A 48,756-nucleotide genomic window follows, 5' to 3' on the forward strand; every position below is an offset into this window, starting at 1 on the left:
AATATCTCCGTACTTGACATTTTGGGAGATACTAATGAGAATTCTTTGAGATGCACGCTAACTTGCTCTCCTTTTTTGGATACAATACCTAATTTACCACGGTTTGAGCCTTAACTGAACCGTATTGTATGACAGTTAACTGTTGACAGTTAAAATTATTCCGGTGTTACCGGAATTGATCTGACACACTAGGGCGGGTGAAACCAAGTTTTTCAGCGTTGTTAAAGATTAAGAGCTCATATTTGTTTCAACTCTCAACTGTTGAAGGTTTCTGTTCGTTAGCAGCCTGGATATCCTGCCACCAAACATAGACATAAGGCCATATCAATGTCTCATCATCTAGCTTCACTGTCACCTCATAACGGTTAATTTGCGTAAGTTCCCCAGTTCTGCCATTCAAATACAATTGTTTGGGATTGTCGGTGATAATTTCTACTTTTTGATTCAACAGCGGCTGCATCTGGGTAGAAGAACCATGAAACGGATTTTTGCCTTTGAGCACATAGCCGCCAATCACAGATAAGTACATTGAAGCCATAAAAAATACCGTCAATAAACCCACCATTAACAGAGTTTTTTGTTGCGACAAATTGGTATAAAAGCTGGCAACTCCTAGTATCATAGTTCCGAAAAACAAACAACTTGGCAGTACCAGCCCATCTCCCAGAAACACGATACCAAAAAATATCAGTACGAGCTGACAAGCAAATAATGCAGCCACCCAACTCCACCCAGCTAGCAACGATGAAGACAGCAGCCAATTCATTGCTACAATCAGGACGATCGCCATTGCCACAATCCAAACCGGTGGCGTATCATACTGTGTGAAGGGAAGAAGCACAAAAAACACTAAAGCATAGGCACAACTCGCAACAATATAGGCAAATTGACCAATTATTTCGTTCCTGTTCAACATTGTTAAAAGAGTGGCACTGTCGATTACTTAGGGTCGATAGACTTAACAAATTGTTGCACGGGCTGCGGTAGAGCGGGCACAAAAGTTTTTCTAAAACCCTTAACATCAAATACTCGCCACAAAATACCCACCGCCACCGTCAAGAAAAATAACGCTCCCAAAAAATTGAACGCACCAGACAAAAAACTGCTATTTCTTTTTTTCGGTGGCGTAATATTTTTCATCCGATATACAGCCGGCTCGTAATCTCTAGACTCCTCGCGAATGCGCGGCGGCTTTTTGGCGCGCGGAGTCGCACTGCGATTTCCAGTGAAACCCGTGTGATTAGTTTTAGTAGAAGTGATCGGCGAATTCAACTCAGAAGTGCCGCGCATCCCCGTGAACTTGCTAGCAGAAGTCCCGGTTTTACCGACAGCAGCATCCTGAATTCTGCTGTTAGAGCGCTGAGTCGATTGGCGATCGGCGAGGGTACGCATCAAACTTTGCAATTGCTGAGTCACCGCCGGCGGGCGTTCCCCTTTCCTCGCCCAATTTAACAGCATCGCCCCAGTAATCCCGCAGAGATTCCCAGCCCCGACAGAAGCCAGCCGCTTCAGTAGAGGCTGGCTGTTTGACACAAAAATCAACAAAGCCTCCGGGTGTTCCTGAGCCAAACCGTAAACGCACTGAGCCGTCGCCACCACGAGCATTGCTTGCTTGCTTTGATTTTTGATCGAAGGTTCAAGACCTCGGTGCGTCTCTTGAGCGTCAGTTGCAATCCAGCCGCTTTCGGCAAAAAAGCGCATAAATTCCTTAGCGATTTGTTCGATAGCCGGTTCCACCGCTTCGCCGGTAAGACGATCTATTTCGTCGTACACTACTTCCGGGATATAGCAAGTTCCCACCTTGGCATATTCTTGCCACACTTGGGTTCTGCCAGCCATCAAAACATCTGCATCAAAAGTTACCAATATAGGAGGAAGTTGATTAGCCATGACTTTATCCTAGATGTTCAGATAAGTTATTTAAACTCGATCGAGTTTAAACAAATTTTGGGTTGTTCAAAAATCTACTTTCGGTAAAAAATAAATTGCTAGGGGCCGCGCCCTTAATTGGAAATTAGTAGTTAGGAATACCGTCGCCTTCAGTTCCCCAGTTCGATCGCCCAATTCCTAGATTTGACTAATTTACTGCAACGCCAGAGTCTGCTACCAAAGAGCGGCGGCTGCTGTTAGTTCCCGATTCCCAAACGGCCGGCCAAAGCCGGAGTCAAGGGTAAAAGCGCAGCAATCATCAAAAACAAAGCTAGCAAACCCAAAGCCGCGCGAGCGTCATCAGGCTCAGTCAGTTCGTTGAGGCTCGGCCGCTCCAGATTCCGCTGTAAAATCAGAATCACTATCGCCCAATATAGAGCCAAGGGATTAACTAAAGAAGCGATCGCCAGCACTACAAACGTCGCCAAAGTCGCGCGACTGGCAATTTTGCGGCCGTAGATTGCTTGTATAATTCTACCCCCATCCAACTGTCCTGCAGGCATCAGATTAAGCGCCACGATTACCAAGCCCAACCAACCGATAACTACCAGCGGGTGAACGTCAACAATCGGCTGCAGCAAAGCCGAACCCAACACCACTTTTGCCAAAGCCCCCACCAAAACCGAGCCCTTGAAATATTCTGCAGGAATTTGAAACAAACTGCCGGGGTGAGAAAGCAGCAAACCTGTAATCAGCATTAGGAGAGAAACTATTCCGCCAGCCGCCGATCCGGCAAAAGCGATATCAAACAAAACTTTACGGTTGGGAAGCAGCGACTCAAAACGTTCGATCGCCCCAAAAGAACCAATCTGCAAAGTTGGTATAAAAAACGGCCAACTCAAGCCAACATTGTATTGATTTGCTACCACTCGGCGAGCAATTTCTCCCGAGCCTAAAACCGCCCAAATTCCCGCCGCCACTGGCAGAACTTCTAGATATCGATGCGGCGAACCAAAGAAATCGAAACCTAGCAGCAAACCGCCAGTTTCCAAGCTGGTAGCAATTGTTGCCAGCACCAGTACGACTGCTAGGATTTTTTGAGATAGGGTAGTTGGCTGCGGGTCATTTGTGCTTGGCAAGATAATAACTACCGGCTTTTCGTCCTGATTGTCTACTAAAAATAGGCGGTAGCGATCGTTTAATCTTGCTTGCAAACTTGCGGTCAAACGCGAGTGTACTTGTTCGGGGTCTCCCCGGAGATTGCCTTTCAAGATTACTCCATCTTGATAGGGAATTGTTTCTGTGGCAAAAAAAGTATCAATGCCAAAAATGCCTTGAATTGCCTTGAGGTCTTCAACAGGAACGGGAATTATTTCTACTTCATTGGTTCCTGGTGGCGAGGTGGCGGTTTTAATCGTTTCTTTGGCTGATGTCGGCTGCGAGTCGGGGGGCGAGAAACCATCGGTTTGGGGTTTTTCTTGGGCAGTATCGCGCGACTTTAGCACTGCATCCAAGGCAGCCTGACGCAATTGCCGGCCCAGATAAATGTATAATCCTGTGGATGCCACCAGTAGCAACAATACTGCCACTAGATTGAGGTAAATCCCGGCGGCGAACAAACCAAAGAACAGCAGCCAAGGAGTCATCAGCGCCACTGACTGCAACCAAGCCAAAATTCCTAGTTTTCCTTGATCTCTGGCGCGATAAAATCCCCAACCCAGAATTCCCACAGAAAGCAATAAGAGTGCAATTGTTGCCGTATTGTCCGATGCAATTAGTGGCATTCCGGTTGCTTGGGCTAATAGGGGCTTTAATCGATCGATCGCGGTGTCGTAGGGCAATAGCATTAAATCTTGGGGAATATACAATATATTTGCTGGGATCATTATCCAAACCTGTCGGAAACTAGCCTGAACTAAGGATAACTCTTGAGGGCTACTCGGCCCACAACAGCGGTCGCTGTTTTAACTTTGCCAGCGACAGGCTATTGACACGATGGTCTTTTTATGATAATACACCGACGGCGACCAACAGATGCGGAGATGAGTAGTGTCGATCGAGAAGCGGGAAAATCGGTAGCAGTTGGGCCGGCGGGACTTTTTTACAGATTTGACTTAGTGCGGGATGACCGAATTCGGAACAAATGCAGGACAAACAAGGTTTGAACCAGTCTCGCCATTCAAATCAAAAACGGCTCAAAGCGTTGATGTTATTGGGTTTTATTAACGGGTACGGCAGGACTTGAACCTGCGGCTCGCTGCTTAGAAGGCAGCTACTCTATCCAACTGAGTTACGCACCCAACTCAAAAATTGCTAACAACATTATTGTATCGGTGCAGTGTGCGATCGAGCAAGTAAATATCTGATAATTTATCCAGAAATCTGTTTGAACTACGAAAATAGGGCATCAAGGGCGATCGCCCTTGATGTCAAAAACCGAGACGATAGGAGCGATCGTATTACCAAAAAACCATATCTAGTCTCTGGATTTGAGTCACAAGTCGATCCTCAGTGACTAACTTGTCGCTCATGAGCGATGTTTGGTAACATTCGGCTCAACTTGATATTTGATCAAAATGTGGTAGAACTAGGAGTGAAAGACTCAGGTGCAAATCCCTGATGGTACGGAGCCAATATATAAGGTTCCTCTACGACATCAAAGCAAAATAGTCGATCGCCCGATCGGTACGATCGCGAAAATCAAGCGTTGCCAGTACAGCATTCCCTGGTGCGCGGGGAATTTTTTCCTTAGTGCATTAGTTGAAACGCCAGGGTTGAGAAACAATCTCAACTGAGAAATTTGTTAGCATTAGTTAGCAAAAAAGGATCGCAACGCTTGAGGAGGGCAATCCTGCTAATGTAAGTGGACTCATTAAATCAAGAATCCCCAAACCTAAAGGCTAGGGGAACGTCACAAGCACAGCACCTCGGCCATGACAGGAGTCAAATCGCAGTGTCATGTTTATTCTGAAACGGCAGGACGTTGAAATAACCAATTATCAACATCCAAAACGGGATCAACAAATTCCCATTCTCAATTATCAGGGGCAGACTTTTCGCCTGATCAGCGCCTTCAACGGCAAACAAGCAGAAGACGCCAGAGCCTTGTGGCGGGACTTAACCGACAATCGAGGCAAAGCCTGCGTTCTGCTAGAAGAGCCGGATAGGTATAGCGTCTGGGGAAAAGTCCGTTTAGATCAGCTTGCGGGTGAAGAACAAGCAGGTACAGAATCTGCATCATCACCGCTGTTCGCGCAGGGTTGCCTGCTGCTGCTCCAAGCTGTTTACTTCGATGTAGAAGACCTCTTAGGCGCAAGGCAAGCCGCATCGTTTCAGAAAGATATCGCCAAGATATTTCAGCAGGGCAACTTCCCCCAGGCAGACTCGGCTGATGCGATCAAAAATTGGCTGACCGTTAGTCCCTTGCAAAATCATAAGGTGCCCCCTTGGCAAGAGCAACATCTCAAAACCTTATTGCAAGAACTCCACCGTTTGGGCAAATCATATTTTGGCGATACGGGCTTCGCTGAGGGAGTGAACGATGTACTGCAAGATATGCCAGCACCGGATCGCACTCAATTTTTAGATTGGCTGAAACAATCAGCCCTCAACAAGTTATGGATTGCAGCATAAACAATCTTTGACAATTGCTCAGACAATTGGCAGCAGATAATTAAGCTGAGATAATTGCACTGTAGGGGCTACGGGATATACAGGTGGGAATGCCAACTTGTACGAACAACCAAATTGTTGAGTCGGTTTTGGTGCCACCTACAGTCTAGCAATTTAACTAAATTTCGATCGCAGTCCCCACCCACAATCATCGCTCTGATTGGGGTAGTGCGAAACAAAAAAAACAGAGACAGCAACATTTGAGGGTATGATTTCAGAGATGGATTTGGTACTGTAAAAGCCTTAATGGTGAAGACACAGACCTTACTTCTATCATTTATTATTATTTCCGGACAAAAGATCGACTAACAACTAATTCCTCGAATTAGTAAATAGATATTATTCTTGCTTAGTCTTTCTCTTAGTGTACGAGGGCAAAAGTCCCGACGGCACGCTGAGGACGCCAGTTTTTCCGGGAGCGTCAGACAAAGGTTATTTGGCGAAAGAATCCTCATCTACAATCACAAATTGAGATGGGGTGGGTTCAACCGCTAGTTAGGTTTCGTGAAATCCCTATGAGTAGCACTTCAGAAAAGTCATCTACATCTGCATCTTTACTGTCAGCTCAGACCCTAGTAATTGTGGGCATTGTCTGGGCTGTAATGGCACTGCTGTTCTTTTTGCTGTTCAGCGTTCCCCTCTCACCAGAAGAGGGCTTACCTCTTTGGTACTCGATCGGCACCTATGTTTTTGAATGCGGAGCATACCTAGGAGCAGCTTTAGTTTGTTTTAGAAACTGGCAAAGCCCGCACATGGTCAGCGGGCGCAACGTTTGGCTGGGCATTGGTCTAGGGATGCTCTTCTATTTTATAGGCGGCGTGCTGTTCGGGATTTGGGAACTCTATTTCGAGTTAAACCCGGACGTTTCCCCAGCCGATGCCTTTTATTTGGGCAGTTACGTGCTACTGATTGGGGGCATGGTTGCCGCCGTGACTTCAAAGCGGCTAAATTTAGAAATTTGGCAGTGGGGTTTGTTAGCAGGAATTGCAGCCTTCGGAATTGCCGTAGCTATCTGGGTTGCGGCACCAGACTCTTGGAGAGCGCAGCTAGGAATGGCTCCGCCACCGAGTCTAGAAATATTGACAGAAACCGATCCAGCAACCCAACCAACAGCCTCCGCCCCTGCTTTGGATTCGTCCAAGTCAAAGACAAAAGGAGCGGCTGCGGCGGCTGCTGTAGAGGCACCGGAAGAAGCAGTAGAACCAACTAAAGCTCCAGCATGGGTTGTAGCACTTGACAAAATACTGTCGCCTTACGCCTATGCAATCAATTTGTTTTACATCGTCGGAGACGTTTTCCTGCTGATTATCGCTACTGCACTGCTGCTGGCGTTTTGGGGAGGACGTTTTTCGCAATCTTGGCGAATGATTGCGGCTGCAACTTTTTCGCTTTACGTCGCAGATATGTACTTTAAATGGCGCGACACTCAAGCTGAGGGTACTTATCAAAGCGGTAGTTTGCTGGAAGTATTTTTTGTTTTCAGCGCCATCCTGTTCGGAATAGGAGCTATCTTGGAACATGACATCTCAACCCGTTCTCGCCAGAGCAGGCGGAGTCGCCGCGCTGCGTAGCGATTGGAGACTGGGATGTCCGAAACAAGAGATGGGGAGGCGAAAGCTTTTTTACGCTGGCCGGCCTCTCTCAACTTCAAATCACAAATGAAAAATCACAGTTCGCCGATCGCACTTCCTGCGTTTTTTCACATTTTTTTGCTGGAAAACTTGGCATGACGCCTACAAAACTCTCCGATTCAGACAAACGGGAACTCCTGCGGCTGTACCGACAGTCGGACGAGAATACTATCACTCTAGCAAAGCGCTACGGAGTAAGTAGTTCGACAGTCAGGCGCATCATTCAGGGCGCTTTGTCGGAGTCGGAATACGAATTTCTAGTCCAGCAAAAACAAAAGCGTTCCTCCACCAGCAGCACAGTTTCTGAGCCGAAAGATGAGACTGCATCCCCGGCTGCTGAGGGCGAAACCGATCCTGCAGGTGTCCCCCTGTCGGAGTCAGTCCCTGTCCCGAAATCAGCCTCAAATTCGAGGCCGACCCCGACAAAGCGTTCTTTATCAAATGCCCAGTCGGATTTGGTTTCGGCTTTGCCAGATACTACTTTATCAACCGATGTCGATCGCAGCGACAGCGCTGCTGTGACTGGGGAACAGCAGCCTGTGCTGTTAGAAGCAGAAAAGGTGGCGGGTGAAGATTTTAGCGATTTCGAGGAAGATGAGGACGACGAGGATGAGGACGATTTAGATGATGACGACGGGGACGATTTAGACGACTTCGACGAAGATTTAGAGGATGAAGATTCCCTGTTTGAAGCCAGCCTGCTGGGTTCGATGTCGGGGGATTCGATCGAGTTTCGGGCTACTGGAGTGATTCAAGTTTTGCCTTTAAGCGAAGCATCTGTACCCCAAATTTGCTATTTAGTAGTCGATCGGGCGTCCGAGTTAATCACTAGACCTCTGAAAGCTTTTGGCGAACTCGGTCAAATTCCGGCGATCGAAATTCGCGAAAAAACCCTGCCAGTATTTGACAATCACCGAGTAGCGCGCCGATTTGCCACTCGCAATCAAAGAGTTTTCAAGATTCCTGACGGTAGACTGCTGCAAAAAGCTGCGCCTTACCTGCTAGCTAAGGGAATTACTCGGCTGTTGATTGACGGTCAGGTGTATTCAATCTAAGCATTCAACAAATTAACTTAATATTCTGCCGTGTCGGAGTCCTGTGAATTTGCCTGAAAGTTGGAACGCGAACCGGGCGAATCTGAAAGGTTCCACAGCGGTTGCAGCAGCGCACCGCCGATCAGTCCTGCACTAATACTCGTCGCCAATACTAATCCTACGGGCATTTGTATGGATTTAAAAAAGATAAAGTTTAAGGATACTGGGGCGGCGTTCTGTACTGAGATTATGCCGATCGCGCTGGCTAAAATTGCCACTAAAAAACTAATGGCTAGCAGAGGAATTGTTTTCATAAAAGGCTTGACAAGCTAATAATTTAACTGATATACTTTTTGTATAATAGAAATCTGTGTAAAAATATTATTTTTGCAACCATCCCATTATTAAATAATATACAACTAAATTTGATAAAAAGTCAAGTAGATACTAAAAAAAATTAGGTTTTTTTAAGTTTTTTGAAAAATAAAAACAAACTTTGACAAGTCGGACTGTATTGCAATTATAGAACCCATTTGATATTTATAGCGGTTCTCACGCATTGTGAGGTATGCCCGGTTTGGCCTATGCCCGGTTTGGCCACGGAGGCCACGGAGGCCTATCCCGGATAGTACCTCATACCAGAGCACAGAAAGGCTATATTCTGCGTAAATCTCAGAAACCGGGTTTCTGTCTATATTTCTCGTCACCCAACCAAAAACTCCAAGAAACCCGGTTTCTCGCCCGCGTAAATCCACCCAACCTAAAAACTCAAAGATGTCAAATGGGTTCTATATAACTTGCAAAGCAGTATCGATGATTAATTTTAGTTGTTTTAATAGGGTGCGTCAGTTGTAAAATTTTGGCTAAACACAGATCGGATGATTGCTGACGCACCCTACGGACTCAAGTTGTAGATAAGGTGCGCGCTGCGCGCACCATACAATCTCAAGACCTAGGGAAAAAACCCCGCATTGGAAGAGGTGGAAAATTAAGCAGGTTCTAACTGGGAAATTACCTGTTCCATGTATTGGGCAACTTTGGCTTCTTTTTCCACAGAATTGGTTTCCATGTAAACGCGCATCAAAGGTTCGGTTCCCGAAGGCCGCAGCAGTACCCAACCGCCGTCTTCTAGATAAAGTTTAATGCCGTCTTTGCGGCCGATTTCCTTAACGCCAATACCCGCTATTTCCGTGGGGGGATTTTTGGTAAAAGAATCCAAAACGGCTGCTTTGTGGGCTTCGTCTAGGTGCAAGTCCAAGCGTTTGTTGTACAGGGGGCCGTCGGCTTCTTTGATGGCTTCTTCGACTAGCTGAGAAAGCGGTTTGCCTTCGTAGGCGATCGCCTCAGCAACTAGCATATCAGCCAAAATCCCGTCTTTTTCGGGGATGTGACCCAAAACGCTCAAACCGCCAGACTCTTCGCCTCCGATTAGTACCGCAGTTTCCCGCATTTTTTCGCCGATGTATTTAAAACCGACTGCGGTTTCGTAGATTTTCAAACCGTATTTGGCGGCCATATTGTCGAGCAAGTGGGTAGTTGCTACGGTACGGACGATCGCCCCAGTCAAGCCTTTATTCTTAACCAAGTGGCGGCCCAACAGCAACAGCACAGTGTTGGGAGTCAAGACATTTCCTAACTCATCAACAATACCAAAGCGATCGGCATCGCCATCGGTGGCCAAACCTAAATCAGCCGAATCCTTTTTAACAGATTCCACCAACTCGACTAACTGTTCGCCCTTGGGTTCGGGCATTCCGCCACCAAACAGCACGTCGCGGTAGGTGTGAAAACTTTCGACATCACAGCCGCAGTGTTCCAAAACTTCGTCGAGATAACCGCGAGAAGTCGAATAGAGAGCGTCGTACTTGACCTTTAACTTAGCAGAGCGAATCCGCTCCACATCGATCGAGGCATAAAGAAACTTCAGATATTCGGGTTTCGGATCGAAAGTGGAGATTTTATCGTTGTGGCTACCGATTGCTGGCGCATCAGAAGCACCAGCAATATTTGCCACAATTGTATCGGTAATTTCTGGGGTAGCCGGGCCGGCGTAGTCGGGGATGTATTTGATGCCGCAGTAAGGTGCGGGATTGTGCGATGCGGTGAACATCAAAGCGCCTGCGGAGTTTAGATGCTTGGCGCTGTAGGCGATGACTGGTGTCGGACAATCTCGATCGACCACAAGCACAGTCCATCCCAAATCTGCCAATATTTCCGCCGACGTGCGAGCGAACTCGTCTGCCAAAAAGCGGGTATCGTAGGAGACTAGAACTGGGCGGTCTTTGGTGTAAGCGGTTTCGAGGTAACTGGCGATCGCCCTAGTCACTTTTCGCACGTTGGCAAAAGTAAAGTCACGGGCAATCAATCCTCGCCACCCATCGGTTCCGAACTTAATTTCTGTTGAATTGCTGGCGCTCATTTTATCACTTCCTCTCGTCCTACTAATCCTACCCGAAGGCATAGCTTTAAAGACGTAGTGGCCGCGGTCTTTTTGAGGTGTGCCGAAGCGATCGCCAGCAAGAATCCCCGCGCCAAGCCCAATTAACCCGATCCTATCCTTGTGTGGGCCAGATCCGACTTTTGGCAGATGACTCGAAGCAGCTAGAGTTGGTACAATCTGATATTGGGCGGGCTAGTTTATCTAAATTCTGGTTTTGAAAGCTGGTTGGGCGATCGAACAGACAGAGAAAAATTGCGGGCGATTCATCAAAAAACCCGGAATCAATTAGTCCGAGGGCGATCGCGAACTGTCACATAAATTTTACTATCATCATAAATTTAATTATTTATTTATAAAAGCCTCTCCTGGAATGTGTTACTGTTTTCTCACAATCGCAAGGCTAAAAATAAAGTTCTTGCTTCACCGAAGGAAATAAATCAATCAAAGTTATTGTTAGATTGTAATGTAGGGTAGATTCTTCGAGAAAGCAGGGATCGACAAAAATAAGCAAAAACAAAGAATAAAAATTTAAATCAGCAGTTTTTTTGAGATCAACTAAACTTTAATTGTCAGCTTTTAAGACAAGTTGAATTTATTTTCAGCCTTTTTTACAACAAAAAATGGGTTAAAGCATCCCCCTTTTCAGCAAACAGTTCACAGCAAACAGTTGACAGTTCTAGAAAAAAATTAAGGTATATAGCGGTTATCAAAAAAGTGAGGTATGCTTTTAGGCCCGATGCCCGATGCTTTTAGGCCCGATGCCGCATAGTACCTCCTATGAGAGCTTCAAAGGCTATAGCAGTTATATCTTTCATAGGAGGTATCCCTCAGTTGAACAATTTCTCAATCCCCTAATCCCCTAATCTCCTAATCTAAAATAGACTGATGAGGTATCCCTCAATTGATTAATTTCTCAATCCCAAAATCCCCCAATCTAAACCCTAAGATCTAAAATTCTTACTGAGCGACTTGCACACCCGCGTCTTTGGAACCCGCGAAGTCGAAGCAAGTCTAAGTAAGCTGAAGTATCTAAAATAGATTGATTCCTCACCACGCTTGAAAAAGGCTATGAAGATCGCCGTCTACCTGTGATCCAGCGCACAATCAATAGCGCTATTAACGTGCAATCTATAAAAGATGCAGGCAATCAAGCTAAATAGCTTACTGTTTTAAGCACAATGGCGGATGACTTTTAGCCTCAAAATGGAGAAGATTGTAGTTAACAACTGTAAAAATCAGGAAATCGATCGGGTGCGAATTTATCAAAAAACGAGGTTTATCATGACAAGTATTTCACCAGTATATTTGAAGTCTTTACCAGCAACCGACGAGATTCAACAGAGCGACAGTTTTGTAACACGGGGTATAAATGAATCTGACATTAAAAAAAATTCCGAGGCGGGGGGTGTTAACGTTTCTTCCTTAGCAGTTAGCTGGGCAAAAAAATATTACAATACAGTCGAAGCACGAGAAAACCAAGCATCGCGGCAAATTCCCCACAGCCCGCAGTCAAATAATTTTGATGAAAATCGAGCCCAAATTGTTGACAAATTGATAGATACCCTGAAAGTAGCTAGCGAGATAGCTTGGAATAAAGTAGAAGCTGTTTTAGGGGGACAAATAGAGCAGCAGGCGATCGATGCGAGCTTAATCGATCGTGAAGAAATTGTGGCCGACACTCGCGCTTTATATCGCAAAGCAATAGAGGCTTACGGCGATAGAGAACCAGCTTCTCGTTTGTCAGTGCTGGTGGGAAAAGATATTGTCAAAGTGAGGCGGAAATACTCACAGAGAGATTCCTTAGTGCTGGGATTTGTGACGTTGGAGTTTCAATATACTAGCAAAATCTTGTTAGGATGTCTTTCGGAGTCAGAGCGATCGGAATTTACACCCTACTTAAAAGTTGTAGATGACTACCTGCACAGTCCCTACGGAGAGATTAACGAGGCTGCAGCGAATCAGCCACCGAATTCAAAAGCTATCTTAGCGGTTCAGCATTTGTTGCAGCACGCGACTCAGATTGCTAGTGCAGTGTACGATCGAGCTAGTTCCCAGCATCAAGGATACCGCAGCAGCAGCGGTTATTTGAGCGATCGCGATGTAAAAATTTCTAGTATGCGGGATGTCGAAATTTTTCAAAGCTATTTGTGTTGGTGCGTTTTGGAAGAAAGCATTAGCCCGGTACAGCAAGAATTGTTTCCAATGTGCGTGATGCTTTACCCAAAACTTCATGTAAGTTGGGAGTTAGTGCAGGATATGCTGCTGATTTTGTTTTGGGAAATATCCGATCGGCTTCCTGCTGAAGATTTAATCGTATTTTTACCTTATTTGCGGACTGTGACAGAGATGTTTTCCAGCGATGTCTTTGATAATTAGTCCGTTATTAGTTGGCAGTTGTTAGTGGCAGTTGGTTGTTGGTTGTTGGCAGTTATTGTCAAAATTTAGCAACAGCTTATTTGAAAGAGAAAGCTGCGACGGCCAAACATCCCCAACCGACAAGAAAAGCAACTCCGCCCAGCGGCGTAATAGCACCCAGCCATTTGATGTCAGTCAAACTCAGGGCGTACAAACTTCCTGAAAAAACGATCGTGCCGGCAATAAAAGCCCATCCAGCCACTGCAAAAAAGGTTTGAGACTCTGGGGCGCGGCTTAATAGTAAAGCTACGAGCAATAGAGCTAGGGCGTGGTACATTTGATATCGGGCTGCAGTTTCAAAAATTGCTAAAGCTCGATCGCCCAATTGACTTTTCAAAGCGTGGGAGGCAAAGGCACCGGCTCCAACGGATAAACCTCCGAATAGGGAGGCGGCTGTGAGGAAGATTCGGGTTAAGATTAGTGATGACATAAAGAAGGAAGTTCGGCAACGGATTTTGTAACGGATGTAACGGATGTAAGTCCGATGGAAGAAGGAAGAAGGAAGAAGGAAGAAGGAAGTTCGGCAACGGATTATGTAACGGATGTAACGGATGTAACGGATGTAACGGATGTAAGTCCGTCGGAAGAGGGAAGATGGAAGATGGAAGAAGGAAATAACCTCTATTTAGGGTTGCACGGCGAACCTTACCCTTATTAGTAATTGCGAGGTTGAAGGTAGAGAGAATAAGGAAGAAGGTAGAGGAAAAAAGCTAATTTTTGATATCTAAGGTGCGGGGCGCGCACCCTACGTATATGAAAAATTCGCTTTTTAACGGATGCTTTTGCCCTATTTGCGAACTGCTTCCAGCAACCTAGAATAGTAAAAATTAGTGCTAGTCATGGCTGTTCTGTTAATAACAAATCCATTGCTTTCTAGAATTTTGATAATATCTGCTTCGCGGTGCTGGTAAGCTCGGGTAGTTTTGCTTGGCCCTGGGAAAAGTTCGCCAAATTTTTTGAGGGCGGTAAGTGCTAAGGTTTTGGGAGCAAAACTGAGAATAAGTCGCGATTGGGCGATCGAGCTTAGGTGAGCGATCATTTCCGCGGCTTTATTTTGAGGATAGTGGATCAGCACGTCCAGACAAATAACCGTGTGAAATTGGCCGGTTAAGGCTTCTAAATCTTGGGTTGCGAAGGATATGTTGTAGAGCTTGCCGGGAACTGCTGTCGATCGATCGTAGGCTTCTGCTACCATCTTTTCAGAGAGATCGCTAGCGCAAACAATTGCCCCAGCCTCAGCTAGGGGAATGCTCAGAGATCCGACACCGCAGCCCGCATCGCAGACAGCCAGCCCCCGCAAATTGCCGTCAGCTTGCAGCCATTCGATGACTGTATCTACGGTTTTCTGGTGCCCGGTGCGGATGTCAAGCTGCACTTTGTTGACTTTGCCGTCGCCGTAAATTCGCTGCCAGCGATCGAATCCCGTCGAGTTAAAATACTGTCTAACTATAGTCTTGTCGTCTACCAAATTCATCGATCTGCCTGCTGCTGAGTTATTGCCAACGGTTTGATATTATAGCAGAAGTCATTAGTAATTAGTCATCAGTCATCAGTCCTTAGTCCTTAGTCCTTAGTAATTAGTCATCAGTCATCAGTCATTAGCCATCAGGAAGAAGAAAGAGGTTCGAGGCAAGAGGTTCGAGGCAAGAGGTTCGAGGCAAGAAGCAATCAAACGCAAGCATTTCAGCTATTTAGAACGTCCTAATTGTCTGGCGCGATTGGTATTGTATAGCACTCAGGCTGGGACAACGCGCCAGCAAGTTAGAGCAATTAACTTTGAGATGGGATACTTCCAATTGTGGATAAAAATTTAAAATCTAAAATCTAAAATAGTCTGTGCCAAGTTAATTCTTTTGTCGCTGCATTCAAATTCCAGCGCAACAGTTGAGCAGCAGGTTGGCCGATAATTCCCGAAAGTCCGATCGCCTTTCTGGGAGATTCAGTTGCTAGGGCGATCGCACTTTCTGGCTCGCAAATCCCCCACTTCACCAAATTCTGCACTCCCGCCAACAGCGGCAGAGTTGTACCTGCCAAAGTAGCAGATTCCAGGGGCGTGTGGTAATCCAATCTTACCCAAGCCGTACCTTTTCTGACTTCAATTTGTCGGGAATCCCAAGGATAAACACCTTCCGGCAAACCCAAAGGAGCTAAAGCATCGCTGACCAAAAAAATGCCTTTTTCGTAGCCGCCTGCGCGCAGTAAAAAATCGATCATTGTGGGAGAAACGTGCTTTCCGTCAGCAATTAAACCGCATTTTGCGCCCGGATAAACGATCGCTGCGCCCAACAAACCCGGCTCTCGGTGATGCAAACTCGGCATCGCATTAAAAGCGTGAGTTACCATTGAAGCACCGCTGGCAAATGCTTGCTGCGCTTGCTCTGCCGTTGCTTGGGAGTGTCCGAGACTGACGGTAATTCCCAAACTTTGCAAGTAGGGAATGACTTCGCCCGTGCTGTCTAATTCAGGTGCTAAAGTAATTATTTTGACAACTTCAGCACAATCTCCTAAAACTTGTTTGACATTTTCTATAGTTAGCGGTAGTAAAAACTCAACTGGGTGAGCTCCTCGCTTCTGCGGGTTGAGAAAAGGGCCTTCGAGGTGAACGCCTATAATTTCCGATATTTTTGTATTATTTGTTGTTAGATCAGCGTTTTTTGCACTGCGGATATAATCAGCTACCGTCGAGAGCGATCGCCTAAACTTTTTCAGCGAAGTTGTTACCAAAGTAGGCAAAAAACCATCAACTCCCTGATGCCATAAAAATTGACAAATTTTAGGTAAAATTTCAATTTCTTTGTTTTCTAAATCGGGAAAAGCAAAACCGAGAGCTCCGTTAATTTGCAAGTCAACACCGCCCAGGGAAATCCAATCGCCTGCTGCATCAACAACTTGCAAATCTGGAGGACAAATCCGTTTAAATACTGCATCCATCGGACAAACTTCTTGAATTATGCCCGCTTCGTCAACAGCAATCATTTGCAACTCCTTGTTACCGGGAATGCGAGCATTGAGAATATTGATGGGGGAGGCAGTTGGGGTTGTGACTTCAGTCATCCGATTTTAGATTTTAGATTGTATATTTTAGATTTTAGTAGATTTTAGATTTTAGATATTTCGGCTTCGTACTGCAAGTGTGAGTTTTCAGATTTTAGATACTTGCATCCGATTTTAGATTTTAGATTGTATATTTTAGATCCTTCGGCTTCGTTTTACAAGTTTGAGATTTGTTCGCCTCGATCTGGGGGCTGGTGATGAGGATGCGAAGCTTTTTGCTTGCTGCATTCTTGGCTTGTGACTAAATTGCTCTCCTGCATCAGTTTGGCTACAAAATATCTAAATTTTAGTTAACGCCATAATTTTAAATTACCATTAATCTGAAATCTCATATCTGAACATTGCATGAATGAACCGATAGTTGGAATTATTATGGGCAGCGATTCGGATTTGCCTACCATGTCTGATGCGATCGCCATTTGCGAAGAATTCAACATACCTTGCTCTGTGGCGATCGTCTCGGCCCACCGCACTCCCCTACGCATGGTAGAGTACGCCCAAACCGCTCACCAACGGGGCTTGAAAGTCATTATCGCAGGTGCTGGGGGAGCGGCACATCTGCCGGGAATGGTAGCATCTTTAACTCCTTTGCCAGTGATTGGCGTGCCGGTACCGAGCCGCCACCTGCAAGGGGTAGATTCGCTGTACTCGATCGTGCAAATGCCAGCCGGGATACCGGTGGCAACAGTAGCGATCGGCAATGCTAAAAATGCCGGCTTGCTGGCAGTTCAAATATTAGCAGTTTCTCAGCCAGAATTGCTAGATCGAGTCCTCGCATACCGCAAAAACTTGTCCGAATCTGTAATGAATAAACAAAATCAGCTAGAAAATATAGGTTGTCAGAACTATCTCAATCTGAACAATAATCTATAAACTTCTGTAGTAGAATTGGAAAGTTTTCGGGTTCTTACCGATCGGAACAGTTATAAAAAGGGCGAAAATGATCAAAATGACTGTCGGGAAAAAAAAATCGAAACAATTCAGGCGGGAGTCTTTAGATTTACCAGCGAAATCTTTTACAAAAGTTAACAGGTTCCAGAAATTACAAAGAGCGATCGCCCGCCTGAACCCGAGTTGGCAAGCCTCCATACCATTAGCTGCAATTATCGTCTTCATGTGGGGATATGCCGCAGTAGCCCAAACGCCTGCCGCCCCAACCACCGAGGAACAATTGGCCAGCCTCAAAGTAGGCATGGATACCATGTGGGTAATGGTGACTGGAATGCTAGTGTTCTTTATGAACGCGGGTTTCGGTATGTTGGAAACCGGTTTTTGCCGTCAAAAAAATGCGGTTAACGTGCTGTCCAAAAACTTGATTGTTTTTGCACTGTCAACGATCGCATTTTGGGCGATCGGCTTTGCGTTAATGTTCAGCAACGGCAACGGTTTTATCGGTAGCAGCGGCGGATTTTTCCTGTGGAATGTGGCTGACAACAGCCCCGCCACAGGAGATGCTTATCAAGGCATCTTCACCGCCTTAAACTGGACGGGAGTGCCCCTCAACGCTAAATTCTTTTTCCAATTAGTTTTTGCGGGAACTGCTGCCACAATCGTTTCAGGGGCAGTTGCAGAGCGAATTAAATTCCTGGAATTTTTAATTTTCTGCTTGCTGTTAGTAGGCATTGCTTACCCGATTACCGGACACTGGATTTGGGGCGGCGGCTGGCTGGCAACAGCAGGATTTTGGGATTTTGCCGGTTCGACGGTGGTTCACTCGGTAGGCGGTTGGGCTGCTTTGATGGGAGCAGCATTTCTCGGGCCGCGGATGGGCAGGTATCGCGACGGCGATACTGTAGCAATGCCGGGACACAACATGAGTATCGCGACTCTAGGCTGTTTGATTCTGTGGTTGGGTTGGTTCGGGTTCAATCCCGGTTCGACAATGGCACTCGATCCAAACGCCATCTCCCACATCGCCATCACCACCAATACCGCCGGTGCCTTCGGGGGAGTTGCTGCCACGATTACAGCTTGGTTGTACCTGGGCAAACCCGACCTTTCGATGATTATCAACGGTATCCTCGCCGGCTTAGTAGGAGTAACAGCCAGTTGCGCTTGGGTCAACGTCCCAAACTCTGCCATTATTGGCACGATCGCCGGCATCCTGGTAGTTTTCTCCGTAACTTTCTTCGACAACTTGAAAGTAGACGATCCTGTAGGGGCAACTTCAGTTCACTTAGTCTGCGGTATTTGGGGAACTCTGGCAGTTGGTTTGTTTGCTGACGGGCCGGCAACAGGTCTTTATACCGCAGGCCCCACAGCCGGATTGCTGGTGGGCGGAGGTTTCGGTCAACTGTGGGCGCAGTTGGTGGGCGTTATCTCTGTAGGCGGGATGACCGTGTTGCTGAGCACGATTTTTTGGGTGGCACTAAGAGCTTTGCTGGGTATCCGCGTTTCTCCTGCTGAGGAGGCTGAAGGTTTGGATATCGGCGAACACGGGATGGAAGCTTACACTGGTTTTGTGAAGGAAACTAGCTTGGAAAACAGAAGTGAGAGCGTCTACGACAGGTATGCTGGAGGCTCTGGCGGGAGGACTACTAAACTTTAGAGCACCCCTTGACGAGGGTGCGCTCGATCGACTTTCTTCAGCTTTCTGGCCCTAGATCGGCAATTTTTAAGTTAATCTAGGGCTTGATTCCCCGAAAAACCCAATCTAAAATAGCCACCGCCTGCGGATGCAAGCCCGGATTCCTCTCGATCCTTTTAATCCGAGTCGATCGTTCTGGCGTTGCTTGGCCAACCCTTGCAATTACGTTCGCAAACCAAGTTGGTGCTTAAGAGCCAGTTAAAAAAAATGCTACATGGAGTAAATTATTCTATAATCTAAAATCTAAAATCTAAAATCTAAAATTGTCGAATTTGTGTGCCAGAAAGTTGGGCAGCCAGATTTTTCATCAGAAAACTGGGTTTAAAACCCCGTCCCTTCAGCAAGCTCATGGCAAGCCTTTGAGGACGGCTTTTAATACTGGAAAACTTTTTCAGGCTTGACAGTATTTTCCCTAAGTCTAGTAAACTATAGTTTAGATACAGGTAGAATAACCGCTAGCACCAATGGGCGAGAATCCAAAAGGACTGGCTAGAAAACAATAATATCTCGTGGGTAGCGAACACCACAAAAACATAGCTAGGGTAGCCACCGCGCACCCATATAAGAAAAGTCAAAAACTTAGTAGTTTAGATGTACAAGGGCATACGGAAACTTGGGAAGTGATTCCTTAACGCTTGGGGAGACAAGCCCTCTGGGGCTATTCACATTAGACTCGCAACTTCGTTCGATCGGACAGGTTTTTGGTTTAAATGTTGCCGAAAGGATGGATAGTTTAAAGGTGTGTCAGTGAACCAAGAATCCCCGCGCGTTCACGCGCCCGGAGTGTCAAGATCAAGTAGTATGAAAAAGCAAAGTTCTGCATCGCCCTCGCCCCCTCCCACATTACAGTGCTTGATTCTTACCAGAACTGAGGCGAAAATCGAGCGGTAAAATGTGATGCAGCAATTAGTGCTAATGATTCAGTGTGGTGTCTGCAAATAGCTTGAGTTTATGGAGAAGTTTGGAGGAGTTAGCAAAAGTAGAACTCATAAATCCCTCTTAGGGATGGAGGTTAGGCGATCGAAAAAAATGCCGGTTTGGGCTTTCTTATCTCTGGTGACAAACGCGCTACTAATAGCCGCGATCGCTCAAATGCTCGCCAGGGGGCACAACTTTACAGAAAGCTCTACGGAGAGTGCTGCGGTTGCAGGAGGCACTGAGGAACTAATTCGCTCTGTGACGGCGACAAACTCTGCAAAGACATTGCTAGACGTACCCGTTCCGGGACAGCGACACAAATGGACTTACCAGGAGTGGGTGATGCAGTTGGGCCGGGAAGCTGAGGCGGTGGCGGCGAATCGACCCCCAAAACTCAGTGTTTTGGCTGGGGATTCTTTGAGTATGTGGTTTCCAGCAAAGATGTTGCCGCCCGATCGCATTTGGCTCAATCAAGGGATTTCGGGGGAGACTTCCGTGGGTTTGCTCAAGCGCTTGCAGTTGTTAGATCGCACGGCACCCGATACGGTGTTTGTCATGATCGGGATTAACGATTTGCTGCGGGGCGCCACCGACGAAGGGATTTTGGACAATCAGCGGCAGATTATTCGCGATTTGCGGTGGGCTCACCCGAAAGCACAAGTGGTGGTGCAGTCGATTTTGCCGCACAGCGGGGAACAAGCAACTTGGGAAAATCGCGATCGGCTGCTGGCGATTCCTAACAGTCGGATTCGCTCCATCAATCGGCGGCTCAAGGAAATTGCTAGTTCTGAAAATGTTTTGTATCTCGATTTGCAGCCGCTGTTTGCGGATGCTGACGGCAATTTACCAATCGAACTGAGTACAGACGGCTTGCACCTTAACGATCGGGGTTATCTGGTTTGGCGATCGGGCCTGCAAATGTTTGCTCAGATGCAGTTAAAACATTAGTCAATAGTCAATAGTCAGTAGTTAATAGTCAGTAGTCAATAGTCATTTTAGCCTGAGCGAAGCCGAAGGCTAGTCATTAGTGCTGTCCCTCCGAGCGAACGTTATCAGTTAGGGCTAAAAAAGTCCACAAATCGAATCTAGGTGCCAAACAGCTTGAAAAATGGGAGATTCGGAGATGAATCCCCAAATTTACTCCACAATTTTCCACCGAAATGCAAGGATTTTGAGCCAACAAAGGTCATAACGAGAGCACTTTTTTGTGTTTAAAAGTCTTGAAACCTTTGGCAGTCATAACTTCTAGTTCTATTCAGCAAGCCCTAGGCATCACTCGTAGTCGTCACTCCTAGTCAGCAGTGAGAAAGATCGAGGATCAATTCATATTCTCCCGAACTCTTCCCCTCTTTATCCGATCGCGATTTGTCCTGAGCATCGTAGCCGAAGGAAGCCTTTATAGCTTTCTTCCCCTGTCCCGTTTCCGCTTCCACGGGTTATGTCAAATACCGGGAAATATATTTAAGAAATCCAATTTTTGAAATGTCTAGTATACGTTGATACAGAATAATAGTTTCTACAAATGGTGCAATCCAAAAGGCATAGGCTATTAGATTGATAGTTGACCAATTTAGATCGATCCAGTTGTGTGAAGTCGGGCGGTTGAGGACTAGGGAATTATCTATTGAAGATTGGTTCCGCTCAAACAGGGACTTAAAACCAAATAACTATTGCATCTAAAATCCTCGCATCTAAAATCGGCTCCGTCTTCCCTAAAAAATGCTGAGTATTAGAAGGTAAAAATAACGTGTTCAAAAGAAGTTTCACGATCGGCATCCTCGCACTGTGGCTGTTAAGCGGGCCGCTGATGGACAATGCCTTAGCTCAAGATGCTCCTGCTGCTGCTCCTGCGGCGGCTGCGGTGGTGGCGAATCCGATCGACACCGGCGATACGGCATGGATGTTAGTGTCATCAGCACTGGTGTTGTTAATGACACCAGGACTAGCGTTTTTCTACGGAGGACTGGTGCGATCGCGCAACGTCCTCAACACCATGATGATGAGCTTAGTCATGATGGGACTGATCGGAGTCACATGGACGCTGTGGGGCTACAGTTTGGCCTTTGACGTTTCCACTCCAGCCTCCCAAGGCTTTGCTAAAGGGATCGAAAGCTTCATTGGCGGCCTGGACTGGATGTTCTTAAACAACGTCGTCGCAGACAAACCAGATCCGATCGGCTACGCACCGACAATACCCCACCAAGTATTCATGGTTTACCAGATGATGTTCGCCATCATCACTCCCGCCTTGATTTCCGGGGCGATCGTCGAACGAGTAACATTCAAAACCTACTTCTGGTTCGTGCTGCTGTGGTCAACCTTCATCTACTCACCTTTAGCGCACTGGGTTTGGGGTAGAGGCTGGCTGGGGGCGATCGGAGCTCTAGACTTTGCCGGCGGTACAGTCGTCCACATCAGTTCCGGCGTATCAGCCGTAGTCGCAGCTTGGGTAATCGGGCCCCGCAAAGACCACTTGAACAAGCCCCACACCCCCCACAACGTACCCTACGTCTTGCTAGGAATTGGACTGCTGTGGTTCGGCTGGTTTGGCTTCAACGGCGGTAGCGCTTTGGCGTCCGGTTCCTTAGCCACAGTAGCTTTTGTCACCACAATGATTGCTACTGCAGGCGGCGGCCTAACTTGGACAATCATCGAATGGGTGTTCAGAGGCAAACCGACAGCAGTCGGAATTGCTAGCGGTTTCCTAGCGGGATTGGTAGGAATCACACCCGCGGCTGGATTCGTGCTGCCAGTGGGGGCGCTTTTAATCGGATCGATCACTTCGGTTTGTTGCTTCTTTGCCGTTAGCTGGCGCGCTAAGCTGGGATTTGACGACACTTTAGATACCTACCCGATTCACGGCCTCGGCGGGACTGTAGGGGCGTTGCTGACTGGCGTATTTGCGACTAAAGCCGTTAACGCTGCCGGAAATGACGGGCTGTTTGCTGGAAATCCGGGGCAAGTCGTGACCCAGTTTATAGGTGTTCTCGCTACTTACGTGTTTGCGGCTGTCGGCACTTTTGTGATTTTGAAAATTTTGGGGCAGTTTATGGAACTGCGAGTACCGTCATCTGCTGAAGACCAAGGCTTGGATATCGGCCAACACGGGGAAGAAGCTTACGGTGAGGATTTTGCCGGCGGTTTCAGTTCCTTTGAATCTGGTTCTCCTTTTGCGCCGAAGAAGGTGGGAGGCTGATTTTTTAGGGTAAGTGCGATCGTGTAGAGATGCAGTTATCTGCGTTTCTACGCTTTTTTTAACGAACCGCGAAGGCGCAAAGAGCGCGAAGGAAGAGGAGGAAGAAGGGTTAAGATGAGAGAATTATTCGTTTGATGCCTTCTTTGAGGATGGGAACGTTGAAGTTGATGAGAAGGCCTAGGGTTTTTTTTGTCATTTTGAGATAGGAGATAACTTGGGCTTCGTGGATGGGAGCTAGCTTTTCGACAGCTTTTAGTTCGACAATCAGGATATCGCCAACCAGAAAGTCTAATTGACCTTCGCCGACTTGATGACTTTTGTAGGTGATTGCTACTGGCTTTTTAGGCTCACAAAGTATCCCCCGTATCCCAAATTCAACTTCTAAGGATTCCTGATACACTGATTCTAAAAATCCTGGGCCCAACAGCCGATGCACCTCGATCGCGGCCCCAATCGCTCTATAAGCCAACTGTTCTACCTGTTCGCCCAATTCTCTCATTCTTCTTTCTTCTTCCTTCGTGTCCTTCGCGTCTTCGCGGTTCATTCCCTCTTCCCTCTCACTGTGTCGATCGCACAAATAGCATATCTCATCCCTCCCTACTGAAACAAATAATCCCGATCGCCCCCCAGGCCTTCTAAAATCAAAGGTAATTCACCTAGATTTGAACTCAATACCGCATGGATACTAAAGCTTTTAAACGATCGCTCCAACAGTCTGAAAACTACCACCGCAAGGGTTTTGGACACGAAGCTGAGGTGGCTGACGTGATGCAGACTGCTTATCAAAGCAGTCTGATCCAGCAAATTCGCGACAACAATTACAGGCTTGAGCGCGGTGGCGTCACCATCCGGCTGGCTGAGGCTTTTGGCTTTTGCTGGGGCGTGGAACGCGCTGTGGCTATTGCTTATGAGGCTCGCCAGCATTTCCCCACCCAACGGATTTGGATTACTAATGAGATTATTCACAATCCTTCTGTCAATCAGCATTTGCGCGATATGGAGGTTGGTTTTATTGCTGTTGAAAAAGGACAGAAAGATTTTTCGGTTGTCAGTAGTGGCGATGTGGTAATTTTACCGGCTTTTGGGGCTAGCGTCCAAGAAATGCAGTTGCTTAATGATAAGGGCTGCAAGATTGTTGATACTACTTGTCCTTGGGTTTCTAAGGTTTGGAATACTGTTGAGAAGCACAAGAAGAAAGATTATACTTCGATTATTCACGGTCAGTACAAGCACGAAGAAACTGTTGCTACCAGTTCTTTTGCTAATAAGTATTTGATTGTTTTGAACTGGGCAGAAGCTGAATATGTCAGCAATTATATCTTGCACGGGGGCGATCGCGCTGAGTTTTTGGCTAAGTTTAGCAAGGCTTATTCTGCTGGTTTTGACCCGGATGTAGATTTGGAGAGGGTAGGAGTTGCAAATCAAACTACTATGCTCAAAACTGAAACTGAGAATATTGGTAAGTTGTTTGAAAAGACGATGCTGCGGAAGTTTGGGCCGTCCAATCTTAATGAACATTTTCTGAGTTTTAATACTATCTGCGATGCAACTCAGGAACGGCAGGATGCTATGTTGAGTTTGGTTGAGGAAAAGTTGGATTTGATGCTGGTGATTGGCGGTTTTAATTCTTCTAATACTACTCACTTGCAGGAAATTGCGATCGACAAAACTCTTCCTTCTTATCACATTGATTCTGCTGAGCGCATCTTACCGGGAAATCGCATCGAACACAAGCCTTTAGGGGGAGATTTGATTGTCACCCAAAATTGGCTGCCTGATGGTAATATTGTGGTGGGCGTTACTTCTGGCGCTTCGACTCCAGATAAAGTAGTTGAGGATGCGATCGATCGCATTTTGACAATGAAAGCCGCTGTTATTGCCTAATTATCTTGTTCGGACACTGCACTCAAAATCATCATTTTCTCCGTGCAGTGCGATCGTCTTCTTCCCAGACTATAATTCCGATACCAGCGGATTTGATGCTATACCATTTATCAAAAGTCATGCAGCAGTAATCCTAGGGTGCGCCGTCATTAAAAATCCTTAAAAAAAATCGACTTTTAGGGTAGCGACGCACCCGACAACTACCCCTAAAAATTATCCGCGTAAATCTCCGTTTATTTGCGGTTCGCTTCCTACCAATTTCTTCCCTTTTAAACAATATTTTCTGAATAAAAAATTTAAAAAATCGCCTTTTTTTTGAGTAAAAAGCTTGACAGAGTTGAATTTATAAAGTATATTTTAGGTAATGGAAGTGGTGGGAATTTTAAAATTAAACTTTCCACTCCCATTATTTAAAATATACCACAAAATTTAACTTAAATCAATAGATAAAAACTCCTTTTTTTGCGCGGCGATTTTAGATTTACTTGCAGCGCCGTGAATCAAGCGACTTGATTGGGAAGTTGAGCTGGCTGTTACGGATAGGGGAATTGGGATTGCTGCAAATTTTCTGTCCTAGGTGTTTGAGTTTTTCCGGCAAGCCGATGCTACGATTACTCGCAATTATAGTGGTTTGGGGCCGGGGATATCAATTGTGCGGCAGTTGGTGGAACTGCACGGCGGTAGGGTTTGGGCCCAGAGTCCGGGACTGGATCTCGGCTCGACTTTTGCTTTGGGCCTTCTTTGGATTCAAATAAATTCGATCGCCTGCGAGGAAGCGCAGGTGTTTGCGGGCGCTGGTAATTTACGGGGAGTTAAGGTTTTGGTGGTTGATGACGAGGTTGATTCGCGGGAATTTATGACGTTTGTCTTGGCAGATTCCGGGGGCTGTCAGGGCTGCATCCTCAGCAGCAGAGGCGTTGGAGACTGTTGCTGAGTTTGTGCCGGATGTTGTGGTGAGCGATATTGGAATGTCGGAGGAAGACGGCTATTGGCTGCTGAAAAAGCTGCGCTGTTTGACTGGGGGAAAAGGAGGGAAATTGCGGGCGATCGCCCTGACGGCTTATGCTAGGGAGGAAGACCGCGCGATGGCTTTGAAAGCTGGTTTCGATCGGCATCTGGCTAAACCGGCAACCCGATGTCTTGGTGGAGACGATCGTCAGTTTGAAGCTGCAAGCGATCGCCAATTAAAATAACCCAATTAATTATTAGTAATTATGTTCCTAGTGAGGACGACTGTCCGCATTCGGAAAAAACTAAAATTCTCACTACGAACCTGTCATAAAGTTGGTTTGTAGTGAGGACGACTGTCCGCATTCGGAAAAAACTAAAGTCCTAACTACGAACCTGTCATAAAATGGCGATCGACTGATTAATTTGTGTTAATATGCTAAAATATCCAAAAACCACGCGGTAATTAAGTGGACAAACTTCAGACAGACATAGAGGCAATTTGCTCTCAAATCGAAGCTTTGCGCCGGGAACGCCAGCAGCTCAGCATTGGCGCTGCTGTCCCCGCAGGTGATTCGCCTCAAGCCATCGCCGATGCTTACCGCCGTCACGCGAGGGAAACAGCAGAAGTCTCGGCAGAAGTCAAAGGGATAGATGACGCGATCGCAGCTTTGTCTGCTCAACTGAATCAAAAACAGCAGCAGTCGGTAAACTTGCAAAGAATCAGTCCGATGGAGCAGCAAGTTGAAGAGGGAAGAGAACTCGCTCGCGGACACGCGGAACGGATTAACCAACTGGCGGGGGAACTGGCTGCTGAAGTGAAAGAACTTAAAGCCATCGCCGACCAAATTAGTCCCAGTTACTGGCAGGTTTATTACAAACCTTTTATTACGGGTTTTAAAAGTATTTCTGTTCCCTACGTGCGATCGGACGGGGATGTTTGGACTATTGTCAATCGAGTAGTTTAGAGAGGCTGCGGGATCAGAAATCGGCAGCACTCAAAACTTTTTTTTCTGTCCCTATTCCTCAACTTCAACCACGCAGCAGTTGCTTGATAGTTCCCACCAATTCTTGAGGGTGAAATGGTTTGGCAATGTAAGCGTCTGCTCCTTGTTTCATTCCCCAGTAGCGATCGAACTCTTCGCTTTTGCTCGAACACATTACCACAGGCAAATTCTGAGTTTTGGGGTCGCTTTTGAGCCGGCGACAGACTTCGTAGCCGTTCATCCGGGGCATCACGATATCCAGAACAACTAAATCTGGGCGGTTGGCTTTGATTTGCTCTAGAGCTTCTACGCCATCACTAGCTACTGTGACGTTGAGTCCCCTACCTTTGAGCAAGTCGGCGATCATCTCCCGCAGAGTGACGCTATCATCAACAACCATAACTGTACTCATAGAAAAATCCCTACCAAGTTTCTGGGTTGAAACGTTCACATTAACGTTTGCATTAACGTTCGCCTTCAAAGGTGTCTGTTGCCGATCGAGATTGCGCTCTGCTAGATGTAGTTTACCCACGTTTGCTGATTTCCCAATCATTTTCTCAAGAATCATCGCGAAATCTCAAATATCCGCGCAATCTCGGTTGACACGCGAGGCTATGTCCGTTAGTCTATCATTTTCTTTCTCAAATAGTACCTTTGTGAAAAAATCAAGGTGCTGCTTGGTTGTGCGTTTCCGACCGAGGGACGGCGGCGCGCCGCCACCACCAGGATCAAAATTTGTCTAATTTTGATTTTGTGTACCTAAAGTCGAGAGCTTTTGATCGTAGATCGTCTCTATACCCACCGGGCGCTGTCGGTAGCTGTGATTCGAGTCTTTGCAGCCGTTAGCCACCACTCCCAAGACAGAAGCTCCAGAAAATTTTAATTCTTCTAAAACTTTGCTAACTTGCGATCGGTCTGTTTTGGCCATTTGCACGACCATAATCGTAGCGTCGGTGTGAGCCGCGATCAAGTGGGCGTCTGCTAAGCCTGATAGTGGCGGGCTGTCATAAATCACTAAGTCAAAAAATGCTTGAAATTGCTCCATCAGATACTGCATTTTTTTGGAAGAAAGCAGCTTGATCGGATCGGAGGGAATTTGACCTGCTGTGAGTACGAACAAATTTTCTTGGTTGGGAGCTCGCACAATCGCGTCGTTGAGGCTAATATCTGTGGAGATGGCATCGCCGAGGCCGCGCAGGTTTGGCAGTCCCAGCCTAGCGTGCATTTGCGGGCAGCGCAAATCTGCATCTACTAACAATACTCGCTGTCCGACTGCTGCTGCTATAGCGGCCAGGTGCAAAGCTACTGTAGATTTGCCGTCTCCGGCTGCTGCTGAGGCGACTAAGAGCGATCGAAACGTCCTACCTGCACTGAGCAAGTGAATGTTCGTGTAGAGCGATCGAAATGCTTCTAAAAATTGATAGTCGAATTCGCTAAAAATGCTTTTGGCTCCCAGCATCGCAGCAGTCGGTGTGACTTCGACAGGTTGAACAACTTCGACTTTTGACTTCGAGTGCGATCGAGCCGATGTGAGTTTCCTAGGTCTAGCCGTTTGTCGCCGCTTAACTTTTTTGGTAAACGGAATCACCCCTAGCACTGGCAATCTTGTGGCTGTTCTCAGCGATTCTGGAGTGTGGAAAACATTATTTAGCACCTCTACTAGCAAGCCTACTGCTATGCCCAGCAGGCTGCTTAAAATTACCGCCAGCGCTAACTGTTTTTTGGTCTGTTTGACGGTAGCCGTGACAAACTTGCCAAATTTGTCTAGCGGAATTTCTGGAGGATTGATCAGTACCCAAGGTATTTGCTGCTGAGCTGCATCAATCCGCAAAGCTTCTCGTTTTGCCAAAAAGTCTGAAAAACTCTTAGTAACTACTTGCAGTTCCCGCTGTAAATTGTCGTATTGCCGCGTTGTCACTGAAAAATTAGAAATTTTTTGGTTGAGATCCTTTTGCAAAGCAGTCATTTCGCGATCGCGCGCTTCAAATGCTTTGATTTGGGTCTCTAAATTTCCCATCACCACTTGTCTTGCTTGTTGATTCGCGGTTAAAATCAGTTGTTCCCGACTTTTACGCAGTGCTAAAACTGGCAAACTATCTTCTCTGTACTGAGCTAATTTGTATGACAAATCTGAGTCAACCTTCTGAATTTGACCTAACAGTCCAGCGTAAGCTTGTCCTTGGGTCACCAGCAACCCCTGGGGATTATTTTCTTTAAGTAATTGTTCGTAGCTTTGGTAAAGGTTACGCAGCCCTTTTAGCTCTACTCGGAGTCCTACTTGCTGGCCCCTAATGCTTTGAACTTGTTCTGACAGAGATCTTCCCTCTAGTTGGGGGTCAAACAAGTTACTTTGCTGCCTCAGTCTTTGGACTTGCAGTTGCAGAACTTCTACTCTTTCTCGGAGCTTGGGCATCTCCATATCTATAAATTTAATGCCTTGATTGATACCCGTCAGACGCTGCTGCAAGCTATATTCTAGATAAGCTTTAGAAATTTTATCCAAGACGGCATAAATTTTCTTTGGCTCTGAATCTTTATAGCGAATTCTTAAAATCTTTGTACCTTGCTGTTTGCCATCTTTCGTGTAGCTTACACGGTCTATCGACATTTTTAATGTCAATTCGGTGTAGGTCATTTTGGGATACCAAGTTCGCAACTCCTTCACCACAGGCTCCATCATTTTGGGACTGCGTAAAATCCTAATTTGGGTTTCGTAGTCTAATAAGCTAATTCCTTCTATATTAATTCTTGCCAAGTCTGCACCGAGAGTATTGTTTAATTGTTTGGATTGTAAACCTTCAACTGTGGCTGGTTCTACTAACAGGGAAAAAGAACCTTCATAGTCTATCTTTGTGCTTTTAGAAGTGACAACGATTGCTATTCCTGCGATGGTACTCAAAGCAATGGTGGCTGCCGCCATCACCAGGAAGCGGCGGCGCAGGACTCCTCCAAGCCAGGACAAGTCTAGCTTTTCTTCCTCTGTTTCCTGAACGAAGGTATCTCTGTAGTTCTGAGCCGAAAAGTCAGGCAGTTTGCCATTAGATTTGGGCGTGAAGGGTTGGTAATCTTGTCTGTTATCCATATTCAGCCTGGGTATTTTTGAGGTTGATATTTTTGAGGTTGATATTTTTGAAGCTACCAGGTCGCGGCTGGGTAATCTTATTGTTTAGTTTATTCTAGCCTTTGCCAGGAATTATCCCCCTCACCCGCCGGCCGCATTCTTACCTGAATAAAAATCGGAGAACGTTTATAAAATTTAACACCCCCGTAGCTGGCCCGACAGGCCCGATTACAGCGTTCATGCGATCGACAAAATTGACGAGACCCTTGCGAGATACGATAATCATGTCGTTGTTACGAAGTTGAGGATTGGTTTCTTCGTTAATTCCTTGAGTTAAATTGACTTCGATCGTCCGTTTAGTAGCTGTACCGTCCTGATTGAGGCGGACTAGCTCAACTTTATCCCTTCTAGCTCTGGTATTCTCGTAGCCAAAAAATCCTCTGGAAATTAAAGCTTGATTCAGCGTGGCATTAGCTGGGAGCCTCAAGGGATCGAGGGATGTTCTGAGTTCTCCTACTACAAAAACGTTAATGCCCACGGGGGCAAAGTTAGTGCTAGCGAGCACACCAGCTTCTGCAGGGTTGACGATCGTAGCTTTGGGCACGATGATCGTGTCTCCCTCCTGGAGGATTGTATCTTGGGTGCCGTCGCCGGACTCTAGGAACTGCCACAGGTTGACTGGGATAATTTGTTCGCCTCTTCTGGTGACGCGCCGCACTTGGATTTGCCGGATGTCGGCATCGGAGGTGATGCCGCCGGCTAGCTGAATCGCCCGGATGACGGTGGGAAAACCTTCGCGGCTGAGGTCGTTTGTGGTGTTGCCGCCGATGACGACGTAAGCCCCCGGCCTGGTGACTTGGCCAACGATGGAGATCGATCGAGGTTTTTCTGGCGGCGGCGAAAAGTTGGCGATCGCAAATTGACGAGCTTCTGCTTGGTTGAAATTGGCGACTGTGGGAATCACGATTGTGTCTCTGTCTTGCAAAATGATGTCTTGAGAGATGTCTCCTTCTTGCAAGAATTTCCACAGGTTGACGTTGATCACTTGATCGGGGCCGTCTCGTTGGGGACGGCGGACGCGGATGTTGCGGATGTCGGCGACACCCGTAACGCCTTCTGCGAGTCTGATCGCTTGGGTGACGGTAGGGTACTGGACACTCGGCGAGGCTCCCGGGCCAGGAGTTAGGGTAATGGTGAAGTTTCCGGGCCGGGTGACTTCTCCGATGACACCGACGTTGAGGGGGCGGGCGGCGACGAGGCTGACTGTGACTATGGGATCTTTGAGGACGCGGCGGTAGGCGTTGCGGATGATGTTGGTGGCTTCTACTAAGGTGCGGCCGCGGATGGAGACCAAGCCGATCAGGGGCAGGTTGACTGAACCGTCGGAAAGAACTTCGTAGCCACGGCTGAGTTCGGGTACTTCGAGTATTTCTACTTGGATGCGATCGCCACCACCGAGTTTATAGCTTTCGGGGTTTCTCCTGATGGGCGCAACGGTCGGGGCTTGGTCAGCGCCTAGCGGGATGGGCACTTGTGCCGGGGTGCTTCTGGGGTCAGCGATGACTGTGGAAGCAAACAAGACCAAACCCACAACCGACGGGGCGATCTGTCTTGGAAAATGGGTGTTAACCATAGGGCATCTAATTTTATTCACTATGATTTATATAAGTTTAGCCTTTTTAGTGCTGGGCCAAAAGCTGATTATTTTAAGCGATCGCCCAAAAAGCGGATGCTGTATTTTTGCTTTATGACTAATTTTTTTGTTAGCGTGGTTGCGGGTTGAGCGCTATATTTTAGATATAGATAACTTGACCTATTTTTTGATAAAGGAAAGCAATTATGACTCAACCAGTGTCTAAAGCGAATATGCTGAAAGGGCTGATCTTAGGAAGTTCTTCATTGACATTAATTTTGATTGCTATATTCGCGATCGTGACGTTGTTCTTGTTTCAATTAGCCAGCCGTAAAAAAATAGGTTTAGTTTTTGAAAAAACCTTTGCTATTTTTTATATTTTCATCTCTCCCTATTTGATACAAGTTCCCTTTAATTATTTGCATCTTATTAATTTGCAAGACACAAAAGGCGGTTCTTTAAGTTTGATACCTTATTTTTTTTACCCGTGGGCATTATTTATTTTATTATCTAGGATTAAAATATTTTGTAGCAATTTTATTGATTATTTTTCCAAAGTATTGATTATGAATCCTTTTTTTCTATCTTATATATTAATGCCATCAATGTCTACATTATGGTCTATATTTCCTGAACAAACACTAAGAGCTGGCCTAGTTTTTTCAGTATTTACAGCTTTCGGATTCTATTTGGCAGCGCAATATAAATGGGAGGATCTATCTCATTTTTGGCGGTGGGGATACACGGCACTGGGTTTGGGAAGTTTTATAATTAAACCACCGGGAGCAGGCGACTTTGTAGGTCTGACGCAATCTAAAAATTCCCTCGGTGGAGTGCTAGCTTTATCTACGGCATTTTGGTATTTGCATTATTCTCAAGGAGCTAAAACTCGGAAAGAACGCTGGATTTCTTTGGCAATGATATTCTTTTCTTTTTACCTGGTGAGAGCTAATAAGTCGGGAGCTGCTCTAGTTATTACTATCATATTAATCATTGCTGTTTCCTCGCTAAGTTTTCTAAAAAGATTAAGTTTTCAGTGGGCATTTACTGCGATTATATGTTTCCTGGTGGTCAGCATAATTATGACGGTTTTTGTACTAGACAACCTAGAGGATATTGTGGTAGGCGGGTTAGGCAAGGACTTGACTTTAACTGGGCGAACCGAATTCTGGCCGCAGTTAATTGATGCGGCAAATCAGCGCCCCTGGTTTGGCTACGGATACGATGGCTTTTTTCAACAAGATAAGTTAGGTCCCGCTACTCCTGCTTATTTTATTTATACTACTAATGGATTTCAACCAAAAAATCCTCACAATGGCCCGATCGGGATATTGTTAGCCTTCGGTTGGCCGGGATTAATCTTAATGATGATTTCCCTGCTGCTAAATTTGGTTTATGCCATCCGTTATTTGAGTCGTAGCACGCTGGAAGAAGCGGGAATGCCTATTTGTTTTCTGGTGTATCTTATTATGAGCAACATCACAGAAAGTTATATTTTGGGAACCGGAAATGCTTGGCTGAGTTATGTAATGTTGACAGTTCGACTTGCCCTAGATAATGCTAGTAACACTTCCAACAGTAGCAGCAACCCTCCAAGGCGTTCTGTAGCTCGCACTGTCGAATGAAATAAAGTTCCTTGCGCGTATCGCAGATGTGCCAAGCTGTGCTATAATATCATCTAACGAGTCTGATTCTGCAGGATAGCCCAGCCTTCCACAACCGCCTTTATATTTTATCAACACTTAAAATCTTCTGATGCTCGATAAGTTAACTGCGGTCAGTCAAAAGCTTGGGCCTGGTCTGCGCCAGGTGCTAAGCAACATAGCTTGGCTATTCACAGACCAAATCTTGCAGATGGTTATGGGTCTGGTGGTTGGTCTTTGGGTAGCTCGGTATCTGGGGCCGGCTGAATTTGGCTTGCTCAACTACGCTGTTGCCTTTGTGTCTCTGTTTAGTGCGGTGGCCTCCATGGGGTTGGGGAGAATCGTCATCCGCGATATCGCTCGCAACCCTGAATGCAAAAATGAGACCCTCGGAACTTCCTTCGGACTGCAATTTATTGGTGGTCTGATTACTCTGGTGTTAACTGTCACCGTGATTTCCCTACTTAAGCCCAATGACAGCCTGACTCGCTGGCTAGTGGGCATCATCGCGGCAGGAACTATTTTTAATTCTTTTGAGGCCATAAATTTTTGGTTTCAGTCCCAAGTCCAGTCAAAATATACAGTGTTGGCGAAGAATTCGGTATCTTTTTTAGTCGCCGCTGTCAGAATTGGGTTGGTAACATTTAAGGCTCCGCTACTTGCCTTCGCCTGCATTAGATTGATAGAGGTGGCAATGGTAGGAATGGCTTATGTATATTTTTATCAGATTACTGGCAATAAAATTAAGGATTGGCAATTCAGTTGGGAGCGGAGCAAGGAATTGATCTGGGAGAGTTGGCCTATAATTTTGTCAGGATTGGCAGTTTACGTCTACTCGAAAACCGATCAGATAATGCTCGGTTCTATGAATAAAAATGCTGAACTGGGGTATTATGCTGCGGCTGTTAAAATTTCAGAAATCTGCGATTTCTTGCCAATGATACTATCTAGCTCTATTTTTCCCAAATTAGCGAATTTGAGACATAATAATTATCAAGAATATCTAAATAAATTTCAAATTTACTCGGATATCATGATGTTTTTTTGGTTGGGAGTAGCAATCCCGATTTCATTGCTTTCTCCGTTAATAGTGCATCTGCTTTACGGTGATAACTATGCGAAATCAGCAGCAGTTTTGACACTCTATGTTTGGGCGCAATTTGGCAGTAACTTTGGGTTGGCGCGGAACACCTACTTTACCATAGAAGGTCAGTTGCGCTACAGTTTTTACTTGACTGTGGTTGGATCTCTTTTCAATGTGGGATTAAACTTGCTACTAATTCCTAAGTATGGAGCTTTTGGAGCAACTGTGGCTACTTTAATAACTTATTTTTACATGATTATATTAGTCAATTTCTTGATTAAGGAATTGCGGCCTTTTGGAAGATTTATCGGGCGCTCTCTCAACTTATACGAGGCAGCTCGTAGAATCAAAGGATTAATACAGTGATTGAAATTAAACCCAACATCCAACAGCGATCGAATTGCCCCTATTGCGGAACAGAACTTAATCCCAAAACTCTTTTGTGGCAGGGAATTCACATTGTTATAGATTCTAAGTGCGGCGGATGCGGCAGCGAAATCATCGACGAGCTGAAAGTAGGTCATGGAGTCATAAACTCCCTGCAAGTCGATTTAAAGAAAGCAGCAGTTTTTGCCGAGAATGCTTTCGCAAAGGATTGGTTGGGGAAAGCGTTACTCAACTCTCTCCAAAATCCTCGCTCCGAAAAACTTGAGATTGCAAAAGAAATTTTTAAGCCGCGCAAGCGAGTAATCATTTTAAACTGTATCGACCATCTTTATGGTCACTCCCTGCTCAAGTTGCTAAATGCACAAAGGCACTTAGACGACAATCCTGAGTGTGGATTAGTGGTGATAGTTCCTAAGTTTTTAAGGTGGATGGTTCCGGATGGAGTTGCTGAAGTCTGGACAGTGCCTATTTCTTTACAAAATGGTCAAAATTACTATCCCAGCTTCGCTGAGTTTGTGGAGAAAGAAACTAAACGTTTTGAAGAAATTTACGTCAGTGAAGGTTATTCTCATCCAAGTCGGTTTGACATCACGCGGTTTAGTGGAGTACCTAAACACAACTTTGAGAAAGAGGAAATAAAAATTACTTTTATTTGGCGGGAAGATCGCCTGTTAGTTAACCGTTTGCTTTGCCGAGGTCTGAGAAAGCTGAATCAAGGAGAAATCGCACTGGAATTGCAAAATATGAAAATTCAGCAGTGCTTTGAGAAAATAAGGTTGCAAGTACCAGAAGCAAAATTTGCTGTGGCTGGTCTGGGCACAAAAACTAAGTTCCCCGAATGGATTGAAGATTACAGGGTCGATAGTTTTAATGAAAAAATTGAAAAAGAAATATGCCGTATTTATTCAGAAAGTCGCTTAGTAATTGGTCTTCATGGCTCTAATATGCTACTGCCTTCTGGTCATGCTGGCATGACAATTGATTTGATAGATGAGCGGTGGGGGAACTTTGCCCAAGATGTTCTATACCAAGAAAGCAATTCCAGGATGGCTGCTTATCGCTATAGATTTTTGCCATATCAGACTAAAAATGATACACTGGCATTCATAGCGGCTGTGATGGTTCTGAAGTGGTCTAAGTTTCAATCTCAAATGATGGTTGATGTTGTTAATTGAGATTGTGAAGAAAAACTGACCTATAACCATCAAATAGACTGTGGCATGGGTCAGGTTGAAGTGGCAAGTCTGATTCAGTCACTCAACAATATCGCCATAACACTTGAATCCCGACTGTCGGGAGTATGGTTAAATCTTGTAAATTTAACATCCAAATACCACCGGGAACTCAAGTTTGAAGTTATCATTATATAAAATTTATGGAAAAATCCAATGAAAAACAGAGGTTCTGTGTATATACTCACTGGAATGTGCTGCGATCGAGAAGGTGAAGAGAGTATTTATCCTCAAGGATTAAATATCAAATCTTCATCAGGCCAGTTCCAATCAATTTACTGGCAGTGCGTTGTAGTATTTTTTGCTACGAGTGTGAGAAATAATCCTAGTGCCAATCATATCTTGTGTACCAATGCAGAAAAATTACCCAATCTAGGCAACTTCAACATGGAAGAATTTTTTGCCAACATCGGTGTTAAGGTGGCTCATTTACCTTTCACCTATAAGCATCCGCTAGAATACTTCCACGCTTTCAGAAGTACATATTTCAAATTCAATATTGTTAAATACCTCAAAAACAACTCGGACTCGAACGATATATGTATGTCCCTAGATTCTGATTGCGTGTGGGTTAATTCGGTAGATAGAATGACAGAAGCAATCAAAAAAAATGGGATAGCTACTTACGAGCGCTTTTACCCAGAAGATCAAGCGATTAATGGTTTGACTAGAGCAGAAATGCAAAAAATTTACTCTGAACTAGGGTACAATAGTGAGCAGGCTCCTCCTTATTTTGGAGCGGAATTTATTGGAGGAACCGGAGAGAATATTAAAAAATTATCTGAAGAAATTGACTTGATTTGGAATATTTCTTTAGAAAGGTTTGCACAAGGCAAATCAAAATTTAATACAGAGGAGCAGATGTTAACCTATATTTATAACAAGCAAGGGTATGCACCGGGAACGGCAAACCCTTATCTTGAACGGATATGGACATCAGCGCAATTTTACACGGCAAGTAAATCAAATTTTCAGCTTGATGTTTGGCATCTGCCCGCAGAAAAAACTAGGGGAATTAAGAGACTTTTCCTACAAGTATCTAATCCCAAATCCTTGTTTTGGACTTTGCCAGTGGGAGAGGAGTTTATGAAATATGCTGCCGGATATCTAGGGATACCAAAACCTAATATTTCTAAAATAATTGTTGATACTTTAGAAGAGAGAAAATTCGGCATAAAAAGTAGACTATCTCAGGTTAAAAATATCATAAAGCGATGATATTTTTCCCAAAAGAAAATGTTGTTTCCAATATATCGTTCAAAGATCAAGTTTTCCAAACTTGATGATGAAGAAGACCTAAGTAATCATTAAAGACATAAGAGTAGGAAAATAAATGTATGACTGGCAAGTAAAAACCCCAATTGTCTTGATTATCTTTAAACGCCCTCAAGAAACACAAACGGTGTTTGAGGCAATTCGTCAGGCAAAACCCCCGAAATTGCTAGTAGTTGCTGACGGCCCGCGTCCAGATAGGCCTGGAGAAGATCGAGAATGTGCTGCCGCTAGAGCTATTATTGACCAAGTAGATTGGGACTGCGAAGTTTTGAAGAATTACGCAGACGTAAATCTCGGTTGTCGGCTGCGAGTTTCTAGCGGTATGAATTGGGTGTTTGATACGGTTGAAGAGGCAATTATTCTTGAGGATGACTGTCTCCCTCATCCTACATTTTTCCGCTTCGCTGAGGAATTGCTCGAGCGCTACCGAGACGACCAGCGAATTCTGTCAATCTCCGGTCAAAATGTTCAGTTTGGCAGGAGAAGAACTGATTATAGTTACTACTTTTCTCGCTACAATCACTGCTGGACCTGGGCGAGTTGGAGGCGAGCTTGGCAGCATTATGATTTAGATATGAAGCTGTGGCCAGAAATTCGTGATGGGAATTTTTTGATGGATGTACTGGGAAACACTAATTCTGTCAAAGTCTGGACAAATATTTTTCAGCTTTGTTATGAAGGGAAATTACAGAGTTGGGCTTATCAGTGGACATTTGCTAGCTTTATTCAAAATGGTACGAATATTCTTGCCAATGTCAATTTAGTTTCTAATATCGGACATGGTGTAGAGGGAACTAATACGGAGGATGTGAACAGTCCTTACAGTAATATGCCTGTAGAAGCTATAACATTTCCAATGAAACACCCGCCCTTTGCAATTCGGGATAGACAAGCAGATAATTTTACAGAAAACACTTTATATGATTACGATCCGCCATTGGTAAGGAAGGTTCAAAAAAAAGTCAGTAAATTTTTGAAACAAATCAGGTAAAATTAGCTATCAATCTAGAGGAGAGGCAGGGGAAATGAAGGTTGTACTTCTCAATAGTTCTGATACTGAAGGCGGTGCAGCCAGGGCAGCTTACAGGCTGCACCAAGGTTTGCAGGGGATTGGCGTGTCTTCGCAAATGCTGGTGAAAAATAAGAAAAGCGGCGATTCAAGTATAATTTCGTCACAGAATACTATTACAAATAAGTTGGACAAGATTATTTCAACTTTATATAACTCGCCATTGCGACTTTACCCTGAGAGAAGGCCTGTTATTTTTTCTACAGAATGGTTGCCAGATTCTCTAGATGTCCAAATTTCCAAAATTAAGCCTGATATTATTAATTTACACTGGGTTTGTGGGGGTTATTTACAAGTAGAGAGTATTCCGAGGTTTAATCAACCCTTAGTCTGGACGCTGCACGATATGTGGCCTTTTACGGGTGGATGTCACTATAGCGAAGAGTGCGATCGGTATACTGAATCTTGCGGTAGCTGTCCGCAACTGCACAGCAGCAAAGATTGGGATATGTCGCGGTGGGTGTGGCGACGGAAAGCAAAATCTTGGAAAAATCTTAACTTAACTTTAGTTAGCCCTAGTGTTTGGTTGGCTAAATGCGCTAGTTCTAGTTCTTTGTTGAAAGATTATCGAGTTGAGGTAATTCCTTACGGCATCAATACTCAAAAGTACAAGCCGATAAACCGCGAGTGGGTGCGAGAAATTCTGAATTTACCTCAAGATAAACAAATTGTACTTTTTGGCTGTGCGAGCGGAACGGGCGATCGCTGGAAAGGATTTAATCTGCTAGTATCGGCTTTGCAAAGCCTCAGTAAATCGGGCTGGAGCGATCGTATAGAGTTGCTAGTTTTTGGCTCTTCAGAGCCGTCTAACCCGATTGAACTAGGTTTTAAGGCACATTACTTAGGTAAATTTGCTGATGATATTTCCTTAGCAATAGTTTATGCAGCAGCAGATGTCTTCGTCGCCCCTTCTATTTATGATAATTTGCCGAACACGGTGATGGAAGCCGCAGCCTGCGGTATCCCCAGCGTCGGATTTAAGATCGGGGGAATGCCAGATCTGATAGATCACTGCTCCAATGGATATTTAGCTAAACCTTATGAAACAGAGGATTTAGCGCGAGGGATTGCTTGGGTGCTAGAAGATTCAGAGCGACACCAAAAGCTTTGTCGCAATGCACGAGAGAAAGTTGAAGCAAAGTTTACCTTAGAAGTGCAAGCTCGCGAGTACCAAAAACTGTATGAAGAAGTTTTATATACTGCTAAGTAAGTGAAACTAATTAAACGCAGAACTTCTCTGGTATTGATTATGCCATTTTTGAGGTATTTATTAGTATATTTTCGGAGAGGCACTGTGTTGATTTATACAATAATTTATTAGTAAATTATTGTCTGGGGAAATCTGGGAAAATCAAAAACTCAGCGATCGAGTAAATATCTTGATAGTTGCGACAGATTAAGTTAATAATTGGATAGCACTCGAAGTCGATCGGCATTGTCGATGGTCAGAGAGCAGTTTTCTACTAATTTTTCACCAATAGCCAAATATTCAAATATAGATGGAGCAGATGAGTATAGCAGTCCTGATGACTTGCCATAACCGCAAGTTAAAGACTTTGGCCACTCTAGAGTCGCTCTTTAAGCAAATATTAACAAGTGAAATTGCACTCAATACTTATCTGGTAGATGACGGCAGCACTGATGGCACAGCCGAAGCAGTACAGCAAACTTATCCTCAAGTCAAGATTTTTTCTGGAGATGGGAACCTATTTTGGAATGGGGGAATGCGCGGGGCTTTCAGCCAAGCAATGAAACACGATCCCGACTACTACCTGTGGTTAAATGATGACACTATTATTTATTCAAAAACAATAAGTTTTTTGCTAGAAACCGCTCAAAAATTATCAGAAAAAGGAGAAACCAAAGCAATCATTGGCGGTTCAACCTGCGATCCAGAAACTGGTCAAACAACCTACGGCGGTGTGGTGCGAAATAACCCTTTGCACCCATTTCGATATGGGATCCTCGAACCAACAAAAGATCCTCAAATGTGCGATACTATGCACGGAAACTGCGTATTAATTCCCCGCAGTGTTGTGCAAATAGTCGGCAACCTCGATCCGGCTTTTGTCCATTATATTGGTGATTGGGATTATGGTTTACGAGCCAGACAGAAAGGATGTACAGTTTGGATTGCTCCGGGCTATTTAGGTACTTGTTCCCTCAACCCCCAAGTTACCAAAATGGCTGCTGAGAATTTAAGCGAAGGATTGGATAAAATGAGTAAACCGAAAGGTTTATCATTCAAAGATACTACCCTGCAACCAGCTCAAGAGTGGAAAGTATTTGCTCAACGGCATGGTGGGTTGTTGTGGCCAATTTATTGGCTGCTACCTTATCGCAGGTTAGTTTGGCTCTCAGTGTTGAGTAAACTGGGATTGACTAAAAACAAAACTCAAGGTGAATAGGATGGTTGACAAAAATGAAGTTCGCATCGCTTGGCTCGTTCCTTCTGCAGAGTTTGGGGCCTATTGGCCGCCGGTTTTACATGAACTCAAAAAATTAATTCCGAACACGATTTTTTATACAGGTCGCCTCTGGCCGCGCTACGATCCGGAAGCTGCTGGTACAGAAGTCGTCGAAGTTGTGGGAGATACACAATTCATCACCACCCAAAAGATAAAAACGGGGTACAGTCGTGGTTATATTAAGGCTACTCCTGGGATTATTTTTCCTCTTTTGAAATTCAAGCCCCAGGTCATTTTTGCTAGTGGCTTTTCGATCTGGACATTGGTAGCTATAATTTTTAAGCCTATAGGGAAATGGCGATTGGTTTTAGTTTATGAAAGTAGTTCGCCGAACGTAGACTTTCGAGATTCTAAGGTGCGATCGACGATTCGACGCTGGATGGGTAAATTTGCGGATACCTTTGTTTCTAATAGTCGCCGAGGTAAAGAATATTTGGTAGAAGTGATTGGGGCCGCCGAAAGTAAGATATTTGCTCAACCTTACATGGTTCCTGATGCTAAAGCTTTGGTAGAAAAAATAGACAATAATAATTCTATCTCTTTGTCATTCCCCCACCCAATTTTTCTGTGCGTGGGTCAAGTAATTTCCCGCAAAGGGATTAAGAATCTGTTAGAAGCTTGCACAATTTTGCAAAGCCAGGGATACTCGAATTACACAGTCATTATCGTTGGAGACGGAGAACAGCGATCGGAACTAGAAGCACTTACAAAAGAATGGGATTTAGAAAAACAAATTGTTTGGACAGGGTGGATCGAATACGGATACTTGGGATCTTATTTTCTAGAAGCTGATGCGTTTGTTTTTCCTACGTTAGAAGATACTTGGGGAATGGTGGTACTAGAAGCGATGGCATTTGGTAAGCCAGTTTTGTGTTCAAAATGGGCTGGGGCTTGCGAAATGATCGTTGAAGGTGAAAATGGTTATATTTTTGATCCCTATGATTCGGAAGGTATGGCAAATGCGATGCGGAACTTGATTGATTGCCCCGAAAAGTTAGTAATTATGGGCCAAAAATCCCAGCAATTGATCGCTGAACATACACCAGAAAATGCTGCGAAATTAATAGCCGATGTGACTTCGCTAGTATTGGAGAAAAGTTGATGAAAATTTTATTGTCTGCCTTTGCTTGCGAACCCGGACAAGGATCTGAGGAAGGAGTGGGCTGGAATGCGGTGGTAGAAGCCGCCAAACATCACGATGTATGGGTAATAACTCGCACCTTTTACCGTACCGCTATTGAAGCCTTCCTCGCCGCGTACCCGAACCCTAATCTGCACTTCGTCTACATTGAGCCTTTCGGCTGGAGCGAAAACTTTAAAGGTAGACAGGGAGGGCTGCAATTGCACTATTACCTGTGGCAAATTTTGGCTTATTTAGAGGCGCGCGATCTCCACCGCCAAATTAATTTCGACATCGCCCGCCACGTCACCTACGTTAAATTTTGGTCGCCGAGCTTCATCTCGCTGCTGCCTATTCCTTTTATTTGGGGGCCTGTGGGCGGTGGCGAAGCAGCCCCTAAACCTTTTTGGGAAGATTTTAGCTCCAAGGCAAAACTTTACGAAACAGCGCGAGACTGGGGGCAGCGCCTCGGTGAGAGAGATCCCTTTGCCAGGATGACGGCTCAAAGAAGCGTCTTAGCTTTGGCGACCACGGATGACACGGCGAAGCGGGTGCGGGCGATGGGGGCTAAAAAGGTGCAGGTGCTTTCTGAAGCCGGTCTGTCAAAGGCAGAGATGGGGCGGCTGGGAGAGTGCAAAATGCCAGGGGATTCGCCGATTAGGTTCATCAGTATGGGGCGGTTGCTGCACTGGAAAGGCTATCACCTGGCGGTACGGGCCTTTGCCCGAGCTAACTTGCCGAATGCCGAATATTGGCTGCTGGGGGATGGCCCGGAAGGCGATCGCCTTCAGTCTTTAGCGCAAGAATTGGGCATTGCTTCTCAAGTTAAGTTGTGGGGGAGGCTGCCGCGCGAGGAAAGTTTGGGCAAGTTAGGGGAGTCTCATGTACTGATTCACCCTAGCTTGCACGATTCTGGGGGGTGGACTTGTCTGGAGGGGATGGCGGCGGGGCGTCCCATTATCTGCTTGGATTTGGGAGGGCCTGCTACTCAAGTGACGGCACAAACGGGGGTAAAAGTACCTGCTTACAATCCAGAACAGGCAGTGCAGGGTCTAGCTGAGGCGATCGCTCATTTAGCCGGCGATGCCGAGTTGCGATCGCGCTTGGGTGAAGCAGGTCGAAATCACGTCAGGGAAGTATATGATTGGGATGTTAAAGGTAAATTCTTTGCTCAATTGTGCGAAGATATAGTCTATCGAAAATCTGGGTGATATCTGATTTGTTCGATCGCACAAAACAAAAAAAACTATATTTTTTAGGCGGTGAAACGTGAGCGTTGCAATCATTACTGGCTCGGCGGGATTAATTGGCTCGGAGGCTTGTAAGTTCTTTGCCAAACAAGGCTTAGACATAGTTGGCATCGACAACAATATGCGCCAGTTCTTTTTTGGTGCCGATGGTTCTACCAACTGGAACCGCCAACAGCTAGAAAAATCTTTGGGAACCAAGTATTATCACTTAGATGTTGACATTCGCGACTACGAAGCTATTACCAATATTTTTCAGCGGTACGGAGATTCGATCGAGCTAGTAATTCACACAGCCGCCCAACCGAGCCACGATTGGGCGGCTCGCGCCCCAAAAATAGATTTTACAGTAAACGCTAACGGTACTCTCAATCTTTTAGAAGCAACTCGCTTGTACTGTCCCAAAGCAGTTTTCATTTTCACTTCTACTAATAAAGTATACGGCGATACCCCCAACAAATTGCCTTTAGTTGAATTAGATCATCGATGGGAAATAGAAGCAGGTCACACTTACGAAAACGGCATTCGGGAGGATATGTCTATCGACCAGTGCCTGCACAGTTTGTTTGGTGCTTCTAAGGTAGCCGCTGATATTTTAGTTCAAGAATACGGCAGATATTTTCAGATGAACACCGCTTGTTTTCGCGGCGGCTGTCTGACGGGGCCAAATCACTCGGGAGCTCAACTGCATGGCTTCCTCGCCTACTTGATGAAGTGCGCCGTGACGGGAACTCCTTACACCGTGTTTGGCTACAAAGGCAAGCAAGTCCGCGATAACATTCACAGCGCTGATTTAATTTCGGCATTTTATGAATTTTATAAAGCTCCCAGAAGCGCCCAAGTTTATAATACAGGAGGAGGTAGATACAGCAATTGTTCGATGTTAGAAGCCATCCAGATGTGCGAGGAAATTGCGGAACGTACATTTAATTGGACTTATGCTGAAGGAAATCGCATTGGCGATCACATTTGGTGGATTAGCGATAATTCAAAATTTTCCAGTCACTATCCTGACTGGAAAATGAAATATAACGTTAAACAAATCCTACAGGAGATTTATGAATGTAACCGCGAACGCTGGCTGAAAGAGTGATCGCAGGATTGAACGGGTACAAAAAGAATGTGCTGGCAATTTTTGTAAAAGACCTCTTGCATTCAATCGCCGATCAGATTAAATTATCTGCGTCGATTAGTGTTTATCCACTTAAGATCTGCGGTTAACAGATCGAATATTTGTGCAAGAGGTATAAAGAATTGAAAACAAAGTTAAACAAATTTTAGAGGATATTTATGAGTGTAAGTGTCGTTGGCTTAGAGAGGTCTTCCAATATCGATTTAGGAAAAAAAAATGTACTCGGCATATTAGTAAATGCCGTTAATTATGAAGCGGCTGTTAGCACAATTATGGCGGCAGCCAACGCCGGAAAACCACTGTCAGTTTCGGCTCTAGCGGTTCACGGGGTAATGACTGGGGTGCTTGACAGCACTCACCGCTATCGGATCAATCACATTGATTTAGTATTGCCAGACGGACAGCCGGTCAGATGGGCGTTAAATTTGCTCTACAATACGGAATTGCCCGATCGAGTTTGCGGGCCAAATGCAATGTTAAAAATCTGCGAGCGCGCCGCCGAAGAAGGATTATCTATCTATTTGTACGGCTCTCAAGCTTCTGTACTGGAAGCTTTATCTCACAATCTCTGCCAGCGTTATCCCAAGTTAATTATTGCTGGAACTCAGCCTTCTAAATTTAAGCAGGTTTCGCCGCAAGAAAAACAGGAAATTGCCCAGAAAATTCGCAACAGCGGTGCAGCAATTACTTTTGTCGGTTTGGGGTGTCCGCGACAAGAAGTCTGGGCTTACGAATACCGTGATGACTTATCAATGCCGCTGATTGCTGTAGGTGCAGCTTACGATTTTCACGCGGGTAATTTGGCTAAAGCTCCTGAGTTTTTATCTAAGATAGGTTTGGAATGGCTGTTTCGGATGATTAAGGAGCCCAGGCGTCTCTGGAAGCGGTATGTATTGTTGAATCCGCTTTATATTTCGCTGTTTTTGCTGCAAGCTTTGAAAATCAAAAAATTCGACCCTAAAGATGCCACGCCGCCTGCGGAAGAAGTTTTGTATGGTTGAATTTCTGGCGTTGTAAATTGTTGATTTTCACAAATAAAAAGCCAAAAGCCAAACCTAGAAATAATAATTAATTATTTTGACTTTAGACTTAAAATTTGTGACGATTTAAATCTAGAATTCATGGGTTGTTTTCTATAAATTTTGTTGGGCTTGCTTTGTAATGTTGTTTCCGATGGCATCGGCATTATATATTTGAATTGTCTATAGTGCCAGCACCTCAAGAGCGATCGCGATTTAGCGCGCCAAGAGAGGCAATGCAGAGGATATTGGTTTGTCCTTGTTGTGGCCGGAAACTTCCCGGATTCCGCAGGGGCTTTTTAGTTGTGCGACCGGAGAATTTGCGATCGCCCCAGACAGCGCAACTTTAGCCAATCCCCAAGCAGACGGCATCGCCATTTTATCCTTGACACCAAACGTCAAACCTTTAGACTTCATACCATCATTTCGGAGAGTATTCAGCTTCACACCCGACGGCTGAGAATCGGCAATGCTGAAGTACAACAGCGATTTTACACAGTCAATTTTTTTAGTAACAAATCAGGAATTGCAAAAAGAACTAATCCGCACCGCCGGAGAATTGATCGACTGTCAGTTTGACCCCGGAACTCCTCAGCTTTACTGCTTGTTAACCAGACGGAAGCCTGGGAAAGATTTTTCCGAATAATTCACCCTTGAAGCAATTGATTTGCAGACATTTGCAGTACAACCGCTGTTAGTTTTGCCCGACCAAGTGGAGACAAAAATGAGCCTGTCGCCCGACGGGATAGAATTGCTGTTAGACCGGGTAGTGGCCCAGAAATCGGAACCTGTCGCAGGAGATTTGAGAACTGATGGCCCAAGGGCGATCGCCTTTTCAACTCTAATACTTTTCAAATTCAAAAATGCACCGACCTCTAATAATTATCCCTCACCTCAAGAACTGCGTCTAAAAGGATGTCGCCCCCGCTAGCTGCCCTAAAAAATAAAAAATTAGATAGGTTTGTAGTGAGGAAGACTGTCCTATTTTTGATCAATAAATCAGAACTATTTCTTCTGAATGTAGGCTTAATTCCAATCAAATCGCCAGACACGACATCAAATCATGTCCGGTCGATTACCATAACAAAAACAGTTCGTAGTGCGGACTTGACTCCAGGGCCTAGGAGTGGAGTCAAGTCCGCACTACGAGCCCTACTCATTGCGGTCAATCGATCAGACACGACATCAAATCTCGAACCCACAGTTTTCTTCAGGCAGCTTTTCTCATCGACATTGAGTTATCAGCAACCCGCTGCATATGTTCTGCACGAGCTTTAAAAGTTTTCTCAAATGTGTGCTTTTGGGCAAACCTCAGCGACTTAAAAGACATAGCTTTGATGACTTCTCGGTTGTAGCTGAGTTGAATAATTTTCTGCGCCATCAGTTTAGGTTTATCCATCGGTACCATCCATCCCGTTTCAGACATTTCTGAAATTCCCTCGAATGCTTCGTTAGCATAGCCCACAATCGGCACTCCGCAAGACATTGTTTCTAAATAAGTACACGAGGGGTCGCCCTGCCGGTGACAGCACACAAACAAATCGATATTGTCCTTAACAAAGGGGAAAAACTCGGTCTTAAAGTCCGGGACACCAAGCATTTTCACGCAATTCTGAAGTTGATTGGCTGCTATGGTGTGGTGCATCATCTTTTCTAAGTCGCCAGCACCGCTAATGAACATTTCAAAATTTGCTCCCCGTTTCTTAAGTTCTAGAGCAACATTCAGTAAATGATCGGCTCCCTTCATTTTAATCAGGCGGCCAGAGAACAGCAGCCGCAGAGGCATATCTTCAGAGCGGTTGTGAGTCCGCATTTCAATATCCCTGTCAGTTGCTAGCATATCTTCGCTAATCCGCGTGTCAAAGAAAAGCATCGAATTGCGATTGAGGTTCAAGTAGTCTTTATAGGTAGGAGTACCGTTGCACTGCAAACCATCCGCATTTGCGATCGCCGCCCGCTGCTTAATTTCTTGATTTTTTTCCCAAGCCATTCTCCGCAAGCGTACAATCGGGTTTTTGGTATTCACGCTCGCAATTTGTTTGCGAGTTTTCAGAGTATATTCAGAAACGTAAATACATGGCACTCCAGCTAAGTTGCAAATATTGCTGATATGGTTTTGTCGGTATCCCGGCACTGCTAACACCAGCGAAGTATTGTGTTTGTGCAACAAAGCAGGCGTGATTAGATCGAAGGAAATCACTTCTAATTTGAATGGTAGTTTATCGATATCGAAAACTTTGCAATCGAGATTATTGTTACCTGTTTGGCTCTCTTCCATCATCACTGTAATCGAACCATCCCAATACTTGGTTAATTCGACAACGGCTTCGTCCAGCTTGCGGGTGAGTAAAACTTTGCCATCTGGCAATAGTTTCGCTGATAGGGGTTGTAAAATAGTCAAATTGTTATTGGAAAACATGGATGTACCTTACTTTTGTATGGAGTTTTATTTTGATCGTTTGTCTGCATTAATGCTTGTAATTTCTCGGATAGCGCTAGATAGAAGCTATGTCAAACTGTAAGATTGCTTCCTTGCACCGAGATATTAGCAATGACATATCTCAGGTGGTTTTCCACCTCGACATGAAGCTAGACCATTAAAAAATGAGAGTGAAAAAATTAGAGTTTCTACTCGTTAATCCGGTTGCGAAACTCAAAGCTTGCCTTGCTGTTATTGAAGTTGAAAGTTCTTAAGATAGCGGATTGATATCTCTCAGCTTTAGGAGCCTCAACTTAATTCCTAAAAAAGCTAATTCTACGTACTGATAAATTCACTAAAGACTCGATGGGCTGTTGCCTCGAAATATAACAGACAGTCATAACAGCGCATGGGAAAGTAACGTAAAGAAGTAATATGATACTTCTTATCACTTTGGATTGCTGGGGTGACTGATTTCAAATCTAGTTCGATCGATCTATTGCGTTCTGGCCGTCCGTTGTCCGTGTCATTAACAATAGGCGCATCCTAAAAAAACTGTAAACAGCAGGCCGGATGCCAGGTCTACAAGAATTATTGGATATGTTTAATGTTTCTGGAACGTCACACCAGTCAAAAGGTTTATCAGAACCGAATTTGATATTTAAACTTCAAACCGAGCCCGTCTTTGTGTGAATCTATTATCCGAGAAATTACTTATAACTGTCAAGAGGTTTTTGCTAACTTTATCAAATTTTTACAATTAACCACTTAAGTAACAAGTTATTGCTGTTTTAGGCTTAATTTTTGTCAAACTAACTGCGACATTAGATATTTATACTTCTGTCGTAGATTTATCAGAGCCTTCAACTTATAGTCCAAAAGGCAAAAAATGGTTTTACACGTTATTCTATCTAACACCGTGAGGTGCAGCAGCCGGAGGCTACATAATTAGGTTGAAGTTAGCTCTGACTTAGCAAGAATACAGGACAGATGCCATAAATTCTTGTCAGCCCTATATATATAGTGCGTAATTTCCGTCTTACCGATAGAATTTGACACAAGTGTGGAACGCTAGAAGTGCGTGATAGGGGTTCGGTGAAGGGTAGGGAATCGCCATTCTAGAAGGCAACGAGACTAATCATTTAAAAAATCAAGATTTATTCCAAAACTGTATAAAATATTTATATAAATTTGTGTAACACCAATAGCATTCACATTATTTATAATAACGTTACATTTGTTCACAATTAAACAAACAATAAAAAGGTAGGACTGACTTATAGTCTGTCTCAAAAAGGTGAGGAGTCAGTCGATTTTAAATTGGGGGATGGGG

Annotated in this window: 44 protein-coding genes and 1 tRNA gene; 30 read left to right on the forward strand and 15 right to left on the reverse strand. The window is 45.0% G+C overall.

Features of this window, described 5'->3' with window-relative positions:
* Positions 1 to 247: 247 nt before the first annotated feature.
* From AACV78_RS22325 to AACV78_RS22340, 4 genes are all read right to left on the reverse strand, one after another.
* Positions 248 to 916 carry a hypothetical protein gene (locus tag AACV78_RS22325; RefSeq protein WP_194009507.1) on the reverse strand — a complete coding sequence of 223 codons (669 nt, stop codon included), beginning with the start codon at positions 914 to 916 and terminating at the stop codon, positions 248 to 250.
* Positions 917 to 939: 23 nt separating this feature from the next.
* A complete protein-coding gene (locus AACV78_RS22330) occupies positions 940 to 1,890 on the reverse strand; it encodes a PIN domain-containing protein (protein WP_194009506.1) in 951 nt (316 codons plus the stop codon).
* A 236-nt stretch (positions 1,891 to 2,126) separates the two neighbouring features.
* Positions 2,127 to 3,653, reverse strand: coding sequence for a site-2 protease family protein (locus AACV78_RS22335; protein WP_228042402.1), 1,527 nt, complete (start codon positions 3,651 to 3,653; stop codon positions 2,127 to 2,129).
* 442 nt (positions 3,654 to 4,095) lie between these two features.
* Positions 4,096 to 4,169, reverse strand: a tRNA-Arg gene (locus AACV78_RS22340).
* Between the two features lie 86 nt (positions 4,170 to 4,255).
* Here AACV78_RS22340 and AACV78_RS22345 point away from each other — a divergent pair.
* The 6 genes from AACV78_RS22345 to AACV78_RS22370 all read left to right on the forward strand — a co-directional run bounded on the left by AACV78_RS22345 (position 4,256) and on the right by AACV78_RS22370 (position 8,227).
* Positions 4,256 to 4,384 carry a hypothetical protein gene (locus AACV78_RS22345; RefSeq protein WP_255512940.1) on the forward strand — a complete coding sequence of 43 codons (129 nt, stop codon included), beginning with the start codon at positions 4,256 to 4,258 and terminating at the stop codon, positions 4,382 to 4,384.
* A 91-nt stretch (positions 4,385 to 4,475) separates the two neighbouring features.
* Positions 4,476 to 4,664 (forward strand): hypothetical protein, encoded by a 189-nt coding sequence (locus tag AACV78_RS22350; protein ID WP_194009504.1) that lies wholly within the window; start codon positions 4,476 to 4,478, stop codon positions 4,662 to 4,664.
* A 163-nt stretch (positions 4,665 to 4,827) separates the two neighbouring features.
* Positions 4,828 to 5,502, forward strand: coding sequence for an Npun_F0813 family protein (locus AACV78_RS22355; RefSeq protein ID WP_194009503.1), 675 nt, complete (start codon positions 4,828 to 4,830; stop codon positions 5,500 to 5,502).
* Between the two features lie 554 nt (positions 5,503 to 6,056).
* On the forward strand, positions 6,057 to 7,112 hold the full coding sequence (locus tag AACV78_RS22360) for a hypothetical protein (RefSeq protein WP_194009502.1): 1,056 nt from the start codon (positions 6,057 to 6,059) through the stop codon (positions 7,110 to 7,112).
* Positions 7,113 to 7,127: 15 nt separating this feature from the next.
* A complete protein-coding gene (locus tag AACV78_RS22365; protein WP_194009501.1) occupies positions 7,128 to 7,271 on the forward strand; it encodes a hypothetical protein in 144 nt (47 codons plus the stop codon).
* Complete coding sequence (locus tag AACV78_RS22370; RefSeq protein ID WP_194009500.1) at positions 7,268 to 8,227, forward strand: hypothetical protein; 960 nt, start codon at positions 7,268 to 7,270, stop codon at positions 8,225 to 8,227. The genes AACV78_RS22365 and AACV78_RS22370 overlap by 4 nt, the downstream gene beginning before the upstream one ends.
* A 17-nt stretch (positions 8,228 to 8,244) precedes the next feature.
* Here the strand turns inward: AACV78_RS22370 and AACV78_RS22375 are convergent, their stop codons facing one another.
* Positions 8,245 to 8,520, reverse strand: coding sequence for a lipopolysaccharide assembly protein LapA domain-containing protein (locus tag AACV78_RS22375; RefSeq protein ID WP_194009499.1), 276 nt, complete (start codon positions 8,518 to 8,520; stop codon positions 8,245 to 8,247).
* Between the two features lie 674 nt (positions 8,521 to 9,194).
* Positions 9,195 to 10,625 carry a phosphoglucomutase/phosphomannomutase family protein gene (locus tag AACV78_RS22380; protein WP_194009498.1) on the reverse strand — a complete coding sequence of 477 codons (1,431 nt, stop codon included), beginning with the start codon at positions 10,623 to 10,625 and terminating at the stop codon, positions 9,195 to 9,197.
* A 1,206-nt stretch (positions 10,626 to 11,831) separates the two neighbouring features.
* Here AACV78_RS22380 and AACV78_RS22385 point away from each other — a divergent pair.
* Positions 11,832 to 13,022, forward strand: a complete 1,191-nt coding sequence (locus AACV78_RS22385; protein WP_228042397.1) for a hypothetical protein — start codon at positions 11,832 to 11,834, stop codon at positions 13,020 to 13,022.
* A 76-nt stretch (positions 13,023 to 13,098) separates the two neighbouring features.
* Here the strand turns inward: AACV78_RS22385 and AACV78_RS22390 are convergent, their stop codons facing one another.
* Positions 13,099 to 13,491: a DUF423 domain-containing protein gene (locus AACV78_RS22390; protein ID WP_194009497.1), complete on the reverse strand. Its 393-nt coding sequence runs from the start codon at positions 13,489 to 13,491 to the stop codon at positions 13,099 to 13,101.
* Between the two features lie 54 nt (positions 13,492 to 13,545).
* Here AACV78_RS22390 and AACV78_RS22395 point away from each other — a divergent pair, with 54 nt between their 5' ends.
* Positions 13,546 to 13,719 carry a hypothetical protein gene (locus tag AACV78_RS22395; RefSeq protein WP_194009496.1) on the forward strand — a complete coding sequence of 58 codons (174 nt, stop codon included), beginning with the start codon at positions 13,546 to 13,548 and terminating at the stop codon, positions 13,717 to 13,719.
* Between the two features lie 129 nt (positions 13,720 to 13,848).
* Here the strand turns inward: AACV78_RS22395 and bchM are convergent, their stop codons facing one another.
* Together bchM and nagA are read right to left on the reverse strand one after the other, a co-directional pair.
* Complete coding sequence (bchM, locus tag AACV78_RS22400; RefSeq protein ID WP_194009495.1) at positions 13,849 to 14,535, reverse strand: magnesium protoporphyrin IX methyltransferase; 687 nt, start codon at positions 14,533 to 14,535, stop codon at positions 13,849 to 13,851.
* Between the two features lie 350 nt (positions 14,536 to 14,885).
* Complete coding sequence (nagA, locus tag AACV78_RS22405; protein WP_194009494.1) at positions 14,886 to 16,115, reverse strand: N-acetylglucosamine-6-phosphate deacetylase; 1,230 nt, start codon at positions 16,113 to 16,115, stop codon at positions 14,886 to 14,888.
* A 345-nt stretch (positions 16,116 to 16,460) separates the two neighbouring features.
* On the opposite strand from nagA, the gene purE reads away from it, so the two are divergent.
* From purE to AACV78_RS22420, 3 genes are all read left to right on the forward strand, one after another.
* Positions 16,461 to 16,988, forward strand: coding sequence for a 5-(carboxyamino)imidazole ribonucleotide mutase (gene purE, locus AACV78_RS22410; protein WP_194009493.1), 528 nt, complete (start codon positions 16,461 to 16,463; stop codon positions 16,986 to 16,988).
* 76 nt (positions 16,989 to 17,064) lie between these two features.
* Positions 17,065 to 18,663, forward strand: a complete 1,599-nt coding sequence (locus AACV78_RS22415; RefSeq protein ID WP_194009492.1) for an ammonium transporter — start codon at positions 17,065 to 17,067, stop codon at positions 18,661 to 18,663.
* A gap of 990 nt (positions 18,664 to 19,653) precedes the next feature.
* A complete protein-coding gene (locus AACV78_RS22420) occupies positions 19,654 to 20,568 on the forward strand; it encodes an SGNH/GDSL hydrolase family protein (protein WP_228042399.1) in 915 nt (304 codons plus the stop codon).
* Positions 20,569 to 20,915: 347 nt separating this feature from the next.
* Here AACV78_RS22420 and AACV78_RS22425 read toward each other — a convergent pair whose 3' ends face one another.
* Positions 20,916 to 21,053, reverse strand: a complete 138-nt coding sequence (locus AACV78_RS22425) for a hypothetical protein (protein WP_194009491.1) — start codon at positions 21,051 to 21,053, stop codon at positions 20,916 to 20,918.
* 314 nt (positions 21,054 to 21,367) lie between these two features.
* Here AACV78_RS22425 and AACV78_RS22430 point away from each other — a divergent pair, with 314 nt between their 5' ends.
* Positions 21,368 to 22,816 carry an ammonium transporter gene (locus AACV78_RS22430; protein ID WP_333192434.1) on the forward strand — a complete coding sequence of 483 codons (1,449 nt, stop codon included), beginning with the start codon at positions 21,368 to 21,370 and terminating at the stop codon, positions 22,814 to 22,816.
* A 109-nt stretch (positions 22,817 to 22,925) separates the two neighbouring features.
* On the opposite strand, the gene AACV78_RS22435 is transcribed toward AACV78_RS22430, so the two are convergent.
* Positions 22,926 to 23,360 carry a GxxExxY protein gene (locus AACV78_RS22435; RefSeq protein ID WP_194009490.1) on the reverse strand — a complete coding sequence of 145 codons (435 nt, stop codon included), beginning with the start codon at positions 23,358 to 23,360 and terminating at the stop codon, positions 22,926 to 22,928.
* A 134-nt stretch (positions 23,361 to 23,494) separates the two neighbouring features.
* Here AACV78_RS22435 and AACV78_RS22440 point away from each other — a divergent pair, with 134 nt between their 5' ends.
* The 4 genes from AACV78_RS22440 to AACV78_RS22455 all read left to right on the forward strand — a co-directional run bounded on the left by AACV78_RS22440 (position 23,495) and on the right by AACV78_RS22455 (position 26,616).
* On the forward strand, positions 23,495 to 24,700 hold the full coding sequence (locus AACV78_RS22440) for a 4-hydroxy-3-methylbut-2-enyl diphosphate reductase (protein ID WP_194009489.1): 1,206 nt from the start codon (positions 23,495 to 23,497) through the stop codon (positions 24,698 to 24,700).
* Between the two features lie 577 nt (positions 24,701 to 25,277).
* Positions 25,278 to 25,634 (forward strand): ATP-binding protein, encoded by a 357-nt coding sequence (locus tag AACV78_RS22445; RefSeq protein WP_339383766.1) that lies wholly within the window; start codon positions 25,278 to 25,280, stop codon positions 25,632 to 25,634.
* On the forward strand, positions 25,618 to 25,893 hold the full coding sequence (locus AACV78_RS22450; protein WP_255512939.1) for a response regulator: 276 nt from the start codon (positions 25,618 to 25,620) through the stop codon (positions 25,891 to 25,893). The genes AACV78_RS22445 and AACV78_RS22450 overlap by 17 nt, the downstream gene beginning before the upstream one ends.
* A gap of 225 nt (positions 25,894 to 26,118) precedes the next feature.
* Positions 26,119 to 26,616, forward strand: a complete 498-nt coding sequence (locus AACV78_RS22455; protein ID WP_194009488.1) for a hypothetical protein — start codon at positions 26,119 to 26,121, stop codon at positions 26,614 to 26,616.
* 64 nt (positions 26,617 to 26,680) lie between these two features.
* Here the strand turns inward: AACV78_RS22455 and AACV78_RS22460 are convergent, their stop codons facing one another.
* From AACV78_RS22460 to AACV78_RS22470, 3 genes are all read right to left on the reverse strand, one after another.
* Complete coding sequence (locus AACV78_RS22460) at positions 26,681 to 27,046, reverse strand: response regulator transcription factor (protein ID WP_039886668.1); 366 nt, start codon at positions 27,044 to 27,046, stop codon at positions 26,681 to 26,683.
* Positions 27,047 to 27,373: 327 nt separating this feature from the next.
* Positions 27,374 to 29,716, reverse strand: a complete 2,343-nt coding sequence (locus AACV78_RS22465) for a GumC family protein (RefSeq protein ID WP_194009487.1) — start codon at positions 29,714 to 29,716, stop codon at positions 27,374 to 27,376.
* Positions 29,717 to 29,855: 139 nt separating this feature from the next.
* A complete protein-coding gene (locus AACV78_RS22470; protein ID WP_194009486.1) occupies positions 29,856 to 31,328 on the reverse strand; it encodes a polysaccharide biosynthesis/export family protein in 1,473 nt (490 codons plus the stop codon).
* A gap of 311 nt (positions 31,329 to 31,639) precedes the next feature.
* Here AACV78_RS22470 and AACV78_RS22475 point away from each other — a divergent pair, with 311 nt between their 5' ends.
* The 14 genes from AACV78_RS22475 to AACV78_RS22540 all read left to right on the forward strand — a co-directional run bounded on the left by AACV78_RS22475 (position 31,640) and on the right by AACV78_RS22540 (position 45,935).
* Entirely contained in the window at positions 31,640 to 32,953 is a 1,314-nt protein-coding gene (locus tag AACV78_RS22475) for an O-antigen ligase family protein (protein WP_228042401.1), read from the forward strand.
* Positions 32,954 to 33,083: 130 nt separating this feature from the next.
* Positions 33,084 to 34,421, forward strand: coding sequence for a flippase (locus AACV78_RS22480; protein ID WP_194009484.1), 1,338 nt, complete (start codon positions 33,084 to 33,086; stop codon positions 34,419 to 34,421).
* The gene (locus AACV78_RS22485) at positions 34,418 to 35,617 is read left to right on the forward strand and encodes a hypothetical protein (RefSeq protein WP_194009483.1); all 1,200 of its coding nucleotides are present in this window, start codon (positions 34,418 to 34,420) and stop codon (positions 35,615 to 35,617) included. The genes AACV78_RS22480 and AACV78_RS22485 overlap by 4 nt, the downstream gene beginning before the upstream one ends.
* 213 nt (positions 35,618 to 35,830) lie before the next feature.
* Positions 35,831 to 36,892, forward strand: a complete 1,062-nt coding sequence (locus tag AACV78_RS22490; RefSeq protein ID WP_194009482.1) for a hypothetical protein — start codon at positions 35,831 to 35,833, stop codon at positions 36,890 to 36,892.
* A gap of 115 nt (positions 36,893 to 37,007) precedes the next feature.
* Entirely contained in the window at positions 37,008 to 37,940 is a 933-nt protein-coding gene (locus AACV78_RS22495; protein WP_194009481.1) for a glycosyltransferase family 2 protein, read from the forward strand.
* 34 nt (positions 37,941 to 37,974) lie between these two features.
* Complete coding sequence (locus AACV78_RS22500) at positions 37,975 to 39,228, forward strand: glycosyltransferase family 4 protein (RefSeq protein ID WP_194009480.1); 1,254 nt, start codon at positions 37,975 to 37,977, stop codon at positions 39,226 to 39,228.
* Between the two features lie 289 nt (positions 39,229 to 39,517).
* Complete coding sequence (locus AACV78_RS22505) at positions 39,518 to 40,426, forward strand: glycosyltransferase family 2 protein (RefSeq protein ID WP_194009479.1); 909 nt, start codon at positions 39,518 to 39,520, stop codon at positions 40,424 to 40,426.
* A gap of 1 nt (position 40,427) precedes the next feature.
* Positions 40,428 to 41,588 (forward strand): glycosyltransferase family 4 protein, encoded by a 1,161-nt coding sequence (locus AACV78_RS22510; RefSeq protein WP_194009478.1) that lies wholly within the window; start codon positions 40,428 to 40,430, stop codon positions 41,586 to 41,588.
* Positions 41,588 to 42,817: a glycosyltransferase family 4 protein gene (locus AACV78_RS22515; RefSeq protein ID WP_194009477.1), complete on the forward strand. Its 1,230-nt coding sequence runs from the start codon at positions 41,588 to 41,590 to the stop codon at positions 42,815 to 42,817. Before AACV78_RS22510 ends, AACV78_RS22515 begins: the two co-directional genes overlap by 1 nt.
* A 58-nt stretch (positions 42,818 to 42,875) precedes the next feature.
* Positions 42,876 to 43,946 (forward strand): NAD-dependent epimerase/dehydratase family protein, encoded by a 1,071-nt coding sequence (locus AACV78_RS22520; protein ID WP_194009476.1) that lies wholly within the window; start codon positions 42,876 to 42,878, stop codon positions 43,944 to 43,946.
* Positions 43,947 to 44,143: 197 nt separating this feature from the next.
* Positions 44,144 to 44,986, forward strand: coding sequence for a WecB/TagA/CpsF family glycosyltransferase (locus tag AACV78_RS22525; RefSeq protein ID WP_194009475.1), 843 nt, complete (start codon positions 44,144 to 44,146; stop codon positions 44,984 to 44,986).
* 271 nt (positions 44,987 to 45,257) lie between these two features.
* Positions 45,258 to 45,464, forward strand: coding sequence for a hypothetical protein (locus tag AACV78_RS22530; RefSeq protein WP_194009474.1), 207 nt, complete (start codon positions 45,258 to 45,260; stop codon positions 45,462 to 45,464).
* A 9-nt stretch (positions 45,465 to 45,473) separates the two neighbouring features.
* On the forward strand, positions 45,474 to 45,650 hold the full coding sequence (locus AACV78_RS22535) for a hypothetical protein (protein ID WP_194009473.1): 177 nt from the start codon (positions 45,474 to 45,476) through the stop codon (positions 45,648 to 45,650).
* A 21-nt stretch (positions 45,651 to 45,671) separates the two neighbouring features.
* Entirely contained in the window at positions 45,672 to 45,935 is a 264-nt protein-coding gene (locus AACV78_RS22540) for a hypothetical protein (protein ID WP_194009472.1), read from the forward strand.
* A 279-nt stretch (positions 45,936 to 46,214) separates the two neighbouring features.
* On the opposite strand, the gene AACV78_RS22545 is transcribed toward AACV78_RS22540, so the two are convergent.
* Entirely contained in the window at positions 46,215 to 47,423 is a 1,209-nt protein-coding gene (locus AACV78_RS22545) for a glycosyltransferase family 4 protein (RefSeq protein WP_194009471.1), read from the reverse strand.
* Positions 47,424 to 48,756: the final 1,333 nt, after the last annotated feature.

This window comes from Tychonema sp. LEGE 07196 (genome assembly GCF_963890365.1).
Classification (GTDB): domain Bacteria; phylum Cyanobacteriota; class Cyanobacteriia; order Cyanobacteriales; family Microcoleaceae; genus Microcoleus.

Bases quoted from the DNA above. Each gene is read 5' to 3' on its own strand.
- AACV78_RS22325 (WP_194009507.1), bottom strand. From the start codon at position 916: ATGTTGAACAGGAACGAAATAATTGGTCAATTTGCCTATATTGTTGCG.
- AACV78_RS22330 (WP_194009506.1), bottom strand. From the start codon at position 1,890: ATGGCTAATCAACTTCCTCCTATATTGGTAACTTTTGATGCAGATGTT.
- AACV78_RS22335 (WP_228042402.1), bottom strand. From the start codon at position 3,653: ATGCCACTAATTGCATCGGACAATACGGCAACAATTGCACTCTTATTG.
- AACV78_RS22355 (WP_194009503.1), top strand. From the start codon at position 4,828: ATGTTTATTCTGAAACGGCAGGACGTTGAAATAACCAATTATCAACAT.
- AACV78_RS22360 (WP_194009502.1), top strand. From the start codon at position 6,057: ATGAGTAGCACTTCAGAAAAGTCATCTACATCTGCATCTTTACTGTCA.
- AACV78_RS22365 (WP_194009501.1), top strand. From the start codon at position 7,128: ATGTCCGAAACAAGAGATGGGGAGGCGAAAGCTTTTTTACGCTGGCCG.
- AACV78_RS22370 (WP_194009500.1), top strand. From the start codon at position 7,268: ATGACGCCTACAAAACTCTCCGATTCAGACAAACGGGAACTCCTGCGG.
- AACV78_RS22375 (WP_194009499.1), bottom strand. From the start codon at position 8,520: ATGAAAACAATTCCTCTGCTAGCCATTAGTTTTTTAGTGGCAATTTTA.
- AACV78_RS22380 (WP_194009498.1), bottom strand. From the start codon at position 10,625: ATGAGCGCCAGCAATTCAACAGAAATTAAGTTCGGAACCGATGGGTGG.
- AACV78_RS22385 (WP_228042397.1), top strand. From the start codon at position 11,832: ATGACTTTTAGCCTCAAAATGGAGAAGATTGTAGTTAACAACTGTAAA.
- AACV78_RS22390 (WP_194009497.1), bottom strand. From the start codon at position 13,491: ATGTCATCACTAATCTTAACCCGAATCTTCCTCACAGCCGCCTCCCTA.
- AACV78_RS22395 (WP_194009496.1), top strand. From the start codon at position 13,546: ATGGAAGAAGGAAGAAGGAAGAAGGAAGAAGGAAGTTCGGCAACGGAT.
- bchM (WP_194009495.1), bottom strand. From the start codon at position 14,535: ATGAATTTGGTAGACGACAAGACTATAGTTAGACAGTATTTTAACTCG.
- nagA (WP_194009494.1), bottom strand. From the start codon at position 16,115: ATGACTGAAGTCACAACCCCAACTGCCTCCCCCATCAATATTCTCAAT.
- purE (WP_194009493.1), top strand. From the start codon at position 16,461: ATGAATGAACCGATAGTTGGAATTATTATGGGCAGCGATTCGGATTTG.
- AACV78_RS22415 (WP_194009492.1), top strand. From the start codon at position 17,065: ATGACTGTCGGGAAAAAAAAATCGAAACAATTCAGGCGGGAGTCTTTA.
- AACV78_RS22420 (WP_228042399.1), top strand. From the start codon at position 19,654: ATGGAGAAGTTTGGAGGAGTTAGCAAAAGTAGAACTCATAAATCCCTC.
- AACV78_RS22435 (WP_194009490.1), bottom strand. From the start codon at position 23,360: ATGAACCGCGAAGACGCGAAGGACACGAAGGAAGAAGAAAGAAGAATG.
- AACV78_RS22440 (WP_194009489.1), top strand. From the start codon at position 23,495: ATGGATACTAAAGCTTTTAAACGATCGCTCCAACAGTCTGAAAACTAC.
- AACV78_RS22460 (WP_039886668.1), bottom strand. From the start codon at position 27,046: ATGAGTACAGTTATGGTTGTTGATGATAGCGTCACTCTGCGGGAGATG.
- AACV78_RS22465 (WP_194009487.1), bottom strand. From the start codon at position 29,716: ATGGATAACAGACAAGATTACCAACCCTTCACGCCCAAATCTAATGGC.
- AACV78_RS22470 (WP_194009486.1), bottom strand. From the start codon at position 31,328: ATGGTTAACACCCATTTTCCAAGACAGATCGCCCCGTCGGTTGTGGGT.
- AACV78_RS22480 (WP_194009484.1), top strand. From the start codon at position 33,084: ATGCTCGATAAGTTAACTGCGGTCAGTCAAAAGCTTGGGCCTGGTCTG.
- AACV78_RS22490 (WP_194009482.1), top strand. From the start codon at position 35,831: ATGAAAAACAGAGGTTCTGTGTATATACTCACTGGAATGTGCTGCGAT.
- AACV78_RS22495 (WP_194009481.1), top strand. From the start codon at position 37,008: ATGTATGACTGGCAAGTAAAAACCCCAATTGTCTTGATTATCTTTAAA.
- AACV78_RS22500 (WP_194009480.1), top strand. From the start codon at position 37,975: ATGAAGGTTGTACTTCTCAATAGTTCTGATACTGAAGGCGGTGCAGCC.
- AACV78_RS22505 (WP_194009479.1), top strand. From the start codon at position 39,518: ATGGAGCAGATGAGTATAGCAGTCCTGATGACTTGCCATAACCGCAAG.
- AACV78_RS22510 (WP_194009478.1), top strand. From the start codon at position 40,428: ATGGTTGACAAAAATGAAGTTCGCATCGCTTGGCTCGTTCCTTCTGCA.
- AACV78_RS22515 (WP_194009477.1), top strand. From the start codon at position 41,588: ATGAAAATTTTATTGTCTGCCTTTGCTTGCGAACCCGGACAAGGATCT.
- AACV78_RS22525 (WP_194009475.1), top strand. From the start codon at position 44,144: ATGAGTGTAAGTGTCGTTGGCTTAGAGAGGTCTTCCAATATCGATTTA.
- AACV78_RS22535 (WP_194009473.1), top strand. From the start codon at position 45,474: ATGCTGAAGTACAACAGCGATTTTACACAGTCAATTTTTTTAGTAACA.
- AACV78_RS22545 (WP_194009471.1), bottom strand. From the start codon at position 47,423: ATGTTTTCCAATAACAATTTGACTATTTTACAACCCCTATCAGCGAAA.